Below are 48420 nucleotides of genomic sequence, written 5' to 3'. Positions count from 1 at the left end.
ATGTGTATAAGAGACAGGCACATGCGCGGTCCGGGGCTGCTGTGTCCGGTAAGGCCGCCGGAGCGGCCGCCGCGGTCGGCGCGGCTGCGGTGGCTAACACGCCTGGGCGGCGCGGGCGGCGGCCTTGCGGCGCGCGTCGCGCACCACACCGATGACGATCACCACGGCCGCCACCAGCAGCGACAGCAGGACGACCTCGCGGTTGGCGTCGTCGAAGAGCATGTAGCCCAGGACGAAGACGATCATCGCCGCGGTGGCCCAGGTCAGGTACGGGAAGAGCCACATCTTCACGGTGACCTTCTCCGGCGCCTCGCGCATCAGGATCCCGCGCATCCGCAGCTGGGTCAGGCAGATGACCAGCCACACGAAGAGGGCGACCGCGCCCGAGGAGTTCAGCAGGAAGCTGAAGACCGAGTCCTTGAAGGCGTAGTTGAAGTAGACGGCGACGAAGCCGAAGACCACGGAGCCCCAGATGGCGGCCGTGGGCACGCCCTTCTTGCTCACCTTGGCGAAGGCCTTCGGGGCGTCACCGCGCTCGCCCAGCGAGAACGCCATGCGGGAAGCGGTGTACAGGCCCGAGTTCAGGCAGGACAGCACGGCCGTCAGGACGATCACGTTCATGATCTGGCCGGCGTGCGCGATGCCGATCGAGTCCAGGGCGGCGACGTACGAGCCCTTCTCGACGATCGACTCGTCGTTCCACGGCAGCAGGGTGAGGACGACGAAGATCGAGCCCAGGTAGAAGACGCCGATGCGCCAGATCACCGAGTTGGTGGCCTTGGTGACCGCGCGCCGCGGGTCCTCGGACTCGCCGGCGGCCAGCGTGACGATCTCGCTGCCCATGAAGGAGAAGACGACCATCAGCACGCCCGTGAGGATGGCGCCCGCGCCGTTGGGCATGAACCCGCCGGTGTCGGTCAGGTGCGCGAAGCCCGCGCCCGGGTTGTCCGAGCCGGGGAGCACCCCGAAGACCGCCAGCATGCCGATGATCACGAAGGCGCCGATGGCGACGACCTTGATGCCCGCGAACCAGAACTCGAACTCGCCGTAGGAGGCGACCGAGCCGAGGTTGGTGACCGTGAGGACCACCATGACGATCAGTGCCCAGGCCCACTGCGGGACGGCGGGGACCCAGCTTTCGAGGATCACGGCGCCGGCGGTGGCCTCCACGGCCAGCACGACGACCCAGAAGAACCAGTACAGCCAGCCGATGGAGAAGCCGGCCCAGCGGCCCAGCGCCCGGTCGGCGTACGCGGAGAAGGAGCCCGAGTTCGGGCTGGCGGCGGCCATCTCGCCGAGCATCCGCATCACGAAGACCACCATCGCGCCGACCAGCGCGTAGGAGACCAGGATGGCGGGGCCGGCCTTGGCGATGCCGCCGCCGGAACCGACGAAGAGTCCGGCGCCGATGACGCCGCCAATGGCGATCATGGACAGGTGGCGGTTCTTGAGACCGGCCTTCAGACCTTCGGAGGGCTGGGCGGCTCCGGGTTCACCGGAGGGGTCGCCTGCCTTATGAAGGGTCGTCGTGGAGCTCATGGACGAATCCTTAGGTTCTCGGGTTGCGAGCCCCGGCATTCAAACCTGAGATGAACGCCAGACGGAAGACCCCTTTTCGGATCGTTGTCCGAGGACCGTCGGCCCCGAGGGGGGCCCGCGGTGTCCCATCTGCGTTCTTTGGGTTTACTTGAGCTTTAGAAGTGACTTACGCGACACCCGCTGCGAGCAGCAGGGTGTCCTCGTGCCACACTCGTCCCATGCGCGTGTACCTCGGATCCGACCATGCCGGCTTTGAGCTCAAGAACCACCTCGTGGACTGGCTCAAGAACAACGGCCACGAGCCCGTCGACTGTGGCCCCCACATCTACGACGCGGTGGACGACTACCCGCCGTTCTGCCTGCGCGCCGCGGAGAAGACCGCCGCGGACCCGGACAGCCTCGGCATCGTGATCGGCGGCTCCGGCAACGGGGAGCAGATCGCCGCGAACAAGGTCAAGGGCGTCCGAGCCGTACTGGCCTGGAGCGTGCAGACCGCCCAGCTCGGGCGCGAGCACAACAACGCCAACGTGATCTCGGTCGGCGGCCGCATGCACACCCAGGACGAGGCCGTCAGCTTCATCGAGGCCTTCCTCGCGACGCCGTACTCCGACGAGGAGCGCCACACGCGCCGCATCGAGATGCTCTCCGCCTACGAGCGGACCGGCGAGCTCCCTCCGATCCCCGCCCACCACCCGCAGGGCTGATCTTCCGCTCGGCCGTGCCCGCCGGGGGGGGCCGGCGGGGCCGGGCGGTGGGGGGCCGCCGGGGGCGGGGGGGGCCGGCCCCCCCCGGCGCCCCCCCCCGCGGCCCCCACCCCCCCCCCGCCACCCCCCCCCCCCCCCCGTCGGCCGTAGCTCCCGCCGGCGCGGCCCCGCCGGGGCCTCCCGGCGGGCACGGCCGTTCTCGTCCCTCCGAGTCCGAGGAGCTCCGCCGTGCCCGAGGGGCATACGATCCACCGCCTCGCCCAGGACCACACCGAGCGGTTCGCCGGCCGGCCGGTCCGGGTCAGCAGCCCGCAGGGACGGTTCGCCGAGAGCGCCGCGCTGCTCGACGGGCGTGAGCTGGAGAGCGCCGAGGCGCACGGCAAGCACCTCTTCCTGGAATTGGGCGACGCCTGGATCCACATCCACCTCGGACTCTTCGGCAAGCTGGGTTTCGGGCCCGCCCCGGCGCCGCCCGCCACCGACACGGTCCGGCTGCGGCTGCTGAACGAGGAGCACTACGCCGACCTGCGCGGGCCCACCGCGTGCGCGCTGATCGGCGAGGGCGAGAAGAAGGCGATACACGACCGGCTCGGCCCCGACCCGCTGCGGCCGGCCGACGACCCCGGCCGGGCCTGGGCCCGTATCTCCCGCTCGCGCACCACCGTCGCCGCCCTGCTGATGGACCAGAAGGTCGTCGCGGGCGTCGGCAACGTCTACCGCGCCGAGGTCCTCTTCCGGCACGGCATCGACCCGTACCGGCTGGGCAAGGACCTCACGCGCGCCGAGTGGGACGCCCTGTGGGCGGACCTGGCCGACCTGATGCGCGAGGGCGTGCGGAACAACCGCATCGACACCGTCCGGGACGAGCACCTGCCCGAGGCCATGGGCCGTCCGCCGAGGGTGGACGACCACGGTGGCGAGGTGTACGTCTACCGCAGGGCGCACCTGCCCTGCCACATCTGCGGCGGCGAGATCCGCACCGCCGACCTCGCCGCCCGCAACCTCTTCTGGTGCCCCGCCTGCCAGTCCGGCCGACAGGACTGACCGCCGCCGACCCGGCGCACGGGTGATCGAGCCATCGCACGCCAGTTCCAGGCGATCGAACCAGACATCCCGCCCATCCCTTGGCAATACGTGCGTCTCGCCTGCCTCGGACCCCCTCCCATCAGGGCGTTCCGCCCGGGCCGGCATGATTTCGGGCGCCGCCGGACCTCAGGTCCGGGGGTACCCCTGCGCATCCACAGCCAGGATGGATAGGGTCCCGAAGCAATGGCCGGAGCACGCGTGGAGACCCTCCTGGCCCGGACGCGCATGCTGTCGCACCGGGCCCGCACCGCCCTGCGCAAATCCGCCGTCGACTACTTCCGCGGCGACGGCTCCGACTGGCTCGCCTTCGCCGGGCTGCTGCTGACCGTCCCCGCCATCGCCTGCGGCACGCTGATGATGCCGGTGTGGTTCTCGCCCTCCGCCCTCGTCCTGCCGATCGTGGCGGGCGGACTGCTCCTGCGGCCCGCCAGCCTGCTCGGGCTGTACGCGGCCGCCGCCGGCGCCCTGATCGTCGAGGCCCTCGTCCTCGGTCCGTACACCCTCGGGCCCGCCCGGGTCACTCCCGGCACCGTGCTCGTCGTGGCGGCCTGCGGGCTCTTCGGGCTGGTCATCGCACAGTTCCGCAGCCGTGTCGGCGTGCCCTGGCGGCGCGGCGGCACCATGCTCTTCGACCTGCGCGAACGGATCCGGGTCCAGAGCAAGCTGCCGGCCCTGCCGCGCGGCTGGCACCGCGAGATGGCCCTGCGCCCGGCCGGCGGCCAGTCGTTCTCCGGCGACTTCGTGGTCGCCGCCCGGACGAACGGCGGCCGGACCCTGGAGATCGTGCTGACCGACGTCTCCGGCAAGGGCATGGAGGCGGGCTCCCGGGCCCTGCTGCTGTCCGGCGCCTTCGGCGGGCTGCTGGGCGCGCTGCCGCCGCACGGCTTCCTGCCCGCCGCCAACGGCTACCTGCTGCGCCAGGACTGGGACGAGGGCTTCGCCACCTCGATCCACCTGGTGCTCGACCTCCAGACCGGCGACTACGAGCTCCTGTCCGCCGGACACCTTCCCGCCCTCCAGCTCTCCGCCGGCACCGGCCGCTGGCAGGAGAAGTCCGGCGAGGGCCCCCTCCTCGGGGTCTACGACGGCGCCGAGTTCTCCCCCGCCCGCGGCAACCTGCGCCGGGGCGACGTCCTGATGCTCTTCACGGACGGCCTCGTCGAGACGGCCGAGCGCGAGATCAGCGAGGGCATCGACCGCCTCACCGGCGAAGCCGACCGCTACGTCGCCGCCGGCTGGGACGGCGCCGCGTGGCACCTCATCGAGAAGGTCGCCAAGGACGTCAACGACGACCGCGCCCTCCTGCTGATCCGCCGCTCCCACTGACGGCCGGCCTCCTGACCTCCCCCCGGCCGAGGGGCGGGGGTCGGGGGAGCGGGGGCGGGGGGCGGGACGGGGAACGCGCGCCGGGGCGGTCCGGGGCGGTCCGCGGCGGTCCGTGGCGGCCGCTGGAGCCGCGTACGCCGCCTCCGGCCGATCAGCGGACGGCGTACGGCTTCCAGGGGCCCACACCCAACTTCCCCGTGTTGCCCAGGTCCACCGGCTGTTCCAGCCGCAGGCGCAGCCGGGTCGCGCCGGGGCGCGGGGTCACGTCCACGAACCGGCCGAGCTCCGCGGACACGGACGAATCGGTGACCAGGTTCCGCCACAGCAGGCCCACCGTCGCCGTGTGCCCAGGCGCCAACTCGACCCGGCCCGGGGGGTCGTCCATGCCCGTGACGGACGTGGCGATCCCCGCCGATCCGTGCTCGACGGCCGCCTCGACGGGGTCGTGCCCGGTGTCCAGCAACCGGATCTCCGGGTAGCCCTCCAGTACGTAGGGCTCCGTACCGCAGTTGACCAGGTGGAGCTGTGCGACCCGCAGCCCCATCGCCGCGTCACCCGGGCCCTCGGCCACCCGTACCCCGCCCTCCGGGCACGCCTCCTGTCCGCCCGGTGAGGCGGGCGGCGCCTCGGAGACCCTCGCGGACGGCGTCCGCCTCACCGGCACCCCGGTCGGCCCCGGCGCCGCCTCCGGCGGCGGCGCCACGTCACACCCCGCCACTGCCAGCACCCCGGCCAGGACCACCCCGCGCACCCACCGCTCACCACTCATCCCCCGACCCTAATGACCCCCACCCCTCACCCCAGCACCAACTCCAACACCCCTGACCCCAGAGCCAACTCCAACACCCCCTACCCGAGGGCCAACTCCAACACCTCCCACCCCGGCACCAACTCCAACACCCCCCCGCCCTCGGGCCACTCCCAACTCCCGCACGCCGGTCACCCCACCCCGCACGCCCCCGCCCCGCCAGGGGACGGGCCGCCGCGCAGGGGACGGGCCGCCGGGGTAGGGGACGCCCCCGCCCGGGGGACGCCCTCCGCCATGGGGAGCCCCCTCCGCCAGGGGACGCCCCCCGCCAGGGGACGCCCCCCGCCCGGGGACGGCCCCCCGCCCGGGGACGGCCCCCCGCCCGGGGACGGCCCCCCGCCCGGGGACGGCCCCCCGCCCGGGGACGGCCCCCCGCCCGGGGACGCCCCCCGCCCGGGGACGCCCCCCGCCCGGGGACGCCCCCCTGCCCGGGGACGCCCCCGCCCCTGGGACGGATCCCCGGCCGGGAACACCCCCCGCCCGGGGAGGGATCCCCACCCGGGGACACCCCCCGCCCGGGGACGGAGCCCCTGGCCAGCCACTTCGCCGGGATTGGACCACCCCCGCCCCGCCCCGGGGGCCTACCGTGCCCCCATGGACCGCACGCTCGCCGCCGACCTCACCCGTCTCCCCGGCCTCCTCGACGCCACCCGCCACGCCGCCGCCGACGCCCTCGCAACCCTGGACGACCGCCCCGTCGTACCGCCCTCCGCCGGGGGCCACGACCGCCCCGTCGTACCGCCCTCCGCCGGGGGCCACGACCGTCCCGTCGTACCGCCGCCCGTACCGCCGCCCGCCGAGGGCGCCCCGCACGCGCTCCCCGGCCACGGCACCGGTACCGCCGCCGCCCTCGCCGACTTCCAGGACCGCTGGGCCCCGCGCATGTCGGCCTCCGCGGGCCCCCGCTACCTCGGCTTCGTCACCGGCGGAGCCACCCCCGCGGCCCTCGTCGGCGACTGGCTCACCGCCGTCCACGACCAGAACTCCAACTCCGCCCTCGACGGGGCCGGCCAGGACCTCGAACGCGAGACCGTCCACTGGCTCCGCCAGCTCTTCCACCTCGGCCCCGACCACACCGGAACCTTCGTCAGCGGCGCCACCATGTCCAACACCACCGGCCTCGCCATCGCCCGCGAATGGCTCGGCGAACGCCTCGGCGTCTCCCCGGCCGACGACGGCGCGGCCGCCCTCGGCCCGGTCCGCGTGCTCTCCGGCGCCCCGCACTCCTCCATCGCCAAGGCCCTCTCGATCCTCGGACTCGGCCGCAACTCCCTCGTCCCCGTACCGACCCTCCCCGGACGGGAGGCCGTCGACCCGGCCGCCCTCGACCGCGCGCTCGCCGACACCCCCGGCCCCGCCGTGGTCGTCGCCAACGCCGGCACCGTCAACACCGTGGACTTCGACGACCTGCGCGCCGTCGCCGCCCTCAAGGAGCGGCACGACTTCTGGCTGCACACCGACGCCGCCTTCGGGGCCTTCGCCGCGCTCTCCCCGGCCCACGCCCACCTCGCCGACGGCCTCGACGCCTCCGACTCCCTCTGCATCGACCTGCACAAATGGCTGAACGTCCCCTACGACAGCGCGGTCCAGTTCACCCGCCGCCGCGACCTGCAGACCCGCGTCTTCCAGAACTCCGCCGCCTACCTCGGCCCGCTCGGCGAACACCCCGACCTCGTGCACCTCACCCCGGAGAACTCCCACCGGCTGCGCGCCCTCGCCGCCTGGTTCACGCTGCGCGCCTACGGCCGCGAGGGCCACCGCGAGATCGTCGAGCGCGACATCGCCTGCGCCCGAGCGCTCGGCGCGGAACTCGCCGCCGACCCCGCCTTCCGGCTGCTCGCCCCGGTCCGCCTCAACGTCGTCTGCTTCACCCTCGCCGCCGACCCCACCCCGCCCCGCCTGGCGGCCCTGCGCGAGGCGGCGGCCGCCGAGGTGTTCGTCACTCCGACCGTCCACGCGGGAACCGCGGGCCTGCGCGCCGCGTTCTCCAACTGGCGTACGGCACCATCCGATGTACGAAGGGCCGCGGCGGCCCTCCGTGCGGCAGCGCGGGAGATCGCATGACGAGCAGCCCCTTGACCCTGACCGAGGTCGAGGCCCTCGCCCGCGCGGCCCACGAGGGCCAGACCGACAAGGCCGGCCGGCCCTACGCCGAGCACCTCGCCGCCGTCGCCGAGGGCGTCCGCCTGCGCGGCGGCAGCCCCGACCAGCAGGCGGCGGCCTGGCTCCACGACGCGATCGAGGACGAGGCCCTGAGCCCCGCCTGGCTGGACGCCGCGGCCCTGCCCCGGCCGGTGAAGGACATGGTCCTCGCGGTGACCAAGCGCCCCGGCGAGCCGGTCGAGGAGTACGCGGCCCGCATCCTCGCCACGCCCGGCGCCCTCCTGGTCAAGGAGGCCGACCTCGCGCACAACGCCGATCCCGCGCGGCTGTCCGTACTGGACGGCCCGACCCGCGAGCGGCTGTCCGCCAAGTACGCCCACGTCCGCGCCCTCCTCGGGCTCCGCGCCCCGTGAGATGGGCGATGCGCCCGAAATATGCCCCCCGAACGTGTAGTCGAGGCAAACGGAACGATGCCGATTCGTCACAGGGCGGATAGGCGGGGCCCGTTGGTGGGAGGATGGTCCATGTGGGGGTGTGCGTGGCCGTGCGCCCCGGGCCGACCAGGGGACGACCGAAGGTGTGATCAGTAGTGGCCATTTCGCTGTCAGTGGTGGTTCTGTTGGGGGTCATCCTGGTGGTGCTGATCCGTGGCAACCACATCAAGGCGGGGCCCGCCATCGTCGCGGCCCTCTTCGGGTTCTTCCTCGCGTCGAGCTCGATCGCGGACGACGTGAACCGATTCCTCAACTCCCTCGCGACGATGATCGCGAACATCCAGCTCTGACGCCGCCGGGACCGCCGGGCGCGAGGCCCTTCTGCCGGAACTGCTGCGTCCGTACGGGGCGGTCGGAGACAATCCGCGGGGGTCCGCTCGACACGTCTGCCCCCCTGACCTCCAGGAGCAGCCGGTGTCCGCGCAGGAAATGGACTTAACCCTCACCCCGCACCAGGCCGCGTACGGCGTGATCCTCCCCGTCGACCTCCCGACCGGGCCCGCCCGGGTGCGGATCCCCTCCTGCCGGGACGGCGAACTGGTCCGCACCCGCGTGGGCGACCGGGAGATCCTGCTGCGGATCCGGGTGGCCGAACCGGCGCCCGCCACGGCGCCCGCACCTCCGCAGCCACCCCCGACCCTGGCGTCCCAGCCGGTCTTCCCACCGCCCTCGACCACGACCACGCCCGCGCCCGCGCCCGCGCCCCGACGCGGCGCCGCCGGCTGCCTGGTGGGGCTCGGACTGGTCGCGGCCCTGATCATCGGCGCCGTACTGATCGGCTCGGGGGACGACACGGGCGGCAAAGCCTCAAGCTCCTCCGCTTCCTCCCCGGCGGGCTCCCCCTCGACCCCCGCCTACTCCCCGTCCTACACCCCGGCCTCCAGCCCCTCCGCGGCCCCCGCCGACCCCGCCCCCGCGCCGGCACCTCCCACCCCGACCGCGGCGGCCCCCACCCCCCTCGACAAGGGCACCTGCCTCAACGGGACACTGCCCGACTCGACGACGGCGCAGCGCGTCGACGACGTGGAGGAGGTCTCCTGCTCGGCGTCCGACGCCCACTACCGGGTCATCGAGAGCATCCCCATGACCTCCGACATGAGCCGCTGCGACGACAACCCCAGGACGGAGTACGCCTTCTCCCACCGCTACACCCTCAACGGCGCGGTCATCAACGAGTACGTCTACTGCCTGGTCGGCATCGGCTCCTACGCCCGCTGACGCCCCGCGACGATCAGTCGCCGCGCCCCTGGCGGCTTTTCCTCCGGCGGAAGGCGGTGACGAGGGCGACGGCGGCGCCGACACTGACGCCGAGCACCGGCAGAAGGACGGCCAGCCCCAGCCGACCGCCCAACGCGACAAGGCCTCCGGCGTCCCCGATGGCGTACTGGGACGGACCGTCGGAGGTGCAGGTGACCTCGTACTCGCCCGCCTGCGACACGCGGATGCCGTGGAGCGGGTTCCAGGTCTCGTCGCGGGTGAGGAACACGTCGATACCCGGCTCGGTGAGGCGCGGGTCGCCGGGACCGGTGATGCGGCACACCTGGTCGGGCGACGGTCCGCGGCTCTCGATCCAGATCGCCTTCTCGTGTTCGGGTTCGAGCCGCAGGGTGACGGAGCCGCCGTCGGAGAACTGGCGGTCCGTGTCGACCGCGCCGATCACGTCCTTGAGCCCGTACGCACCGATGCCCAGCCCCAGCGCGATCAGTACGACGGCGATCGCGGCCGCCGTCGCATACCAGTGGCGGCCGGGCCGGATCGTGTGCTCCGGTATCCGAGGTGACGCTGACGGCTGCATCAACACACCGTAGATCACCACCAGCGACCCCCCACCCCCGCCCCACGACGCCAACGGCCCCGGAAAGGCATGCACGCGGCAGCAGGGCGCGCAAGGGGCGTACGGAGCCGACCACGGGCCCCGGGCACGACGAAGGGCCAGGCGGAGGAGTAATCCTCTGACCTGGCCCTTTTCGCTTCAGAGCGGGTGACGGGAATCGAACCCGCGTAGCTAGTTTGGAAGATCGCGTACGCGCACCGGCCCCGACCAGCCAAGCCGCTGACCTGCCCGTTACGTGCTCTCTCGCTGCTGTTCCCCGCTGTGCCCTCAACGGCCCCCTCTGATCGGGCACGCGGGAGACACGCGCCAGGACACCGTGTCGAGAGGGCGTACACGGGTCAAGGGGCGAGCGCGACGGTCACTCGGGACAGTCGATCGGCTGGCAGCGCAAAGTGGTTGGCAGGGTTGCGGGAGGAGTACGCGCCGTCGTTGACGGAGGCGCCGCGGCCGTCTGTTGTCCAGCATGCGGGGCCAGGTGCCCCCTGAGCGTCCAGGAGGGCGGCTCCAAGGGTCTCGGGGTCCTCCACGCCCGTACAAGCGCGCAGCGCGGCCGCCAGGCGGTCCACGGCATCGTCGGGTAGTTCGTCGTCACCCAACGCGGGAAGCAGTAGTAGCAGCCGAGCATGCGGGTCGGTGGTGCTCCCGCCGGGCAGTGCGTTGTCCGCAGCAGCCACCAGCTCGGGCCAGGACAGGCCCGGCCCCATGAAATGCCCGTCGTCCTGAGCGAGGTGCTCGGCCTTCTCCCAGTCGGGGTGATGGAGGAGGTAGTCGGTGCCGGCCTCGCCCGTGAGGGTGCGATAGACGATGTGGAGACGGTGATCGGCAGCAAGGGGGATGGTGAACGTCGGCCACCCGGCCTGCTCCCACAACCGCTCTTGGAACTCGCCTGCCGCGTCGTAGTCAGCGCCGAAGAGTAGTTCCGCGGCTCCCTCGGAATGGACACACGAGGAGACGTGTCCAAGCCAGAACAGCGGCTCGTCCAGGAACCCGGCCCCGTGCGTGAGGGGGCCGCTGTCGTACCCCGGTATCCGGTCAGGATGCAGGTCTGCGCTGTTCGTCACGGAGCACATCATGCCGTCCGGGACAGCTCTTAGCTCCTGATCGGAATTTCGTACACGACCTCGCACAGTGCGACAGGGATGACGATGTCGGCCGTCTCCACAGGTTGCCCCTGGTCGTTGTAGTAGGTCCGCCGAATGTGGGTCACCAGTGCAGCCTTCTGGATCCCGAGAAGCGACGCCTCCTCGGCGGTCGCCTGCCGCGGCTCGGGCTGCTCCACGGCGTGGCTGACCGTGATCCCAATGACGGCCATCCGGTTCACGACGCCGGCACCGGCATGCGGCCCACCCTCGGGCAGGACCACGAGCGTGCCGGCGGTGAGCTCGTACGGCTCCCAACTCGTCGACAACTGCACTGGCCGGCCATCGGCGAGGAACTCGTACACAGTGCGCACGCACAGCTCCCCAACCGGGATCCCGAGACGCGCGGCGATCTCGGCCGGCGCGGGAACCTTCGCCTCGGTCCGGCTCTCCCAGTTCCCCTGCCGTCCCAAGGCCTGCATGTCCGCACGGAACGGAGAACCGCCCGGCTGTTCACGAGCCGACGACCGAACGACCCGCACGCGCTGCCGCGGCTCCGCGACGTACGTACCTGAGCCCGCTCGCCCCTCCAGCACACCCTGGGAGATCAAGAGCTCTTGCGCCCGGCGCACCACGTTCTCGCCGACACCACACTCCCCGGCGATCTGCGCCCGTGAGGGCAGCCGGTCACCGACGTTCCAGTCGTGCTCCGCGATCCGCTGCCGCAGTACGTCGGCGATACGGAGATAAGGCGGCTGCTCAGGCATGTAGAAAATCTAGTCCACTAGCTCTAATCTAGTTAACTAGCTTCACTCAACGTGTTCACTCGGCGACGGAGGCCCTCGGTGCCCGCTTCGGATTCAAGAGCCGAGAGCATCGCCGCCCGACTGTCCGCCCTGGGCGTGATCGCGCGAGTCAAGGACCACACCCGCTACACGTCGATCGAAGCGGAGGTACCGGAGCCGCTGCCCGCCTCCACCTGGCGGGCGGTCCTGGAAGTGGTGGCAGAGGCGGACCGATTCGGTCTCCAAGCCAGCAGCTTGACCGGCCGCACCCTCTGGGCCGCCGTACGAAAAGCGGTCCCCGCGACGGGCGACGTCCGGGGACCTGGCCGACAGCAGTAGGAGCTGATCAGCATGTCGAACCGTATGGTCCCCACCACCGCCCGCACCAGGGGGCGCCCCCTTCGGCCGGCATTACCGCCTGCCGCGGACGCCACCCCCTACCGGTCGAGCTCGTGCACGATCGGCACCCACCACGAGTGCGCGCAGTCGTCCCCCGCCACGGCTCCGGTAGGCGTCCCCGTGATCTACGAGGCCTGCGACTGCCCCTGCCACACCCCAAGCGACCGATCCGAACCGCGGCAGGTGACCGAGTGAGCCGATGGACCCCAAGCGGCGCCCTCGCCACAAACGTCGAGATCACCTCGACCACCGTCCAACGCGGCGACGTAATCCAGATCGGCGGCCAACCATGCCGTGTCATCGACCTGATCCAACTCCCCGCCAGCGCGAAGCGACTCTGCTTCGAGTCGGGCGAACTCCTGACCATGCACGCCCGAACCCGCTTCATCGCCCTCCGGATGCGGAGGAACTGGTGACTCAACCCCCGCCGTCCCGCCGCCACGCAATCGCCGGCGACCTCCGGGAGCAGATCACGAAGGGCCACTTGAAGGCAGGTGAACGCCTCCCCTCCGAAGCCCGCCTAGCCGCCCACTACGCAGTCAGCACACCCACGCTCCGGAACGCCCTCGCGCTCCTCCAGGCTGAAGGGCTCGTAGAGAAGATCCACGGCAGCGGCAACTTCGTCCGCCACCCACTCCGCAGGACCACGTACATCGGCGGCGGACACGCGCCGAGCGCATCGGCCCCGGTCGAGGAGGCGCTCCACACTACGGTCCGCGCCACCAACCTCCGAGCGCACGGCCATCTGGCCGCCCTCCTCAAGGTCTCGCCGCGTAGTCCCCTGACGGAGTTCCTCTGCCTCAGCCACGAGGGGAAGACACCGCACAGCCTGGCCCGCATCTACGTGCCCCGCGACCTGGCGCCGGCCGACGTCCCGGAGGGACTGCTAACCGCACGACTGCCAGACCAGCGCTCACCACTGGCCGTGGTCCAGGAAACGGTCAGCACCCGCCTCCCGACTCCAGGCGAAGCGACGACCCTTCGCATCAGCCCGACCCTGGCCATCCTCTCGATCACACGCGTGGCAACCAACACCGCCGGCCGCGTGGTCGAGGCGGCCCTCCTGGCACTCCCTGGCGACCGAGCCGACGCAGTCTTCACCACGCACCACACGACCGAAGCCAGGAGGGCGGAACGATGACACCCCACAACGAGCTGCGACTCCTGCCGTGGTCGGGCCCCGACGGCAAACCCTGCTTCCTCAGCGCCGACGACACTGCTGGCTATGTGTCCCGCCTCGCCGACAACACCGAAGCGGTCCAACTCGGGCTGGGTGCCGAGCTCCTCGGCTATGTAGCCGAAGTCCTTGCCGACGAGGAGGCAGACTCGGACGAACTCCGTCTCCTTGTAACGGACCTGGCAGGCGCCCTCCGAGACGCAGTCCGCGTAGCAACCAGCCGCGGCCACCGTCTACGGATAGCGGCCTCTACTCCCGCAGACTGCGCCGACACCTCTTTCCCACCAGTCGCCCTTGCCTAGTGGCGCCGCGCCCCAATAATAGTGAAGCCCCAGACTCTGTCTGGGGCTTCACTATTCCGCCGATGCCCTGCCCACGGTACTGGAGACCCCGTGACGTCCCACGCATTTCCGCAGCCGTGGTTTGTCCAACCGAACGAAATTGTCGGAATGTGGTCGCCGAAGAGCTACGGACGGAGGAATCTCTGCTTGAGCCACCTCCATGCAGACTTCACGGTTAGCTGCCCTAAGGGAACACAGGGCAGCGACCGTGTACCGCCCGCAGGCTAGGGGGTCGATGTGCGTACCTCAGGAAAATCGAGGCTACGATCGGATCTGGCTAGCGAATTCGGCATAGATGGGCTTATTGACCTGGCTGGTGGCCGAGACAACAGCTCGGTATGTGCTGATTGCGGAGTCGACAGACGCGCGATTCCGCAGGCCGCCAACACTCGAAAGGGGAGACGAGAGCTGGTCGGGTGCCAAGGCCAGCAAGGATGTGGTCACGGGGAGCCACGCCTCGATTGCCTTGGGTACCGCGAGATTCTTCTTGAATTCTAGGTTGTACTGGTCAGAGACGGGCACGTCGAGCACACTCTCGATTGACGCGCCGACGGCTGATACGGCAAGGAACGTGGAGCCGCGCATTCCAAACCATTTGGCCAACTCTTGGTCGCGCAAAGTCTGCGCATGAGGAGTGGTTGTGCGGGAGCCGAGGCTCGCTTTACTCTGCTCCAAGGCTCGCAGCAGGCTATAAACGAAAAGAATGTGCTTCGCGCTAACCCTCTCGGGGAACACAGAGCTGTAGATTGCATCCTGTTCCCAGATTTGGCCCTTCTCGTGGTAGGCGACGTCAGGGCGCCCGTGGAACGCCGCCAGGGCCTGTGCCGCTACGCTGGCCGCGACCTGGTTCTCTCCCGGCCGGCGAATGACATCTTCCGCCCCGCCTCTGCGGCCGCCATTGTATCCAACAACTCCCAGCCCCTCGAAGTCTTTTACAAGTCGCGACTGAACTCGATCGTTACTTCGGAAATCAGAAGCCTGGGTCGGGTTCTGACGGTTGTTGTACCTGACGATGTCCTGAACTGTGGCGGCATCATCGCACTTGATGAAGCGTGCGAGGATCTTCACCTCGTCGATGCCATCACTGTCGGCCGATCCCAGGGCTCCGGTGGTTTGCGCCCCATTCACGATAGCTATTCCGGTGATCTCGACGGATTCGCCGTCGCGATTCTTGAATGAGTGCACCAACGCTGTGATGCCATTGTTGTAGGCCCAGAAACGCCCCGGCTGGTCCCTCACTGTGGCTTGGATTCCATTATTGATATTGCTCTGTGAGCGTGTACTGCCGAGATATCCGCGAATGTTGGCGGAGAATAGCCGCTCTTTGTGTACTGCGAATTGCTCGCGAAGCCAGCTGGCTGGAATGCTTGCGCATAGCGCCGACCAGTTATCTCCAGTTTCGGTAAAGATGCCACTGACGGGGATTTCGAATGTGTCCCCCACAAGGATAGGGGTGCGGGAACCTTCATACCTGTCTGAGAGTGTCTTGCGGCCAACTTCGGCCCCTGTTACTGAGAGGCCTTCAACATTGTAGCGCGACGAAATAATTCCGTACGTGGCGGTCGCTACCGCCTGCATTTCCTCGGCGAGCTGCTTGTTTTCTGGAAGATTGTGGACAAACCAGACTTCAATGGTTTGCAGGGCTCCTTCCGTCAGTGCATCATGCAATTCGCGCCAAGCGCTCCGGAGTCTCAGTGGAACGCTATTCTCGGAAGTGGACCCAAAGAGCCAATTCACGGCCTGATGTAGCGACGTCCCCTTTGTTAGAGGGGCTTGCAGCTGGTCGACATTACCGGCCTCGTAGCCTTGAGCTAGAATCATCGATCGCGAGTCGCGATCGATGTAGACCAGATCGCAGGATTTGTCATCGGGGCCGTCGGTGAGTGCTGTGGCAGCAACGCTGTGGATGTCTTCAAGGTCGAGAGACAGCTGCAAAGCGAAGAGCATCCTCTTCGCTGCTTTGTAGCGATTGAGGTCGTCACGCTGCGCGAGTGCAGATTCCAAAGCGTCGGACATATTGCGCCTCCCCTGAGATTGGGCACAACCTACAGGACATTCGGGTCATGGTGGGGTGAAACGAGATTCCAGCAGAGCGACCGGCTTCATGGACGCCTGGTGCCATACCCGCCCGCACTCTCAGTACTCCCCGGCTGTCATCCCGTCTGCCGTCGTCCCACACGGAGTGGTAGCGGGGCAGTCGTCAGGGGCCCAGGTGGAGCGCCCTGCTGGACGAACGACCTGGGCCCCTGACGGCTGGTCTGCTACGGCTTGCCCTGGGACGACGGCAGACGGGATGACAGCCCCCACCCCGAACTACAACGGAGCCGCGGTCGCACGACTGGCCCCCGCATCCCAGAGTCAGAGCGCCCCCGCCGGAGGCATCGTCGTGAGGGGCGGCTCGCAGATCAGGCCGGGCTCGTCCAGCCCATGAAGTCCTGAGCCATCGGCGCGCGGCCGGCGGCCCGGGCTGGAGCGGGGCGCAGACAGGAGCGCAGGCCCGGGGCGGCGGGCGCGCGACGCCGCCTTGGGCGGCGGAAGCGCCCTTGATGAAGTAGGGAAACTCTTACCGCGCGGTCTTGGAGTCAGAGAGCGATCGGGCGGTAGGCCAAGGCTCGTTCCACGACCTGCTCGGCGGAAGGGTGCTGCCCGGGGCCCGGGTAGAAGATGTAGTCGCTGACGTGCGGGCACCGTAGGCCCAGTTCCAGGGCTTCGATGATCGTGCTGCCCTCGTCCTCGGTGGCTATGTCGCCATCCATGAGTTGCTGGACCAGGCGCACGGCCTCCTCGTGGGTCATGAGGTGACGAGCTGGCGGCCGTCGTGGCTGCGGACGTGGGGCCCCGCGTCGTCAAGGGCGTCCAGGAGGCGGATCGCGTAGACCTCGGCCATCTGAGCAGTGACTTCTTCTGGGGTGAGCCAGGCGACCGCGGTCGATTCCGCTGAGGTGCGCTCGGTGCCGCCCGCCGGCTTGCAGCGGAAGACCAGGGCGACGATGCCGCGGGTGGTGTTCTTGTAGACCCCGGTGAGCTCGTCTACCTCGACCTTGATGCCCGTCTCCTCCAGGACTTCGCGGCGGACGCCGGCCTCCGGGGACTCGGTGAGTTCGAGTACTCCGCCCGGCAGTTCCCAATGCCCGTTGTCCGCGCGACGGATCGCCAGGAGTCGGCCGTCCTCGCGCAGCACCGCCCCGGCTACGGACACGGAGTGCAGTGGCGTTGACTTGGCCTGCGGGGAACCCGTACTCATGTACAGGAGCATAGGAGGAAGAGAAGGACTATGGGAACCGCAGCAGGAGGTGGCAGGGCCGCCGTGCCTCGGTACGTGCAGATCGCCGAAGACATCGTTCAGCAGATCAGGGCCGGGGTGCTGAGTGCCGGCGACATGGTGCCGAGTGAGTCGGAACTCGTGGAGCGCTACGGCGTCGCGGGCGGGACGATCCGCAAGGCCATGGTGGAGGTGCGGGCGAGCGGGCTCGTGGAGACGCGGCACGGCAAGGGCTCGCTGGTGACGGCTCGGCCGCCCGTGCGGCACCGGTCCTCCGATCGCTTCCGGCGTACGCATCGGCAGGAGGGTCGGGCGGCGTACCTTGCTGAGTCGGCGCAATCCGGCGCCGAAGCCAAGGTGAGCGTGCTGTTCATCGGGCCCATGGAGGCGCCGGAGGAGATCGCGACGCGGCTCGGGGTCACCGCGGGGACTCAGGTGCTGGCCCGGCGTCGGCTGTACTTCCGGAACGGGACACCCGTGGAGACGGCTACCTCGTACCTGCCCTGGGACGTCGTGAAGGACATCCCGGAGCTGTTCGCCGAGAATCCGGGGCCCGGCGGTATCTACGCCCGGCTTGAGGATCACGGCCATGTCTTCGCCGAGTATGTAGAGACGCTCCAGGCTCGGCCGGCCGCCAAGGCTGAGGCGACCGAGCTGTCGCTGACTCCCGGCGCTCCCGTGGTGCATCTGCTCCGCGATGCCGTCACGGAGGAAGGTCGCGTGGTCGAGGTATGCGACACCCTCATGGCCGCTGACCAGTTCGTCTTCGAGTACCGGATCCCCGCGCGCGACTGACGCTCGCTCAACTCCCCACGGCCCGCTACGAGTTTCCCTTCGTAGCGGGTTGACTCATGTATAGGAGTCGGGCACTCTTCTTCATGTCACTCCTATACATGAGTGACGGAGTTCAGCATCTATAGAGGAGTGATCCGCTGTGCGTCAGATTCCCGTCGATACCTCGGCCGCCATGGTGATGGTCGCCCAGCCCCCGGCCGTGAAGATCAAGGACCGTCGGACCGGCGAGATCGCCACCGACCCCGAGACCGGGTCCTAGATGATGACCGTGGACGTGCTGTTCGCCTCGTACGGGGAGGCGGAAGTCCTGTCGGTGGTCGTGCCAGCGCCCGGGATCTCGGGCGAGCTGGTCATGGGTACCCCGGTTGCGCTGACCGGCCTGGTCGCCCGCCCGTGGGAGAACGAGTTCAACGGCCAGAAGCGCCACGGCATCAGCTTCCGCGCCGTGGCCGTCACCTCGCTCACCACCAAGGCGGGCTGAGCGTGAACGCCTTATGGGTCACGCTGCTGGTGGTCCTCGCCCTGGCGCTCGTACTGCGCTGGCAGCGGCCCACCTGGTACTGGATGACCTTCGGGGTCACCTTCGCGACCATCCGCGTCCTGATCCGCTACCGCTCGGTGATGGACGCCTGCGGGCTCACCGTCCCGCCCTCCCGCTGGCGACTGGCACTCGCTCGGGTTGCTAACAGGCCCGCTCCTGAGGCTCGTTCGTCGCGCATCCTGCGGCTGCGGCCCACCTCGACCGGCCTGGTCCTACGGCTGAAACTCCGGCCCGGGCAGGACGCGTTCGACTTCTCCGCCTCGTCGGACCGGCTCCGGCACTCCTTCGCCCTCCACAACGTCGTCTCGCGCGAGATCCGCTCCAGCGTCGTCGAGCTCAGGATGACGGGGTACGACGTACTCAAGCGGGTGCGCATGCCGGCGGCAGCTGTGCCCGATCAACCGCTCCGGGTGCCCGTGGCCCTGCGGGAGGACGGGCAGGTTCATCACCGGGACTATCGGCAGGTCCCGCACGCCTTGAACGTCGGCGCGACCAAGTCCGGGAAGTCCGTCTACCAACGCACGCTCGTCTCCGGCCTGGCCTCACAGAACGTTGCCCTCGTCGGCATCGACTGCAAGAACGGCGTGGAACTTTCACCGATGGCACGGCGGTTCACCGCCCTCGCCGACAACCCGGACGACGCCGCAGAACTGCTCGCCGCGCTCGTCCAGTACATGGGTCGCGTCTACGAGCTCATCCGGGCCGAGCAGCGGATCAGCATCAACCTCCCGGATGCGGAGATCACCGCCGACATCTGGGACCTGCCCGCGCACCTTCGCCCCGTACCCGTCGTGCTGTTGGTGGATGAGGTCGCGGAGCTCGCCCTCGCTGCGGGCAAGGCAGAGGAGGCTCGACGGGACCAGATCGTCACCGACCTGGTCCGCCTCGCCCAGCTCGGCCGCGCGGCCGGCATCCACCTGGAGATCTGCGGCCAGCGCTTCGGATCCGAACTCGGCAAGGGCATCACCATGCTCCGCGCCCAGCTCACCGGCCGTACCGCTCACCGCGTCAACGACGAGACCTCGGCCAACATGGCCTTCGGGGACATCTCCCCGGACGCCGTCCTCGCCGCCGTCCAGATCGACAAGGACCGCCCCGGCACCGCCGTGGCCGGCGACTCCTCCGGCGGCTGGTCCCGCATCCGGGCCCCGCACACCACGCTCCGCCAGGCCGTGAACACCTGCAACGCCCAGGCACACCGCACCCCGAGCATTCCGGAGCTGGAGCCCTTCCGGCCCGTGCTCCCGGTACGTGTCCTCGTCGGCAAGGTCCAGCCCAAGGCTGCTGCAGCAGGTGCCTTCTAAGCACTTGGCCCCACTCGGTCGGCGCGGCCTCATCGCGCCAAGTCCCTACCCCACCCTTGCCTGAAACGAGGTGAACACCATGACCCGCCTGGTCCGCCCGGACGCCGTCCTCGTCCAGGCCGTCATCGCCGGAGCCCTATCCTTCGCCCACCTCCACGACCTCGCGGAAGCCGCTGGCCAGGACGGCTGGAAGGCCTGGGCCTACCCGGTCAGCGTGGACCTGCTGCTCGTCGCGGCCTGGCACCGCCTCCGGTCCCTCCGGGATGCGGGGGAGCCCTCGCGGTCGGCCTGGTCCTGGTTCGCCGTAGCCCTGGCGGCCTCCCTCGGTGCCAACGTCGCGACCGCCGGCCTACTCGACCTCCGCGACGTCCCGGACTGGCTTCGCATCCTCGTTGCCGGATGGCCGGCACTGGCCTTCCTCGGCGGCACGCTCCTGGTTCACCGGCCTACGTCGCCCATTGCACCGGAACCCGTTCCTGACCCGGCGACCGAGCCCATGGTCGAGCGGGTGACAGAACCCGGCGTACAGGCCGACGAGCTCCCCGTCCTCCCTGCTGCTGTCCCGGAGCCCACGGTCCCGCCGGCCCTCGTTGTGCACGCCCAGAAGATCGCCGACGACCACCGCACCCGCACCGGCTCGGACATCGACACCGAGACCCTGCGCGCCCGACTCGGCGTCCCGTCCCCGATGGCTGAAGCCATCGCCGCCCAGCTCGCATGACAGGAGATCCCATGCCCGCCCGGATCAACTTCCGCTCGCTCATGAAGATCGGCCCCGTCCAGATAGGCACCTACCGCGACAACCACGGCCGCAACAAGGACACCGCCGTCTGCACCACCGACGGCTGCGGCTGGTCCTCGGACTACAACTCCTCGACCGCCGCCCAGCTCGCCGCCCGCTCCCACCGCTGCCGCGTCGCCTGACCCGAAAGGTCAACGTCATGGACGTCCCGCTCTGGTTCGCCCTGCTGGTCGTCGGTGTCCTCGGCTACAAGCTCGTCCGCCCGCCGCTCTGGCTCGTCGCCGTGATCCTCGTCGGCGGCTTCCTCCTCGCGGACAGCTTCCTCGCCCCGGCCATCGACACCGCGATCAACAAGTAGCCCACCCCGGAAGGAAAACGGCCATGTTCAAGCCCAAGTACCCCACCCTCGACACCTACACCCCGGCGACCATCCGCCCGACCCCGGCACCCGTCGAGTACTCGGAGCACGGTCCGGCCCCCGTCGCCGCGAAGTCCCCGAGCGCCTTCGGCGGCCTGGTCCAGAGCTCGCCCGGTACCGCGCTCGCCCTCGCCGCCGGCGGAGTCGCCGGAGTCCTCGCGTTGGCATCCGTGGCCGTCTCGCTGCTCCTGGCCGTCGCGGTCACCGCCGTCGCCCTGTCCGTCAGCGCCGTCGTCGTGCTCTTCCTCGTCCGCGCCCTGCGCCAGGAGTTCAAGAGCCGTTGACCGGCCCCGGGACGGCCTCAACCGCCAAGTCTCCGCCGTCCCGGCGCCGCATTCCAGCCCGATCCAACGAACCGGACGGAACCACCATCATGAAGCAGAACACCCCGGGAGAGCTCTGCCCGAACTGCGACGGCCACGCGTCCGTCGCCATCACCCTCGGCGGCCGCGACCACAACGGCCACCTCCGCACGATCACCGCCCACTGCTTCACCTGCCACGGCACGGGTACCCGCCGCTCCACCCGCCGTCCCCACCGGACGGTGACCGCGTGACCCACACCGCGACCCTCGCGGGCCTGGACCCGGCCACCCTCGGCGACATGCTGAAGGTGGCCGGGGCTCCCGGTTACGCCCGCTGGGAAGATCAGATCCGCCGCACCGGCGGCTGCTCCGACCCGATCCACATCACCGGCTGGACCGTCGCCAAGGACAAGACCACCGGCGAGACCCTGCACCGCTACTCCACCGAAGACGAACCCGGCGCTCGCCTCCGCATCGCCTGCGGCAACCGCCGCGCCTCCCGCTGCCCCGCCTGCGCCTGGACGTACTCCGGCGACACCTACCACCTGATCCGCGCCGGACTCGCCGGAGACGACCGCCGCGACATCCCGACCACCGTCCGCAAGCACCCCCGCGTCTTCGCCACCCTCACCGCCCCGTCCTTCGGCCCGGTCCACAACCGCCCCGCCGGCCGCCCCTGCCGCTGCGGCCAGCACCACCAGGAAGACGCCCCCGAACTGGGCACCGCCCTCGACCCGGCCACCTACGACTACGCCGCCGTCGTCCTCTTCAACAACCACGCCGGACAGCTCTGGCAGCGCTTCACGACTCGCCTGCGCCGCGAGATCGCCGCGTACGCCGGACTGACGCAGCGCGAGCTGAGGGAGGAAGCTCGGATCTCCTACGGCAAGGTCGCCGAGTTCCAGAAGCGCGGAGCCATCCACTTCCACGCCGTCATCCGCATAGACGGACCCGTCGGCCCGTCCAGCCCGCCGCCCTCCTGGGCCAGCACGGAACTCCTCGACCGCACAATCCGCGCGGCCGTCGCCCACGCCTACACCTCGGTGTCCGTCCCGGCCGTCGCCGACCAGCCCGCCCGCACCTTCCGCTGGGGTACCCAGCTCGACGTACGCCCGATCAAGGCTTTCGGGGACGGCTCAGACATCACCGAGCAGGCGGTCGCTTCGTACGTCGCGAAGTACGCCACGAAGGCCGCCGAGAACACCGGCACGCTCGACCGCCGGATCGGCAACCGTGAGGCCCTGGTCCTCCTCGACGTGCCCGACCACACCGCCCGCCTGATCGGGGCCTGCCTCGACCTCGACCCGCTCTACCCGGACCGCCGCCTCGCCGCCTGGTCGCACATGCTCGGCTTCCGCGGCCACTTCTCCACCAAGTCCCGCCAGTACTCCACCACCCTCAGCGCCCTCCGCCAGACCCGGGCGGACTACCGCGCCGCCCAGGAACGCGAAGCCCGCGGCCTGGACGACGTCGAGCCGGACACGGTGCTCGTCCTCGCCTCCTGGCAGTACGCCGGCCACGGACACAGCCCGGGGGAGTCGGTACTTGCCGCCAGCATCGCCCGGGACATTCAGCTGAACCGTCAGACCGCCCGCGAAGCCCTGCAAGGAGAGCAGCATGAATGAGCGTTTCCTCAGCGTCGTCCAGGTCGCCGAACTGCTCGGCACCACCGTGCGGTTCCCTCGGCGCCTCGTCGAGGAGCGGCGGATCACGTACGTGAAGGTCGGCCGCCACGTGCGCATCCCGGAAAGTGCCGTCCGGGCGTACATCACCGCGAACACCGTCGAGCCGCGTCACCGTCGGCGCCTGGGGGTGGCTGCCTGATGGCCGGGAAGCGCCGCCAGTTCGGCCGGGTCCGCAAGCTGCCCTCCGGCCGCTACCAGGCCCGATACCTCGGACCGGACGGGGAGCTCCGTCCCGCGCCCGAGACGTTCCGTACGAAGAAGGACGCGGACGACTGGCTCGCCGACACGCAGACCGAGATGCGGCGGGGCGACTGGCGCGACCCGGACGCCGGGAAGGTCGCCTTCGGTCCGTACGCCGTCGCCTGGATCAAAGAGCGCGAGCTGACCAGCACCACGCGGCAGCTGTACGCCTCTCTCCTCAAGCACCACCTGGTGCCGGCCCTCGGTGGCGTCAACCTGGCGGAGATCACGCCGCCCCTCGTCCGTAGCTGGCGTGCCGACAAGCTGGCCGCCGGCACCGGCCCGACCACGGTCGCCAAGTCCTACGCCCTGCTCCGGGCCATTTTGGGGACGGCGCTGTCCGACGAGCTGATCCGGCGGAACCCCTGCCAGGTCAAGGGCGCCAGCTCCGTGCACACCCCGGAGCGGCCGACCGCGACGGTCAAAGAGGTCTACGCGCTGGCCGAGGCGATTCAGCCACGGTACCGAGCTCTCGTACTCATGGCCGGATTCCTCGGGCTGCGCTGGGGCGAGCTGATCGGGCTCAGCCGGCGGGACGTGGACCTGGAGCACCGGACCGTGCGGGTCCGCCGGTCGGTCGCTGAGCTGAGCAACGGACAGCGGGAGATCAAGGCGCCGAAGAGTGCCGCGGGCAAGAGGACGGTCTCCATTCCCGGCGTGATCCTCCCGGACCTTCACGAGCACCTGAAGCGGCACGCCGAGGCCGGCGTCGACGGGCGCGTATTCATCGGGGCCAAGGGGGCGACCCCGCGCCGGAATCACTTCAATCTGCTGTGGCACAAGGCGTGTCGAGAGGCGGGGATCAAAGGGCTTCACTTCCATGATCTTCGGCACACGGGGAACACGCTCGCCGCGTCCACGGGGGCCAGTACGCGGGAGTTGATGACGCGCATGGGCCACAGCACCGCCCGCGCCGCGCTGATCTATCAGCACGCCAGTGCCGATCGGGACCGGCTGATTGCCGATGCGCTGAGCGGGCTGGTGAAGAAGAGCCGCAAGAACAAGAAGAAGGACACGCGGGGCACGAAGGAAGATCCACAGCGGAAGGGGCACGCCGGGGGCACGGAGGGCTGATCGCGGCCCTGGGAACGACTAAGGGCCAGGTCGAGGAGATGTCCTCTGACCTGGCCCTTTGTTCTTCTGAGCGGGTGACGGGAATCGAACCCGCGTAGCTAGTTTGGAAGACTAGTGCTCTACCATTGAGCTACACCCGCAGTGTGCGCCGCAGGTCCGAAGACCGTGGCACGGACAGCATCCTAGCGGGTCGTTCCCGGGGAGCGCACACCACATTCGCCGCCGACGCGCGCGCCGCGCGTCGGGGCCGGCCGGGAGCCGTGCGGAAGACAGCGCATCAGAGGGTCTCCGGGCATGTACCCTACGTGTCGCACCGACGGGGTGTGGCGCAGCTTGGTAGCGCGTCCGCTTTGGGAGCGGAAGGTCGTCGGTTCGAATCCGGCCACCCCGACCACCAGCAGTGCCTCGTACGCGTCCGTGCGAGGACCACCACAAGATCGCGTTGTGGGCTGATTGCCGCTTGCGGTTACTATGCAAGCTGCGTGCCCGTGTGTCTGATGGACCGGGCCGAAGTCCGCTGAACCGCTGAATCGCAGCGTGACGGCAGAATCCCCAGCAGTCAGCCACAAGGAGACCGAACCGTGAAGAGCGCCGTGGAGACCCTGAACCCGACTCGGGTTCGGCTCACTGTTGAGGTGCCCTTCGAGGAGCTCAAGGACAGCCTCGACGCGGCCTACAAGAAGATCAACCAGCAGGTCACGGTGAAGGGCTTCCGCAAGGGCAAGATCCCGGCCCGCGTCATCGACCAGCGCTTCGGCCGCGGTGCGGTGCTGGAGGAGGCCGTCAACGACGCCCTCCCGAAGTTCTACACCGAGGCCGTCAACGAGGCCGACCTGAACCCGCTGGGCCAGCCCGAGGTCGACATCACCGAGCTGAAGGACGGCGAGCTGCTGGCCTTCACCGCCGAGGTCGACGTCCGTCCCGAGATCGAGATCCCGGACTACTCCGGCATCGAGGTCGAGGTCGACGCCGTCGAGGTGTCGGACGAGGACGTCGAGAAGTCGATCGAGCAGCTGCGCGGCCGCTTCGCGTCCACCCAGGACGTCGAGCGCGCGGCGCAGGACGGCGACGTCGTCACCATCGACCTCGAAGCCAAGGTCGAGGGCGAGGTGCTGGAGGACGGCGTCGCTTCCGACGTGGCCTACACCATCGGCTCGGGTGAGCTCCTCGACGGCATCGACGAGGCCGTCAAGGGCCTGGAGGCCGGTGGCGAGGCCACCTTCACCTCCCAGCTGAAGGGCGGCTCCGCCGAGGGCAAGGACGCCGAGGTCACCGTCAAGGTCACCAAGGTCGCCGCCCGTGAGCTGCCGGAGCTGGACGACGAGTTCGCGCAGATGGCGAGCGAGTTCGACTCCCTTGAGGACCTCAAGGCGGACAGCCGCAAGCGCCTTGAGAACATGAAGCAGTACGACCAGGCCACGCAGGCCCAGGAGCGCGTCCTGGAGAAGCTGCTGGAGCTCGTCGAGGTCCCGATCCCCGAGAAGCTGCTCGCGGACGAGGTCCAGACCCGCAAGCACAACCTGGAGCACCACCAGCTCGGCCAGATGGGCCTCTCCATCGAGAAGTACCTGGAGATCCAGGGCAAGACGGTCGAGGAGTTCGACGCCGAGACCGCCGAGCAGGCGATCAAGGGCATCAAGACCCAGTTCGTCCTCGACGCGCTGGTCAACAAGGAGAAGCTGGGCGTCGACCAGGAGGAGCTCACCGAGCACCTCATGCGCCGTGCCGCCTCCTCCGGCATGTCCCCCGACCAGTTCGCCCAGGCCGTCGTCGAGGGCGGCCAGGTCCCGATGCTGGTCGGCGAGGTCGCCCGCGGCAAGGCCCTCGCGGTCGTCGTCGAGGCCGCCAAGGTCGTCGACTCCAACGGCGAGGTCGTCGACCTCTCCGACGACGAGGACGAGACGGCCGCCGACGCCGCCGAGGTCGTCGAGGCCGCCGCTGAGGGCGACGCCGACGAGCAGGCCGAAGAGGCCAAGTAACACCCCGGGCCGAGCCCGCTGAGCAGTGCCACGAAGGGCCCGGACGCCGTCGCGTCCGGGCCCTTCCGCACAGCCCCCGCAGGGCCCCGCTACCTTGCGCTCCCAGCGAACAGTTCGGGAAGCGGGATGGTGTTGTCCGACCTGCGCGTTAGGGTCCATGGATACGAGGGCACGGGAGTACCCGGAAGCAAGCGGACTTGTCCGCACCGCCCGGGCCGCGCCCCAGAAGGAAATGCTGAGACGGCACATAACCGTCGGAGACGAGCAGGTGGATACGTGACGAATCTGATGCCTCACGCCGCGGGTGAGCCGGCCATCGGTGGCGGCCTCGGCGACCATGTCTACAACCGGCTGCTCGGCGAGCGGATCATCTTCCTCGGTCAGCAGGTCGACGACGACATCGCGAACAAGATCACCGCACAGCTCCTGCTCCTGGCCGCCGAGCCGGAGAAGGACATCTACCTGTACATCAACAGCCCCGGCGGCTCCGTGACGGCGGGCATGGCGGTCTACGACACCATGCAGTACATCCCGAACGACGTCGTCACCATCGGTATGGGCATGGCGGCCTCGATGGGCCAGTTCCTGCTCACCGGTGGCGCCAAGGGCAAGCGCTTCGCCCTGCCGAACACCGACATCCTGATGCACCAGGGCTCCGCGGGCATCGGCGGTACCGCCTCGGACATCAAGATCCAGGCCCAGTACCTGCTGCGCACCAAGCAGCGGATGGCCGAGATCACCGCGTTCCACTCGGGCCAGACCGTCGAGGCGATCATCCGCGACGGTGACCGCGACCGTTGGTTCACCTCCGAGGAGGCCAAGGACTACGGCCTCATCGACGAGATCATCTCGGCCGCGTCCAACGTTCCGGGCGGCGGCGGCACCGGGGCCTGATCCCGGTCCCCACCGCAGCACCCCGCAGCCGACAGCCCGCAGAACGCCACAGGATGGTGAACACCCAGATGTATATGAACAACCTCTCTCCCGCGAGCGGCCTCCACACCGGCGCTCAGGTGGACAACCGCTACGTGATCCCGCGCTTCGTCGAGCGCACCTCGCAGGGCGTGCGCGAGTACGACCCGTACGCGAAGCTCTTCGAGGAGCGCGTGATCTTCCTCGGCGTGCAGATCGACGACGCCTCCGCCAACGACGTCATGGCGCAGCTCCTGTGCCTGGAGTCGATGGACCCGGACCGCGACATCTCGATCTACATCAACAGCCCCGGCGGCTCCTTCACCGCGCTGACGGCGATCTACGACACGATGCAGTTCGTGAAGCCGGACATCCAGACGGTCTGCATGGGCCAGGCCGCCTCCGCGGCCGCCGTCCTGCTCGCCGCCGGCACCCCCGGCAAGCGCATGGCCCTGCCGAACGCCCGCGTGCTCATCCACCAGCCGTCCGGCGGCACCGGCCGCGAGCAGCTCTCCGACCTGGAGATCGCGGCCAACGAGATCCTGCGCATGCGCGACCAGCTGGAGTCCATGCTGGCCAAGCACTCGACCACCCCGCTGGAGAAGATCCGCGAGGACATCGAGCGCGACAAGATCCTCACGGCCGAGGACGCGCTGGCGTACGGCCTGATCGACCAGATCATCTCCACCCGCAAGAGCTCGGCCTGATCCTTGCCGCCAGTTGGCGTGGACACGATGCCGCATTCGGCGCTGTGAACCACGTCAAGGGGGCCCCGCACGGGGCCCCCGGCAAGGTACCGTCGGATATGAGGCACCAGGAGCGCTGAACCAGGCGTCTCCCAGGCGAAGGGGAAGCACCTCGTGGCACGCATCGGTGACGGCGGCGACTTGCTCAAGTGCTCGTTCTGCGGAAAGAGCCAGAAGCAGGTGAAGAAGCTCATCGCAGGACCCGGTGTGTACATCTGCGACGAGTGCATCGACCTCTGCAACGAGATCATCGAGGAGGAGCTCGCCGAGACCTCCGAGGTCCGGTGGGAGGAACTCCCCAAGCCTCGTGAGATCTACGAGTTCCTGGAGAGCTACGTCGTCGGCCAGGAGCCGGCGAAGAAGGCGCTCTCCGTCGCGGTGTACAACCACTACAAGCGGGTCCAGGCCGGTGAGAACGGCGGCGCGCAGGGCCGGGAAGACGCGATCGAGCTCGCGAAGTCCAACATCCTGCTGCTGGGGCCGACCGGTTCGGGCAAGACCCTCCTCGCGCAGACGCTCGCGCGCATGCTGAACGTCCCGTTCGCCATCGCCGACGCGACGGCGCTGACGGAGGCCGGCTATGTCGGCGAGGACGTCGAGAACATCCTGTTGAAGCTGATCCAGGCGGCGGACTACGACGTCAAGAAGGCCGAGACCGGGATCATCTACATCGACGAGATCGACAAGGTGGCCCGCAAGAGCGAGAACCCGTCGATCACGCGCGACGTGAGCGGCGAGGGCGTGCAGCAGGCCCTGTTGAAGATCCTGGAGGGCACGACCGCCTCCGTGCCGCCGCAGGGCGGCCGCAAGCACCCGCACCAGGAGTTCATCCAGATCGACACGACCAACGTGCTCTTCATCGTGGGCGGCGCCTTCGCCGGCCTGGAGAAGATCATCGAGTCGCGCGCGGGCGCCAAGGGAATCGGCTTCGGGGCGACGATCCGCTCGAAGCGCGAGATCGAGGCCAGCGACCAGTTCCAGGAGGTCATGCCGGAGGACCTGGTGAAGTTCGGGATGATCCCCGAGTTCATCGGCCGTCTGCCCGTGCTCACCTCGGTGCACAACCTGGACCGCGAGGCGCTGCTCCAGATCCTGATCGAGCCGCGCAACGCGCTCGTGAAGCAGTACCAGCGGCTCTTCGAACTCGACGGTGTGGAGCTGGACTTCGAGCGCGGCGCGCTGGAGGCCATCGCGGACCAGGCCATCCTCCGCCAGACGGGCGCCCGCGGTCTGCGCGCCATCATGGAAGAGGTCCTGATGTCGGTGATGTACGAGGTCCCGTCCCGCAAGGACGTCGCCCGCGTGGTCATCACGGCGGACGTGGTCCGCTCCAACGTCAACCCGACGCTGGTGCCGCGGATCGTCCCCAAGGACCAGGGCCCGCACGAGAAGTCGGCGTGAGCGCGCGGCGGTAGGCAGGCCAGACGTACGGAAGGGGCGCCCCGGACAACCGGGGCGCCCCTTCCGCTCGTTCTGCCCGCCGCCGCTACTTCTTGACGCGCGAGGTGTTGTAGAGCTTCGCGGCGAAGTCCGCGGTCTGCTCCAGGGTGTAGCCCGACTTGCCGGCGATCATGGACGCCATCTCCATGGCCGTGACGGTGCCGAGGGTGCTGTAGTCACCCCAGATGCAGATGGGGAGCGTGAACTCCTTGGGGCCCTTGGTCGAGGGGTCCTTCGAGGTGAACTTGGCCTCCTGGCACTTCATCACGGCGCCCTTGAAGCCGGCCGGCTTCATCGTCTTGGGGCTTCCGATGAGGTCGACCGTGGTCTTGCTGTCGTCCTTGGTGGCCTCCAGCTTGGCCAGGGCGAAGTACGCGTCCACGGACTTCTCCGGGTCGGCGAGCTCGCCGTAGACGCCCGAGAAGTTGAGGAGCTTGCCGGCCAGCGGGTTCTTCGGGTCGCCGGACTGGTAGGTCATGCCCACCTGGGTGGGGTTCTTGACGCCCACCCCCTCGGCTTCCTTCTTGTCCTTGTCGCTGAACTCCGGGTCCTTGAACTTCGGGTCCTTCTTGAAGTCGTCCACCGCTTCCGGGGCGACCAGCTTGTAGCCCTTGGTGTCGGCGGAGATGGCGCTGCCGCCGCCACCGCCCAGGAGGAACCAGCCGCCGCCCGCGATCACCGCGACCGCGAGCACCGAGCACAGGACGACCAGGCCGGCCTTCGACTTCTTCGGCTGCTGCGGGGGCATCGCGCTGTACGGCGGCTGCTGCGGGTAGCCGTACGCCGGCTGCTGCTGCGGGTATCCCTGCGGCGGCACCCCCGGCTGCTGCGGGTACCCGTAGCCCGGCTGCGCGGCGGGCTGCCCGTACGGCCCGGGCGGCGGGGGCGGCTGCTGCCCGTACGGCCCCGGCTGCTGCGGCTGCTGCCCGTACGGGCCCGGCTGCTGCGGCTGCTGTCCGTACGGCCCCGGCTGGTTGTAGCTCATCCCGCGTCCCCCATTGAGGTTGCTTATTCGTTTCACACATCCTGACGGAAGCTCGGGGCGGGCAGGGCGCCGGGCCCCGGGAAGACCGGTTTCATGACTGGACTGTTACCGCTCTAAACTGTGGCTCGTGACCGAGAACACGCAGACACCCAGTGGCCCCAACTCCGAACTGCCGACCCAGTACGCGCCGGCCGAGGTAGAGGGGAAGCTCTACGAGCGCTGGGTGGAGCGCGGTTACTTCACGGCGGACCCCAAGAGCGAGAAGCCCGCCTACACCATCGTCATCCCGCCGCCGAACGTCACCGGCTCCCTGCACCTGGGGCACGCCTTCCAGCACACGCTCATGGACGCCCTGACCCGCCGCAAGCGGATGCAGGGGTACGAGTCCCTCTGGCTGCCCGGCATGGACCACGCCGGCATCGCCACCCAGAACAAGGTCGAGCAGCAGCTCGCCGAGGAGGGCAAGTCCCGCCACGATCTGGGCCGCGAGGAGTTCGTCGAGCGGGTCTGGCAGTGGAAGGAGGAGTACGGCGGCAAGATCCTCGGCCAGATGCGCCGCCTCGGTGACGGCGTGGACTGGTCGCGCGAGCGGTTCACGATGGACGAGGGGCTGTCCAAGGCCGTCCAGACGATCTTCAAGAAGCTCTTCGACGACGGGCTCATCTACCGCGCCGAGCGCATCATCAACTGGTGCCCGCGCTGCCTGACCGCCATCTCGGACATCGAGGTGGAGTACCAGGAGGACGCGGGCGAGCTCGTCTCCATCACCTACGGCGAGGGCGAGGACACCCTGGTCGTCGCGACGACCCGGGCGGAGACGATGCTCGGCGACACGGCCGTCGCCGTCCACCCGGACGACGAGCGGTACGCCCACCTCGTCGGCAAGCAGATCAAGCTGCCGCTGACCGACCGGACCATTCCCGTCGTCGCGGACACGCACGTCGACCCGGAGTTCGGCACCGGCGCCGTCAAGGTGACGCCCGCGCACGACCCGAACGACTTCGCCATCGGGCAGCGCCACGGCCTGCCGAACATGACGATCATGGATGAGCACGGCGTCATCACCGTCCACGGCCCCTTCCTCGGCCTGGACCGCTACGAGGCGCGTTCGGCGGTCGTGGGCGCCCTGCGCGAGCAGGGCCGCATCGTCGCGGAGAAGCGCCCGTACCTGCACTCCGTCGGGCACTGCTCGCGCTGCAGCACCACCGTCGAGCCCCGGCTGTCCCTCCAGTGGTGGGTCAAGGTCGAGACGCTGGCCAAGAACGCCGGCGACGCCGTCCGCGACGGACGGGTCTCGATCCACCCCGAGGAGATGTCCAAGCGCTACTTCGACTGGGTCGACAACCTCAACGACTGGTGCATCTCGCGCCAGCTGTGGTGGGGCCACCGGATCCCGGTCTGGTACGGCCCGGGCGGCGAGGTCGTGTGCGTCGGTCCCGACGAGCAGCCGCCGACGGGAGAGGGCTGGACGCAGGACACCGATGTCCTGGACACCTGGTTCTCGTCCGGCCTGTGGCCCTTCTCGACGCTGGGCTGGCCGGAGCGGACCCCGGACCTGGAGAAGTTCTACTCCACCGACGTCCTGGTCACCGGCCACGACATCATCTTCTTCTGGGTCGCCCGGATGATGATGTTCGGCCTGTACGCCATGGACGGCGAGCCCCCCTTCAAGACGATCGCGCTGACCGGACTGGTCCGTGACGAGCGCGGCAAGAAGATGTCGAAGTCCTTCGGCAACGTCGTCGACCCGCTGGACTGGATGGACAAGTACGGCTCCGACGCCGTCCGCTTCACCCTGGCCAAGGGCGCCAACCCCGGCACCGACGTCCCGATCGGCGAGGACTGGGTCCAGGCGTCCAGCAAGTTCGCCAACAAGATCTGGAACGCCACCCGCTTCGCGCTGATGAACGGCGCGACGATCGAGGGCGAGCTGCCCGCGGTCGAGCGGATGTCGGCGACCGACCGCTGGATCCTCTCGCGTCTGAACAAGACCGTCGCGCAGGTCGACGCGTACTACGAGGACTTCCAGTTCTCCAAGCTCAGCGAATCGCTCTACCACTTCGCGTGGGACGAGGTCTTCGACTGGTACGTCGAGCTGTCGAAGACGACCTTCTTCGCGGGCGGCGAGCAGGCCAAGGTCTCCGCCCGGGTCCTCGGCGAGGTCATCGACGTCATGCTGCGCCTGCTGCACCCGGTGGTCCCCTTCGTCACCGAGACCCTGTGGACCACGCTGACCGGCGGCGAGTCCCTCGTGATCGCCGAGTGGCCGAAGGACAGCGGCTTCCGCGACGACGCCGCCGAGGCCGAGATCGAGAGCATCCAGACCCTCACCAAGGAGGTCCGCCGGTTCCGCAAGGAGCAGGGCCTCGACGACAAGCAGAAGGTCCCGGCCCGTCTGGACCTGGCCGGTACCGTGCTGGCCGCCCATGAGGCCGCCATCCGCCAGGTGCTGCGCCTCCAGCCGGAGGGCGACGCCTTCAGCGCCACCGCGACCCTGCCGGTGGCCGGCGCCACCGTCGCGCTCGACCTGTCGGGCACCATCGACGTGGCCGCCGAGCGCAAGCGCCTGACCAAGGACCTGGGCGCCGCGGAGAAGGAGAAGCAGCAGGCCGAGGCGAAGCTCGGGAACGAGGCGTTCATCGCCAAGGCCCCCGACAACGTCGTGGACAAGATCAAGGGCCGTCTCGCCAAGGCCGAGGCGGACATCACCCGGCTCCAGGCGCAGTTGGACGGCCTGCCGCCGGCCTAGTCCCGGCCGCAGTCCCGGGCGTACGAGCACGGCGAAGGCCCCCGCACCGTCGGTCGGTACGGGGGCCTTCGCCCTGTTCCTTCCCCGCGAGGGGGCCCGCGTCACCCGGGGCGGTCGCCGAACCCCGTGAGGGACCCGCGCCGCCGCCCGTCCGGCGGCGGGGACGGGGGTCCGGGGGCGCCGCTCCCGCGGAGTGCCCCATCTCACCCGACGCCGGGCACGAGGCCGAGCCGATCGAGGACGCCGACCACGGATGATGGAGGGCATGCACGCCAAGCCCGCCGTCCCGGCGCTCCGCCGGGCCATGGCCAACGGCCGCCGGCTCGCCGACGGCTGGGCGGGCTCCCCCCGAGCGCTCGACGTGATCACGGCACTGAGCTGCCTCTGCCTGATGGCACTGGACCTGCCCGGCCTCGCCGCCGCCGACAACTCGCTCAACGGCCCGCTGGCCGCCGTCGTCCTGGCCGCCGGCTGCGCGACCCTGCTGGTGCGGCGCCGGATGCCGTGGATCTCGTACCTGGCCGCGCTGCTCTTCATCGGATGGCTGCACGAGCTGACCCTGGTCCAGTTCGCGCTGTACTCCGTCGGCCGCCACGGCGGCCGCCGGGCCGGGGTCCTCGCCACCCTCGGGTACACCGCTTTCGCGCTGGTGATGTTCTGGGTGCCCGGATGGCCCGGCCCCAGGGGGGAGACGCTCAGCTCCTTCCTGAGCGTGGTCGTGCCCGTCGGGGTCCTCGCCTCGGCGGTCGGCATCGCCGCCTACCGGCGCGACCTCGTGGGGGAGCTCACCGCCCGGCGGGCCGAGTCCGCCGTGCTCCAGGCCGTCCAGCAGGAGCGGACCTCCGTGGCGCGCGATGTCCACGACTTCGTCGGGCGCGAACTGACCCTGCTGACGGTGCGCTCCGAGGTGCTGTCGGCGCGGGCCCGCGAGACGGCGTACGCGAAGGACTTCGAGGAGCTGGCCGACACCGCGCGCCGGGCCCACCTGGTCCTGAACGACATCATCGTGCAGCGGGGGGAGCGGGCCCCCACCCCGGGTGTGGAGGGACTGGCGGCGCTCGCGGAGGAGAGCGGCCGGGCCGGGTCACCCGTACGCCTCGCCATGGACCCGGATGCGGGGGAGCTGTCCCCGCTGCGCCAGGCGGCCGTCTACCGGGTGGTGCAGGAGTGCCTGACCAACGCGGCCAAGCACGCCCGCGGCGAGACCGTCGAGGTGTCGATTGCCGCGGACGGCCCGCTGCTGCGGATCGCCGTGAGCAACGGACTGCCGGCCGGGGCCCAGGGCCGCGCCCCCGTCTCGGCGGGCTCGGGCACGGCGAGCATGTCCGAGCGCGTCCGCAGCCTGGGCGGCACCCTGACGGCCACCCGTACGCAGGAGCGGTACGTGGTGCTGGCGACGCTCCCGCGCGGCTGAGGCCGCGGGGGCCGGAAGTCCTGCCGGTCCGCGTCCGTAGACTGGTCCCGTGAGTGACCAGCAGCCCGAAAGCCACGACCGCGACGACTTCGACGGTGCGGAGATCGCCGGCGACCGATCCGGCGCGTTCGACGAGTTCGACCAGATCGTCGCGGAAGAGTCCGACCGCGACCCCGACCTGGCGGTGATCGAGGCCGGCAGCCGCACCCTGCGGGCCCAGGCCGGCCCGCCGCAGGGCGACCCGGTGCCCGGCGCGCCCGCCGATCCCGAGGCGGCGAAGGCGCTGCTGGAGGTGGAGCAGGAGCTGGCCGGCCGCTGGGGCGAGACCAAGCTGGAGCCGTCCGTGTCGCGTATCGCGGCCCTGATGGACGTGCTGGGCGAGCCGCAGCGCGCGTACCCCTCCATCCACATCACCGGGACCAACGGCAAGACGAGCACGGCCCGCATGATCGAGGCCCTGCTGAACGCCTTCGAGCTGCGCACCGGCCGCTACACCAGCCCGCACGTGCAGTCGATCACCGAGCGGATCAGCCTCGACGGGGCGCCGATCACCCCCGAGCGGTTCGTGGAGACGTACCACGACATCAAGCCGTACGTGGAGATGGTCGACGCCTCCGAGGAGTACCGGCTGTCGTTCTTCGAGGTGCTCACCGGGATGGCGTACGCGGCCTTCGCGGACGCTCCCGTCGACGCCGCCGTGGTCGAGGTCGGCATGGGCGGCAGCTGGGACGCGACGAACGTGATCGACGGCGCCGTCGCCGTGGTCACGCCGATCAGCCTGGACCACACGGACCGGCTCGGCTCCACGCCCGGTGAGATCGCCCAGGAGAAGGGCGGCATCATCAAGCAGGGCGCCACCGTGATCCTGGCGCAGCAGCCGGTGGACGCGGCGCAGGTGCTGCTGAAGAAGGCCGTCGAGGTCGACGCCACGGTGGCCCGCGAGGGCATGGAGTTCGGCGTCGTCTCGCGCGAGGTCGCGGTCGGCGGACAGCAGCTGACACTGCGCGGCGTCGGCGGGGAGTACGGGGACGTCTTCCTGCCCCTGTACGGCGCGCACATGGCGCGCAACGCGGCGGTGGCCCTGGCCGCCGTCGAGGCGTTCTTCGGCGTCGGGCAGGAGCACGCCCGGGCGCTGGACGCGGACACCGTGCGGAAGGCCTTCGCGTCGGTGGCCTCGCCGGGCCGCATGGAGGTCGTGCGGCGCAGCCCCACGGTGGTCCTGGACGCGGCGCACAACCCGGCGGGCGCGGCGGCGACCGCGGAGGCGGTCACCGAGTCGTTCGGTTTCAGCCGGCTGATCGGGGTCGTGGCGGCGAGCGAGGGCAAGGACGTCCGCGGGCTGCTGGAGGCCTTCGAGCCGATCTTCGCCGAAGTGGTGGTCACCGAGAACTCCAGCCACCGGTCGATGGGCGCGGACGAGCTGGCCGCGGCCGCCGTCGAGGTGTTCGGCGTGGACCGGGTGCAGGTGGAGCCCAGGCTGGACGACGCCCTGGAGGCGGCGATCACCCTGGCGGAGGAAGAGGCCGAGTACGGAGGGGCCGGGGTCCTCGTGACCGGTTCCGTGATCACGGTGGGCGAGGCCCGCCTGCTGCTGAAGAGGGGCTGAGGATGCGCACACTGTGTGCGAGCACGCTGATCGGCGAGTTCTTCGTGATCGGCTTCGCGGGCCTGGTGGCCATGAAGGACCCGGAACTGACCCAGACGGCGGTCTGGACGGTCTGCGGGATCACGATGCTGCTCTCCGTCCTGCTGTGCGGGATGCTGTCGCGTCCCGGCGCGGTCCAGCTGGGCTGGGCGCTGCAGATCGGTCTCATCGCCAGCGGCTTCGTCGTTCCGACCATGTTCTTCCTCGGCGCGGCCTTCGCGGCCCTGTGGTGGTGCTCCGTGCACTACGGCCGCAGGATCGACGCGATCAAGGCGGGCTGGGCGGCCGCGCAGGAGGCGCCGGCGGCGCCTGACACGGCGTGACGGGCCCCCTCGGCGGCCCTGTAGATTCGCCCTACCGCACCCGTATGCCGCAAGGAGCCGCAACATGACCCAGCGCACCCTCGTCCTGCTCAAGCCCGACGCCGTCCGGCGCGGCCTGGTCGGCGAGATCATCGGCCGCATCGAGCGGAAGGCCGGCTGGACCATTCCCGCGCTGGAGCTGCGCACTCTGGACCAGGACACCCTTGAGGCGCACTACGGCGAGCACAAGGGCAAGCCGTTCTACGAGCCCCTCATGGGCTTCATGTCGAGCGGACCCGTCGTGGCCCTGGTCGTCGAGGGCGAACGGGTGATCGAGGGTGTCCGCCAGTTGGCCGGACCCACTGACCCGATCGCCGCGGCGCCCGGCTCCATCCGGGGCGACTTCGGCAGCATCACCCGGGAGAACCTGATCCACGCCTCGGACTCCGAGGAGTCCGCGGAGCGCGAGCTCAAGCTGTTCTTCCCGGCTCTCTGAGACGCGCTCCTCCTGACGTGACATCAGCCAAATAGCGCTCACGACCTGGGGCGACCGAAGTAATTTCGGTCGCCCTTCGGTATTTCCGCTCTCGGCGGGGAACGCCTGGCCAGGACACGACGTCACCACTGAGGGGGCGGGTATCCATTCCGGCGGGTTCGCCGGAGTCCCGTCGCGCGGTGTCCGTACTCGCGGCACTACGATGGGGCCTCCACCCACACACCCACCTCGCCGACCTGACAGCAGCCGCTATCAACTGGAAGGCCAGACGCTCCTCATGGGGAACAAGGGGAACAATATGTCGTTCATCGGCCGTGACATGGCGATCGACCTCGGGACCGCCAACACGCTGGTGTACGTGAGGGGCCGGGGGATCGTCCTGAACGAGCCGTCCGTGGTCGCCATCAACACGAACACCGGCGGCATCCTGGCGGTCGGCTCGGAGGCGAAGAAGATGATCGGGCGCACGCCCGGCAACATCGTCGCCGTACGACCCCTCAAGGACGGCGTGATCGCCGACTTCGAGATCACCGAGCGTATGCTCCGGTACTTCATCCTCAAGATCCACAAGCGCCGCTACCTGGCCCGTCCCCGCGTGGTGGTCTGCGTCCCCTCCGGCATCACCGGAGTGGAGCGACGCGCCGTCATCGAGGCGTCCACGCAGGCCGGCGCCCGCCAGGTGCACATCATCGAGGAGCCCATGGCCGCCGCCATCGGCGCGGGCCTGCCCGTCCACGAGGCCACCGGCAACATGGTCGTGGACATCGGCGGCGGCACCACTGAGGTCGCCGTCATCTCCCTCGGCGGAATCGTCACGGCACAGTCCATCCGGGTGGCCGGCGACGAGCTCGACAACGCGATCATCCAGCACATCAAGAAGGAGTACTCGCTCCTCCTCGGCGAGCGCACCGCCGAACAGATCAAGATCACCATCGGGTCGGCCTTCGACCTCGACAAGGACGAGCACACCGAGATCCGCGGCCGCGACCTGGTCTCCGGGCTGCCCAAGACCGTGGTCATCTCGGCCGCCGAGGTCCGCAAGGCCATCGAGGAGCCCGTCAACGCCATCGTCGACGCGGTGAAGACCACCCTCGACAAGTGCCCGCCGGAACTCTCCGGCGACATCATGGACCGGGGCATCGTGCTCACCGGCGGCGGCGCCCTGCTCCGCGGCCTCGACGAGCGGCTGCGCCGTGAGACGGGCATGCCGATCCACATCGCCGAGGATCCCCTCGACTCCGTCGCGCTCGGCTCCGGCAAGTGCGTCGAGGAGTTCGAGGCACTCCAGCAGGTACTGGACGCCCAGCCCCGCCGGTGACACGGACCTCCCTGCCGGGGGGCCGCGCGGAACACAAGGATCCGCCGTACGGGTGCTACCGGGCCCGTGCGGCGGATCGTTGATATACAGGCAACAGTCCGGCACGACAACGGTTGCACGTCCTGTCGGAGCGGCTCTGCCGCACGGGTAACTACGAGGAAGGCACGGCCGCCGCACGTGAGGGACACACGAGAGAGCCGGCTGCTCCTGGTGCTGCTGATCGCCATCGCGTTCGCATTGATCACGGTGGACATCAGAGCGGGCGAGGAGTCTCCGGTCGACGGTGCCCGACAGGCCGCCGCCGCGGTCTTCGGACCGGTCGAGGAGGGCGTGGCGACCGCGGTCGACCCGGTCGCCAACGCCATAGGGGCGGTACGGGACTCCGGCGAGCGGCACAACCGCATCGCCACGCTGGAGCGCGAGAACGCGGGGCTCAAGGCCAAGCTCGGCAGCGAGGACCAGACCCGCAGCCGCATCCACGAGCTCGACGAGATGCTCAAGCGGGCCGGCGCCGGCCAGTACGGCATCAAGGGCGCCGAGGTCATCGCGATAGGAGCGGCCCAGGGCTTCTCCTGGACCGTCACCATCGACGCCGGCAGCAAGGACGGCATCGAGCGGGACATGACCGTGCTCAACGGCGACGGACTCGTCGGCCGGGTCAGCACCGTCGGCCCCGACACCGCCACCGTCGTCCTCGCCAACGACCCCGACTTCACGGTCGGTACCCGCCTGGAGAAGACCGGCGAGCTCGGCTTCGCCACCGGGCAGGGCGACCGCGCGCTGTCCGTGCAGATGCTCAACGGCAAGGCCAAGATCAACCCCGGCGACCGGCTCGTCACCTTCGGTTCGCGCGGCAACAAGCCCTTCGTGCCCGGCGTGCCGATCGGCGAGGTGGTCAAGGTCGACCCTTCGCGCGGCGACCTGACCCGTACCGTCTGGGTGCGTCCGTTCGTCGGGTTCTCCCGCCTGGACATCGTCGGCGTCGTGGTGGTGCCGCCGCGCGAGGACCCGCGCGACACCGTCCTGCCGCCCAAGCCCGAGGCCCCCAAGCCCGTTCCGACGGTCACCGTCACCGTCACCCCGTCCGCCAGTGTTCCCGGCAAGCCGGCCGACGAGTAGGAGCAGACGAAAATGCGCTTCAACCGGATCCTGCTCTCGGCCACGCTCGTCGTGGTCGCCCTCGTCGTCCAGGTCACCGTCCTGGGCCGACTCCAACTGCCCGGCGCGGTGCCCGACCTGCTCCTGCTCACCGTCGTCGCCCTGGCGCTGGTGTACGGGCACGTCAGCGGCGCCCTGATCGGCTTCTCCGCCGGGCTCCTCGCCGACCTGGCCCCGCCCGCCGACCACGCCGCCGGACGGTACGCCCTCGTGCTCTGCGTCATCGGCTACGTGGCCGGGCTGGTGCGCCCCGACAGCGGACGATTCCGTTCCGCCTGGGGCCCGATGCTCACCGTGGTCGCCGCCGCCATCGGCTCCACCCTGCTCTACGCGGGCGTGGGCGCCCTCGTCGGCGACACCGCCGCCCGCCACGTCGGCCTGACCGGGCTGCTGTTCACCGCGACCCTCTACGACCTGCTGCTCGCGCCGTTCACCGTGCCGTTCATCATGGCGCTGGCCCGCCGCGCCGAGAACGACCCCATGGCCGTCGAGGCCGGCGGCGGCCCGGCGCAGGCCTCCGACGTGTCCTCCGGATGGCTGGCCGGCGGTACCGGCCTGCGCATCGGCAGCCAGCGCGGCGGCCTGCGGTTGAAGGCCTCGCGCAACCGCGCCAACCGCGCCGTCCGGATAAAGGGTGTCAAGGCGGTGAAGAGCGTGAAGAGCGTCAAGAAACTGTGAGGAGGCAGCGGACGTGAGCAACATCCCCGAGACCGGCCGCACCTCCCGGGTGCAGATCCGCCTGATCATGATCCAGGTGCTCGTCCTCTCGATGCTGATCACCCTCGGCGGACGCCTGTGGTACCTCCAGATCCGCAACGGCGCGGAGTACTACCACGAGGCCAAGAGCAACCACGTCCAGCGGGTCGTCCAGCCGGCCGTGCGCGGTTCGATCCTCGACGCCCGCGGGGTCCCGCTCGCCGACAACGAGACCCGCCTGGTCGTCTCCGCCAGCCGCACCGAGCTGATGAAGATGAAGGACCGGGGCAAGGCCGTCATGACCCGCCTCGCCGGCGTGCTGGACATGCGCCCGACGGAGGTCATGGACAAGGTCCGGCTCTGCGACTCCGAGACCCCCAAGCCCTGCTGGAACGGCTCCCCGTACCAGCCGATCCCGGTCACCCTCGAAGCCACCACGCAGCAGGCGCTGCAGCTGCGCGAGCGCCCGGAGGACTTCCCCGGCATCACCGCGGAGCCCACCGCCGTCCGCCGCTACCCGGCCCCGGGCGGCGCCCGCACCTCGCAGGTGCTCGGCTATCTCTCGCCGGTCACCGACGACGAGATCCAGAAGGCCAAGGACACCGACTCGCCGCACCTGCGGTCGGACCAGGTCGGCCGGTCCGGCATCGAACGCACCTACGACAAGCAGTTGCGGGGCAAGGCCGAGGTCACCTCCTACGAGGTCGACAACCTCGGCCGAGTCATGGGCCAGACCAAGTCGGACCCGGGCGTGCCCGGATCCACCCTCGTCACCAGCATCGACGCCCGGGTCCAGTCGGCCGCCGAGTACGAGCTCCAGCAGGCGATGAAGACCGTCCGCCAGGAGACCGACAAGATCACCGGCCGTAAGTACGAGGCCGACTCGGGCGCCGTCGTCGTCATGGAGGCCAGGACCGGCCGCATCGTGGCGATGGCCTCGCAGCCCGACTACGACCCCAACGCCTGGGTCGGCGGCATCTCCGGCAGCGACTACGCCAAACTCACCAGCAAGAGCTCCAACTACCCGCTGCTCAACCGGGCCATCCAGGGCCAGGCACCCGCCGGCTCCATCTTCAAGGTGGTCTCGGCCAGTGCCGCCGTCCGGGCCGGCTACGCCTTCGACAGCAAGTACAACTGCAGCAGCTCCTACAGCCTCGGCGGCCGCAGCTTCGCCAACTTCGAGTCGAAGGGGCACGGCCCCATCACCCTCGGCGACGCCCTCAAGTTCTCCTGCAACACCGTCTTCTACGCGCTCGGGCACAAGGAGTGGCAGCGCGACGGCGGCCTGGAGCCCAAGAAGGACGCGCACGACTGGTTCTACCGGACCGCCCGCGAGTTCGGACTGGGTTCCGAGACCGGCATCGACCTGCCGAACGAGGTCACCGGCCGCATTCCCGACCGCGGGTGGAAGAAGAGCTTCTGGGCGGCCAACAAGAACTCCTGGTGCAAGCAGGGCAAGAAGGGCGGCACCTACGTCGAGCAGATCGCCTACGAGAGCTGCCTGGAGGGCAACCAGCTGAAGGCGTTCGACAGCATCAACTTCGCCATCGGCCAGGGCGACGTCCTCGTCACCCCCATCCAGATGGCCACGGCCTACTCCGCCATCAGCAACGGCGGCACCCTCTTCGACCCCACGGTCGGCAAGGCCGTGATCAGCCCCGACGGCAAGCGCATCGAGATGATCAAGCCCCGGGCGCACGGCAGGCTGCCCATCGACGCGAAGACCGTCAGCGACCTCGACAAGGGCCTGCGCTCCGTCGTCGCGCCCGGCGGCACCGCCGCCTGGCGGTTCGGCGGCTGGCCGCTCGACAAGATCCCGATGCGGGCCAAGACCGGCACCGCACAGGTCTACGGCAAGCAGACCACCTCCTGGCTGGCGACCTACACCGACGACTTCACCATCGTCATGACGATCTCCCAGGGCGGCACCGGCTCCGGAGCGTCCGGACCCGCCGTCCGCAACATCTACAACGCCATCTACGGTCTCGACATGGCGGGCAAGCAGGACCCGAAGAAGGCCCTGCTGCCGAGGCCGGAGGCGAAACTGCCCAGGATCCACCCCGACGGCTCCATCGACGCCCCCGAGATCAGGCCGTACGTGCCGCCGTCCCCGGAGGAGCTGGCGCCGGCCGCGCTCGCCGGACCGCCCGCCGCGCCCCCCGCATGGCACGACTGAGGACCGAAAACCGACATGCAGACCGCCAACAAGTTCTCCGTCTCCCGGTACGCGCCCGAGCGCGGGGCGATGGCCAAGCTCACCGCCCGCGACTCCGTGGTGCGCAGGCTCGACTGGCCGATACTCCTGTCCGCGCTCGCCCTGTCCCTGATCGGCGCCCTCCTGGTGTGGTCGGCGACCCGCAACCGGACCGCCCTGAACCAGGGCGACCCGTACTACTTCCTCTTCCGGCACGCCCTGAACACGGGCATCGGCCTCGTGCTGATGATCGGCACCATCTGGCTCGGCCACCGCACCCTGCGCGGCGCCGTGCCGATCCTGTACGGCCTCTCCCTCGTGCTGATCATCGCCGTGCTCACCCCGCTCGGCGCCACCATCAACGGCGCCCACGCGTGGATCGTGATCGGAGGCGGCTTCTCCCTCCAGCCCTCCGAGTTCGTCAAGATCACGATCATCCTGGGCATGGCCATGCTGCTCGCGTCCCGGGTGGACGCGGGCGACCTCGCCCACCCCGACCACCGCACGGTCGTCAAGGCGCTGTGCCTGGCCGCCGCTCCGATGGGCATCGTCATGCTGATGCCCGACCTCGGCTCCGTCATGGTGATGGTCGTCATCGTGCTCGGCGTCCTGCTGGGCTCCGGCGCCTCCAACCGCTGGGTGCTCGGCCTGATCGGCTCCGGCGCCGGCGGCGCCATCCTGATATGGCAGCTCGGCGTCCTGGACGAGTACCAGATCAACCGCTTCGCGGCCTTCGCCAACCCCGAACTCGACCCGGCGGGCGTCGGCTACAACACCAACCAGGCGCGCATCGCGATCGGCTCCGGCGGACTCATGGGGTCGGGCCTCTTCAAGGGCTCCCAGACCACCGGCCAGTTCGTGCCCGAGCAGCAGACCGACTTCGTCTTCACCGTGGCGGGGGAGGAGCTGGGCTTCGTCGGGGCCGGGCTGATCCTGGTGCTGCTCGGCATCGTGCTGTGGCGGGCCTGCATGATCGCCCGCGAGACCACCGAGCTGTACGGCACGATCGTGTGCGCCGGGATCATCGCCTGGTTCGCGTTCCAGTCCTTCGAGAACATCGGGATGACCCTCGGCATCATGCCCGTGGCCGGACTCCCGCTGCCCTTCGTCTCGTACGGAGGCTCGTCGATGTTCGCGGTCTGGGTGGCCGTCGGGCTGCTGCAGTCCATCAAGGTGCAGCGGCCGTTGTCAGCCTGATGTCGGCTTCACCCTGCCGCCGTGTCCCGTTCAGGTCTAAGTTCGGTTCATGGCGGACACGAAGCGAGAGATCGAGCGGAAGTTCGAGTTCACCGATGCCGCGTCGGCCCGGCGCGGGGTGCCGGACCTGACGGGTACGGCCGCCGTCGCGGCCGTCGCCGACCGCGGCACCGTCGAACTCGACGCCGTCTACTACGACACCCCCGACCAGCGGCTCGCCGCCGACGGCCTCACGCTGCGGCGCAGAACCGGCGGCCAGGACGCGGGCTGGCACCTCAAACTGCCCGTCTCCCCGGGTGTCCGCGACGAGGTCGGGGCCCCGCTGAGCGACACCCCGCCCGGCTCCCTCACCGCGCTCGTCCGCTCCCGCGTCCGGGACACCGGACTCCTGCCCCAGGTCAGGCTGCTCTCCTCGCGCCGGGTCAGCCACCTCCTCGACGCCGACGGCGCCCTCCTCGCGGAACTCAGCACCGACGAGGTCCGCGCCGAACGGGACGACGCCACCGCCGCCTGGACCGAGGTCGAGGTCGAACTCGCCGACGGGGTGGACCCCCGGCTGCTCGACGCCGTCGAGAAGACGTTCCGCAAGGCCGGGCTCCGGGTCTCCGCGAGCCCCTCGAAGCTCGCCCGGGCCCTGGCCGAAACCGGCCCCGCCCCTGTGGGCCGGACCGCACCCGGCCCCGCGTCCGACGGAACGGCCGGCGGGTACGTCCTCGCGTACCTGCGCGAGCAGCGCGACGCCCTCGTCGCCCAGGACCCGGCCGTGCGCCGGGCGCTGCCGGACTCCGTCCACCAGATGCGCGTCGCCACCCGCCGGCTCCGCAGCGCCTTCAAGACGTACCGCAAGGTGCTGGACCGGGCGGTCACCGACCCGATCGGCGAGGATCTGCGCTGGCTGGCCGCGGAGCTCGGCGTCGACCGCGACCAGGAGGTGCTGCTGGAGCGGATCCGGACCAGCCTCGACGAGCTGCCCCGCACCCTGCTGCAGGGCCCCGTCCGCAGCCGGCTGCGGACCTGGAACACCGCCCGCCGCTCCGGCTCGCGCCGCCGGGCACTGGCCGCGCTCGACAGCGGGCGGTACGTCGCCCTGCTGGACTCCCTCGACGCCGTGCTCGACCGCCCGCCCCTGCGCAAGGCCGCCGACGGAGCGGCCGAGCGCGTCCTGCCGAAGGCCGTGCTGGCCGACTACGAGCGCCTCGCGGGCCGCGTCCGCGACGCGCTGGCCATGGAGCCGGGCCACGAGCGGGACCTGGCCCTGCACGACGCCCGCAAGGCCGCCAAGCGCGCCCGGTACGCAGCCGAGGCGGCCGTTCCGGCGCTGGGCAAGCCGGCGAAGCGGCTGGCCAAGGCCGTGAAGTCGGTGCAGACCCTGCTCGGCGACCACCAGGACGGCGTGGTCGCCCGCGAAGCCCTGCACGGCCTCGCCCTCCAGGCGTCTGCGGCGGGGGAGTCGGCGTTCACCTGGGGTGTGCTCTACGCCCGCGAGGAGGCACGCGCCGAGCGCTGCGAACGGGAGCTCCCGGCCGTCTGGAAAAAGGCGTCGGACCCTGCCCCGCGGCAGGCCCTGGGGTGATCGCACCGGCGGGGGGCGACCGCGCCTCGGGGTACGCTTGAGAGTCGCCCCCCCTGCCCGCTTCACGAAAGTCGTGTGATGTCCGAGTCGGTCTTCCCACAGCTCGAAGCTCTGCTCCCGCATGTGCAGAAGCCCATCCAGTACGTCGGTGGGGAGCTCAACTCCACGGTGAAGCCCTGGGAGGAGTGCGACGTCCGCTGGGCGCTCATGTACCCGGACGCGTACGAGGTGGGACTGCCCAACCAGGGCGTCATGATCCTCTACGAGGTGCTCAACGAGCGCGAGGGCGTCCTGGCCGAGCGCACGTACTCCGTGTGGCCGGACCTCGAAGCGCTCATGCGCGAGCACAAGGTCCCGCAGTTCACCGTGGACAGCCACCGCCCCGTCTCGGCGTTCGACGTGTTCGGCCTGTCCTTCTCCACGGAACTCGGCTACACGAACATGCTCACGGCCCTGGACCTCGCGGGCATCCCGCTGGAGGCCAGGAACCGCACGGTCGAGCACCCGATCGTCCTCGCCGGCGGCCACGCGGCCTTCAACCCCGAGCCGATCGCCGAGTTCATCGACGCGGTGGTCATCGGAGACGGCGAGCAGGCCGTCCTCGACATGACCGAGATCATCCGGGCATGGAAGGCCGAGGGCCGCCCCGGTGGCCGCGAGGAGGTGCTCCTGCGCCTGGCGAAGACCGGCAACATCTACATCCCGGGCTTCTACGACGTCGAGTACCTGCCGGACGGCCGCATCGGCCGGGTCGTGCCGAACCGCTCCGGCGTCCCGTGGCGGGTGTCCAAGCACACCGTCATGGACCTCGACGAGTGGCCCTACCCCAAGCAGCCGCTGGTCCCGCTCGCCGAGACGGTCCACGAGCGCATGTCCGTCGAGATCTTCCGCGGCTGCACCCGCGGCTGCCGCTTCTGCCAGGCCGGCATGATCACGCGCCCCGTGCGGGAGCGAAGCATCACCGGCATCGGCGACATGGTCGAGAAGGGACTGAAGGCGACCGGCTTCGAAGAGGTCGGCCTGCTGTCCCTGTCCTCGGCGGACCACACGGAGATCGCCGAGATCGCCAAGGGCCTCGCGGACCGCTACGCCGACGACAAGGTCGGGCTCTCCCTGCCGTCGACCCGCGTGGACGCCTTCAACGTGGACCTGGCCAACGAGCTGACCCGCAACGGCCGCCGCTCCGGACTGACCTTCGCCCCCGAGGGCGGCTCCGAGCGCATGCGCAAGGTCATCAACAAGATGGTGTCGGAAGAGGACCTGATCCGCACGGTCTCCACCGCGTACAGCAACGGCTGGCGCCAGGTGAAGTTGTACTTCATGTGCGGCCTGCCGACCGAGACCGACGAGGACGTGCTCCAGATCGGCGACATGGCGGTCAACGTCATCGCCAAGGGCCGCGAGGTCTCCGGGCAGAACGACATCCGCTGCACGGTGTCGATCGGCGGCTTCGTGCCGAAGCCGCACACCCCCTTCCAGTGGGCGCCGCAGCTCTCCGCCGAGGAGACGGACGCCCGCCTGGGCAAGCTCCGCGACAAGATCCGCGGCGACAAGAAGTACGGCCGGTCCATCGGCTTCCGCTACCACGACGGCAAGCCCGGCATCGTCGAGGGCCTGCTCTCGCGCGGCGACCGCCGCGTGGGCGACGTCATCCGCGCCGTCTACGAGTCGGGCGGCCGCTTCGACGGCTGGCGCGAGCACTTCAGCTACGACCGCTGGATGGAGGCCGCGCAGAAGACGCTGCCCGCCCACGGCGTGGACGTGGCCTGGTACACCACGCGCGAGCGCACGTACGAGGAAGTCCTGCCCTGGGACCACCTCGACTCCGGCCTCGACAAGGACTGGCTGTGGGAGGACTGGCAGGACGCCCTCGACGAGACCGAGGTCGAGGACTGCCGCTGGACCCCGTGCTTCGACTGCGGCGTCTGCCCGCAGCTCGACACCCACATCCAGATCGGCCCCACCGGGCAGAAGCTGCTCCCGCTGTCGGTCGTGAAGTGACCCCCGACGCGGGCTGAGCCCGCGCGCCGGACGCGCCCCCCGCCGGGAACGGTGGGGGGCGCGCCCGTACGCGGGGGCCGATCCCGCCGGGCCGGGGCGCACGCGGGCGCTGTTCGCCACCTCTTCACGGGAACCGGTGAGGTCACAGGCGCGTACTCTGGGTAGTACGACAGTCGTGGGCGACACGCCCGCCGCCGAGATCTCCCTGCGCGAGCCGCAGGGGTGAGCCGGGGGCCGGGCGTGGCCGGACGACTCCACAGACCTCAGGGCGACGCGCGAGCCGCGGAGCCCCGCACAAGGAGAAGAACCACTGGGCAAGCGACAGCCCGAAGGCCCGCCTCCCGCACCGGTGGTGCAGCGCGTCAGACTGCGCTACACCAAGCGCGGCCGCCTCCGGTTCACCAGCCACCGGGACTTCCAGCGGGCATTCGAGCGGGCCCTGCGCCGCGCCGAGGTGCCGATGGCGTACTCGGCGGGCTTCACCCCGCACCCGCGCGTCTCGTACGCGAACGCCGCCCCCACCGGGACCGGCAGCGAGGCCGAGTACCTTGAGATCGCCCTCGCCGCGCCCCGCGACCCGCAGCAGCTCCGGGAGCTCCTCGACGAGTCGATGCCCGACGGCCTCGACATCATCGACGCCGTCGAGGCCCGCACCTCGGGCCTCGCCGACCGGCTGACCGCCTCCGTGTGGGAGCTGCGCCTGGACGGCGTGGAGCTCGCCGACGCCGAGCGGGCCGTGGCGGCCTTCCTCGCCGCCGAGACGGTGGAGGTGCAGCGCCGTACCAAGAACGGCCTGCGCACTTTCGACACCCGCGGCGCCGTGGTCAGCCTCGAAGCACTCCCGGCCGGGGCTGATAGGCCCCTGGACCATGCTTGTGCGATACTGCGGCTGGTTGTTCGGCATCTGACACCTGCCGTTCGACCCGACGACGTCCTGTCCGGTCTCCGAGCTGTGGCCGACCTGGCGCCGCCGGTCCCCTCTGCGGTGACCAGGCTGGCGCAGGGGCTCTTCGACGAGGAGTCCGGCACGGTGACCGACCCGCTCGCGCCCGACCGCGAGGCGGACACGGCCGGCCCACCCACGGCCGCCGTAGCCGCCGACGCGAAGGCGCCGGAAGGTCCCGCCGCGTAGGGATCGTCGCCGTCGCGCAGCCCTGGTACTCGGGAGCCACCTGGGTCGGGCAGCGCACAGACCTGAAGACTTCCGCCAGGCCGTACGGACAACACGTACGGAACCGGCGGCCATGGACTAGAGCTCCCGTGTGGCGAACGCGCCCCGGAGGCCGGCTCCGCGCTCATTACGCGGGGCCGTGCCGGACCGGATGTCAGCCGCGGCGCCCGGGAGCGTGACGGGAGAACCGCCCGCAATGCTCAGCAACGAAAACGACACCACCACCGGTAACACCGACAGTGGCAGCCCGAGCGACAACCTGCCCCCGCGCAGGCGCCGCCGCGCCGCTTCCCGGCCCGCCGGCCCGCCCGGCGCCACCGCGGAAGCGACGCCGGTGACCGAGGCCGCCCCGGCCGCGCCCGCCGAGGAGGCCGCTCCGGCCGCCGCCCCGGCCCGTACCCGCC

Annotated in this window: 48 protein-coding genes, 2 tRNA genes and 1 pseudogene; 41 read left to right on the top strand and 10 right to left on the bottom strand. The window is 70.1% G+C overall.

Annotation, left to right across the window (positions count from 1 at the left end; genetic code table 11):
• Positions 1–93: 93 nt before the first annotated feature.
• Positions 94–1539 carry an amino acid permease gene (locus ACFWUQ_RS18135; RefSeq protein ID WP_384538859.1) on the bottom strand — a complete coding sequence of 482 codons (1446 nt, stop codon included), beginning with the start codon at positions 1537–1539 and terminating at the stop codon, positions 94–96.
• 218 nt (positions 1540–1757) lie between these two features.
• Here ACFWUQ_RS18135 and ACFWUQ_RS18130 point away from each other — a divergent pair, with 218 nt between their 5' ends.
• From ACFWUQ_RS18130 to ACFWUQ_RS18120, 3 genes are all read left to right on the top strand, one after another.
• Entirely contained in the window at positions 1758–2243 is a 486-nt protein-coding gene (locus ACFWUQ_RS18130; RefSeq protein ID WP_384538857.1) for a ribose-5-phosphate isomerase, read from the top strand.
• Between the two features lie 228 nt (positions 2244–2471).
• Positions 2472–3287, top strand: a complete 816-nt coding sequence (locus ACFWUQ_RS18125; protein ID WP_384538855.1) for an Fpg/Nei family DNA glycosylase — start codon at positions 2472–2474, stop codon at positions 3285–3287.
• A 225-nt stretch (positions 3288–3512) separates the two neighbouring features.
• Entirely contained in the window at positions 3513–4655 is a 1143-nt protein-coding gene (locus ACFWUQ_RS18120; RefSeq protein WP_384538853.1) for a PP2C family protein-serine/threonine phosphatase, read from the top strand.
• A gap of 151 nt (positions 4656–4806) precedes the next feature.
• On the opposite strand, the gene ACFWUQ_RS18115 is transcribed toward ACFWUQ_RS18120, so the two are convergent.
• Positions 4807–5424 carry a DUF4232 domain-containing protein gene (locus ACFWUQ_RS18115; RefSeq protein ID WP_384538852.1) on the bottom strand — a complete coding sequence of 206 codons (618 nt, stop codon included), beginning with the start codon at positions 5422–5424 and terminating at the stop codon, positions 4807–4809.
• A gap of 633 nt (positions 5425–6057) precedes the next feature.
• On the opposite strand from ACFWUQ_RS18115, the gene ACFWUQ_RS18110 reads away from it, so the two are divergent.
• From ACFWUQ_RS18110 to ACFWUQ_RS18095, 4 genes are all read left to right on the top strand, one after another.
• Positions 6058–7527: a pyridoxal phosphate-dependent decarboxylase family protein gene (locus ACFWUQ_RS18110; RefSeq protein WP_384538851.1), complete on the top strand. Its 1470-nt coding sequence runs from the start codon at positions 6058–6060 to the stop codon at positions 7525–7527.
• A complete protein-coding gene (locus ACFWUQ_RS18105; protein ID WP_384538849.1) occupies positions 7524–7979 on the top strand; it encodes an HD domain-containing protein in 456 nt (151 codons plus the stop codon). Before ACFWUQ_RS18110 ends, ACFWUQ_RS18105 begins: the two co-directional genes overlap by 4 nt.
• Positions 7980–8155: 176 nt before the next feature.
• A complete protein-coding gene (locus ACFWUQ_RS18100) occupies positions 8156–8350 on the top strand; it encodes a hypothetical protein (RefSeq protein ID WP_384538848.1) in 195 nt (64 codons plus the stop codon).
• 124 nt (positions 8351–8474) lie between these two features.
• The gene (locus ACFWUQ_RS18095; RefSeq protein ID WP_384538847.1) at positions 8475–9278 is read left to right on the top strand and encodes a hypothetical protein; all 804 of its coding nucleotides are present in this window, start codon (positions 8475–8477) and stop codon (positions 9276–9278) included.
• Positions 9279–9291: 13 nt separating this feature from the next.
• Here ACFWUQ_RS18095 and ACFWUQ_RS18090 read toward each other — a convergent pair whose 3' ends face one another.
• From ACFWUQ_RS18090 to ACFWUQ_RS18080, 3 genes are all read right to left on the bottom strand, one after another.
• Complete coding sequence (locus ACFWUQ_RS18090; RefSeq protein WP_384538846.1) at positions 9292–9855, bottom strand: hypothetical protein; 564 nt, start codon at positions 9853–9855, stop codon at positions 9292–9294.
• A gap of 377 nt (positions 9856–10232) precedes the next feature.
• Positions 10233–10955 carry a hypothetical protein gene (locus tag ACFWUQ_RS18085; RefSeq protein WP_384538845.1) on the bottom strand — a complete coding sequence of 241 codons (723 nt, stop codon included), beginning with the start codon at positions 10953–10955 and terminating at the stop codon, positions 10233–10235.
• 29 nt (positions 10956–10984) lie between these two features.
• Positions 10985–11740: a GntR family transcriptional regulator gene (locus ACFWUQ_RS18080; RefSeq protein WP_384538843.1), complete on the bottom strand. Its 756-nt coding sequence runs from the start codon at positions 11738–11740 to the stop codon at positions 10985–10987.
• A 78-nt stretch (positions 11741–11818) separates the two neighbouring features.
• Between ACFWUQ_RS18080 and ACFWUQ_RS18075 the strand changes: the two genes are divergently transcribed.
• The 4 genes from ACFWUQ_RS18075 (at position 11819) to ACFWUQ_RS18060 (ending at position 13636) form a co-directional block, all read left to right on the top strand.
• A complete protein-coding gene (locus ACFWUQ_RS18075; RefSeq protein WP_384538841.1) occupies positions 11819–12097 on the top strand; it encodes a hypothetical protein in 279 nt (92 codons plus the stop codon).
• A gap of 251 nt (positions 12098–12348) precedes the next feature.
• The gene (locus ACFWUQ_RS18070; protein ID WP_384538839.1) at positions 12349–12573 is read left to right on the top strand and encodes a hypothetical protein; all 225 of its coding nucleotides are present in this window, start codon (positions 12349–12351) and stop codon (positions 12571–12573) included.
• On the top strand, positions 12570–13298 hold the full coding sequence (locus tag ACFWUQ_RS18065) for a GntR family transcriptional regulator (protein WP_384538837.1): 729 nt from the start codon (positions 12570–12572) through the stop codon (positions 13296–13298). The genes ACFWUQ_RS18070 and ACFWUQ_RS18065 overlap by 4 nt, the downstream gene beginning before the upstream one ends.
• Entirely contained in the window at positions 13295–13636 is a 342-nt protein-coding gene (locus tag ACFWUQ_RS18060; RefSeq protein ID WP_384538836.1) for a hypothetical protein, read from the top strand. The genes ACFWUQ_RS18065 and ACFWUQ_RS18060 overlap by 4 nt, the downstream gene beginning before the upstream one ends.
• Positions 13637–13936: 300 nt before the next feature.
• On the opposite strand, the gene ACFWUQ_RS18055 is transcribed toward ACFWUQ_RS18060, so the two are convergent.
• The 3 genes from ACFWUQ_RS18055 to ACFWUQ_RS18045 all read right to left on the bottom strand — a co-directional run bounded on the left by ACFWUQ_RS18055 (position 13937) and on the right by ACFWUQ_RS18045 (position 16931).
• Complete coding sequence (locus ACFWUQ_RS18055; RefSeq protein ID WP_384538834.1) at positions 13937–15691, bottom strand: AIPR family protein; 1755 nt, start codon at positions 15689–15691, stop codon at positions 13937–13939.
• A 566-nt stretch (positions 15692–16257) separates the two neighbouring features.
• Positions 16258–16470: a bacteriocin immunity protein gene (locus ACFWUQ_RS18050; RefSeq protein ID WP_384538832.1), complete on the bottom strand. Its 213-nt coding sequence runs from the start codon at positions 16468–16470 to the stop codon at positions 16258–16260.
• Positions 16467–16931 (bottom strand): NUDIX hydrolase, encoded by a 465-nt coding sequence (locus ACFWUQ_RS18045; RefSeq protein ID WP_384538830.1) that lies wholly within the window; start codon positions 16929–16931, stop codon positions 16467–16469. Before ACFWUQ_RS18045 ends, ACFWUQ_RS18050 begins: the two co-directional genes overlap by 4 nt.
• 18 nt (positions 16932–16949) lie before the next feature.
• On the opposite strand from ACFWUQ_RS18045, the gene ACFWUQ_RS18040 reads away from it, so the two are divergent.
• The 11 genes and pseudogenes from ACFWUQ_RS18040 to ACFWUQ_RS17990 all read left to right on the top strand — a co-directional run bounded on the left by ACFWUQ_RS18040 (position 16950) and on the right by ACFWUQ_RS17990 (position 24040).
• Positions 16950–17732, top strand: a complete 783-nt coding sequence (locus ACFWUQ_RS18040; protein ID WP_384538829.1) for a GntR family transcriptional regulator — start codon at positions 16950–16952, stop codon at positions 17730–17732.
• 139 nt (positions 17733–17871) lie between these two features.
• A pseudogene (locus tag ACFWUQ_RS18035) lies at positions 17872–18213 on the top strand (hypothetical protein).
• A gap of 2 nt (positions 18214–18215) precedes the next feature.
• Positions 18216–19577 (top strand): FtsK/SpoIIIE domain-containing protein, encoded by a 1362-nt coding sequence (locus tag ACFWUQ_RS18030; protein ID WP_384538827.1) that lies wholly within the window; start codon positions 18216–18218, stop codon positions 19575–19577.
• A gap of 79 nt (positions 19578–19656) precedes the next feature.
• Positions 19657–20298 carry a DUF2637 domain-containing protein gene (locus tag ACFWUQ_RS18025; RefSeq protein ID WP_384538825.1) on the top strand — a complete coding sequence of 214 codons (642 nt, stop codon included), beginning with the start codon at positions 19657–19659 and terminating at the stop codon, positions 20296–20298.
• Positions 20299–20309: 11 nt separating this feature from the next.
• The gene (locus ACFWUQ_RS18020; protein WP_384538823.1) at positions 20310–20501 is read left to right on the top strand and encodes a mobile element transfer protein; all 192 of its coding nucleotides are present in this window, start codon (positions 20310–20312) and stop codon (positions 20499–20501) included.
• Between the two features lie 17 nt (positions 20502–20518).
• Entirely contained in the window at positions 20519–20677 is a 159-nt protein-coding gene (locus tag ACFWUQ_RS18015) for a hypothetical protein (protein ID WP_266908904.1), read from the top strand.
• Between the two features lie 23 nt (positions 20678–20700).
• The gene (locus tag ACFWUQ_RS18010; protein ID WP_384538821.1) at positions 20701–21021 is read left to right on the top strand and encodes a hypothetical protein; all 321 of its coding nucleotides are present in this window, start codon (positions 20701–20703) and stop codon (positions 21019–21021) included.
• A gap of 89 nt (positions 21022–21110) precedes the next feature.
• Positions 21111–21293, top strand: coding sequence for a hypothetical protein (locus tag ACFWUQ_RS18005; RefSeq protein ID WP_328298624.1), 183 nt, complete (start codon positions 21111–21113; stop codon positions 21291–21293).
• Positions 21290–22666, top strand: a complete 1377-nt coding sequence (repSA, locus tag ACFWUQ_RS18000) for a replication initiator protein RepSA (protein WP_384538820.1) — start codon at positions 21290–21292, stop codon at positions 22664–22666. Before ACFWUQ_RS18005 ends, repSA begins: the two co-directional genes overlap by 4 nt.
• A complete protein-coding gene (locus ACFWUQ_RS17995; RefSeq protein ID WP_384538819.1) occupies positions 22659–22865 on the top strand; it encodes an excisionase family DNA-binding protein in 207 nt (68 codons plus the stop codon). The genes repSA and ACFWUQ_RS17995 overlap by 8 nt, the downstream gene beginning before the upstream one ends.
• On the top strand, positions 22865–24040 hold the full coding sequence (locus tag ACFWUQ_RS17990; protein ID WP_384538817.1) for a tyrosine-type recombinase/integrase: 1176 nt from the start codon (positions 22865–22867) through the stop codon (positions 24038–24040). The genes ACFWUQ_RS17995 and ACFWUQ_RS17990 overlap by 1 nt, the downstream gene beginning before the upstream one ends.
• A 69-nt stretch (positions 24041–24109) precedes the next feature.
• Here the strand turns inward: ACFWUQ_RS17990 and ACFWUQ_RS17985 are convergent.
• Positions 24110–24180, bottom strand: a tRNA-Gly gene (locus ACFWUQ_RS17985).
• 177 nt (positions 24181–24357) lie between these two features.
• Between ACFWUQ_RS17985 and ACFWUQ_RS17980 the strand changes: the two genes are divergently transcribed.
• From ACFWUQ_RS17980 to clpX, 5 genes are all read left to right on the top strand, one after another.
• Positions 24358–24434, top strand: a tRNA-Pro gene (locus ACFWUQ_RS17980).
• A gap of 187 nt (positions 24435–24621) precedes the next feature.
• Positions 24622–26019: a trigger factor gene (tig, locus tag ACFWUQ_RS17975; RefSeq protein WP_384538815.1), complete on the top strand. Its 1398-nt coding sequence runs from the start codon at positions 24622–24624 to the stop codon at positions 26017–26019.
• Between the two features lie 276 nt (positions 26020–26295).
• Positions 26296–26913 (top strand): ATP-dependent Clp protease proteolytic subunit, encoded by a 618-nt coding sequence (locus ACFWUQ_RS17970; protein WP_384538813.1) that lies wholly within the window; start codon positions 26296–26298, stop codon positions 26911–26913.
• Between the two features lie 53 nt (positions 26914–26966).
• Positions 26967–27638, top strand: coding sequence for an ATP-dependent Clp protease proteolytic subunit (locus tag ACFWUQ_RS17965; protein WP_384538811.1), 672 nt, complete (start codon positions 26967–26969; stop codon positions 27636–27638).
• Positions 27639–27791: 153 nt separating this feature from the next.
• Positions 27792–29078, top strand: a complete 1287-nt coding sequence (gene clpX / locus ACFWUQ_RS17960; RefSeq protein ID WP_384538810.1) for an ATP-dependent Clp protease ATP-binding subunit ClpX — start codon at positions 27792–27794, stop codon at positions 29076–29078.
• A gap of 85 nt (positions 29079–29163) precedes the next feature.
• Here clpX and ACFWUQ_RS17955 read toward each other — a convergent pair whose 3' ends face one another.
• Complete coding sequence (locus tag ACFWUQ_RS17955; RefSeq protein WP_384538809.1) at positions 29164–30102, bottom strand: hypothetical protein; 939 nt, start codon at positions 30100–30102, stop codon at positions 29164–29166.
• Between the two features lie 127 nt (positions 30103–30229).
• Here ACFWUQ_RS17955 and ACFWUQ_RS17950 point away from each other — a divergent pair, with 127 nt between their 5' ends.
• The 14 genes from ACFWUQ_RS17950 to ACFWUQ_RS17885 form a co-directional block, all read left to right on the top strand.
• A complete protein-coding gene (locus tag ACFWUQ_RS17950) occupies positions 30230–32851 on the top strand; it encodes a valine--tRNA ligase (RefSeq protein ID WP_384538808.1) in 2622 nt (873 codons plus the stop codon).
• 265 nt (positions 32852–33116) lie between these two features.
• Positions 33117–34265 (top strand): sensor histidine kinase, encoded by a 1149-nt coding sequence (locus ACFWUQ_RS17945; protein WP_384538807.1) that lies wholly within the window; start codon positions 33117–33119, stop codon positions 34263–34265.
• Positions 34266–34314: 49 nt separating this feature from the next.
• Positions 34315–35871 (top strand): bifunctional folylpolyglutamate synthase/dihydrofolate synthase, encoded by a 1557-nt coding sequence (locus tag ACFWUQ_RS17940; protein WP_384538806.1) that lies wholly within the window; start codon positions 34315–34317, stop codon positions 35869–35871.
• 2 nt (positions 35872–35873) lie between these two features.
• Positions 35874–36233: a DUF4233 domain-containing protein gene (locus ACFWUQ_RS17935; RefSeq protein WP_384538805.1), complete on the top strand. Its 360-nt coding sequence runs from the start codon at positions 35874–35876 to the stop codon at positions 36231–36233.
• 64 nt (positions 36234–36297) lie between these two features.
• A complete protein-coding gene (ndk, locus tag ACFWUQ_RS17930; RefSeq protein WP_384538804.1) occupies positions 36298–36708 on the top strand; it encodes a nucleoside-diphosphate kinase in 411 nt (136 codons plus the stop codon).
• A gap of 298 nt (positions 36709–37006) precedes the next feature.
• The gene (locus ACFWUQ_RS17925; protein ID WP_384538802.1) at positions 37007–38026 is read left to right on the top strand and encodes a rod shape-determining protein; all 1020 of its coding nucleotides are present in this window, start codon (positions 37007–37009) and stop codon (positions 38024–38026) included.
• 177 nt (positions 38027–38203) lie between these two features.
• The gene (gene mreC / locus ACFWUQ_RS17920) at positions 38204–39145 is read left to right on the top strand and encodes a rod shape-determining protein MreC (RefSeq protein ID WP_384538801.1); all 942 of its coding nucleotides are present in this window, start codon (positions 38204–38206) and stop codon (positions 39143–39145) included.
• Between the two features lie 12 nt (positions 39146–39157).
• The gene (mreD, locus tag ACFWUQ_RS17915) at positions 39158–39862 is read left to right on the top strand and encodes a rod shape-determining protein MreD (protein ID WP_384538799.1); all 705 of its coding nucleotides are present in this window, start codon (positions 39158–39160) and stop codon (positions 39860–39862) included.
• 13 nt (positions 39863–39875) lie between these two features.
• Entirely contained in the window at positions 39876–42056 is a 2181-nt protein-coding gene (gene mrdA, locus ACFWUQ_RS17910; RefSeq protein ID WP_384538798.1) for a penicillin-binding protein 2, read from the top strand.
• Positions 42057–42071: 15 nt separating this feature from the next.
• Positions 42072–43271, top strand: coding sequence for a rod shape-determining protein RodA (gene rodA / locus ACFWUQ_RS17905; protein WP_384538797.1), 1200 nt, complete (start codon positions 42072–42074; stop codon positions 43269–43271).
• Positions 43272–43320: 49 nt separating this feature from the next.
• Positions 43321–44844 carry a CHAD domain-containing protein gene (locus ACFWUQ_RS17900; protein WP_384538796.1) on the top strand — a complete coding sequence of 508 codons (1524 nt, stop codon included), beginning with the start codon at positions 43321–43323 and terminating at the stop codon, positions 44842–44844.
• 78 nt (positions 44845–44922) lie between these two features.
• Positions 44923–46845 carry a TIGR03960 family B12-binding radical SAM protein gene (locus ACFWUQ_RS17895; RefSeq protein ID WP_384538795.1) on the top strand — a complete coding sequence of 641 codons (1923 nt, stop codon included), beginning with the start codon at positions 44923–44925 and terminating at the stop codon, positions 46843–46845.
• 352 nt (positions 46846–47197) lie between these two features.
• Positions 47198–47977 carry a TIGR03936 family radical SAM-associated protein gene (locus ACFWUQ_RS17890; protein WP_384538794.1) on the top strand — a complete coding sequence of 260 codons (780 nt, stop codon included), beginning with the start codon at positions 47198–47200 and terminating at the stop codon, positions 47975–47977.
• Between the two features lie 235 nt (positions 47978–48212).
• On the top strand, positions 48213–48420 hold a 208-nt coding region (locus ACFWUQ_RS17885; protein WP_384538792.1), incomplete at its 3' end, for a hypothetical protein.

This window comes from Streptomyces sp. NPDC058662 (genome assembly GCF_042716255.1).
Taxonomy (GTDB): Bacteria; Actinomycetota; Actinomycetes; order Streptomycetales; family Streptomycetaceae; genus Streptomyces.
Note: the sequence above shows the minus strand (reverse complement) of the source record. Positions and strands in the feature narration are given on the sequence as shown.

What these genes read in the sequence shown, in the direction of transcription:
- ACFWUQ_RS18135 (WP_384538859.1), bottom strand. Translation starts at nt 1,539, where the DNA reads ATGAGCTCCACGACGACCCTTCATAAGGCAGGCGACCCCTCCGGTGAA.
- ACFWUQ_RS18130 (WP_384538857.1), top strand. Translation starts at nt 1,758, where the DNA reads ATGCGCGTGTACCTCGGATCCGACCATGCCGGCTTTGAGCTCAAGAAC.
- ACFWUQ_RS18120 (WP_384538853.1), top strand. Translation starts at nt 3,513, where the DNA reads ATGGCCGGAGCACGCGTGGAGACCCTCCTGGCCCGGACGCGCATGCTG.
- ACFWUQ_RS18115 (WP_384538852.1), bottom strand. Translation starts at nt 5,424, where the DNA reads ATGAGTGGTGAGCGGTGGGTGCGCGGGGTGGTCCTGGCCGGGGTGCTG.
- ACFWUQ_RS18110 (WP_384538851.1), top strand. Translation starts at nt 6,058, where the DNA reads ATGGACCGCACGCTCGCCGCCGACCTCACCCGTCTCCCCGGCCTCCTC.
- ACFWUQ_RS18105 (WP_384538849.1), top strand. Translation starts at nt 7,524, where the DNA reads ATGACGAGCAGCCCCTTGACCCTGACCGAGGTCGAGGCCCTCGCCCGC.
- ACFWUQ_RS18090 (WP_384538846.1), bottom strand. Translation starts at nt 9,855, where the DNA reads ATGCAGCCGTCAGCGTCACCTCGGATACCGGAGCACACGATCCGGCCC.
- ACFWUQ_RS18080 (WP_384538843.1), bottom strand. Translation starts at nt 11,740, where the DNA reads ATGCCTGAGCAGCCGCCTTATCTCCGTATCGCCGACGTACTGCGGCAG.
- ACFWUQ_RS18060 (WP_384538836.1), top strand. Translation starts at nt 13,295, where the DNA reads ATGACACCCCACAACGAGCTGCGACTCCTGCCGTGGTCGGGCCCCGAC.
- ACFWUQ_RS18055 (WP_384538834.1), bottom strand. Translation starts at nt 15,691, where the DNA reads ATGTCCGACGCTTTGGAATCTGCACTCGCGCAGCGTGACGACCTCAAT.
- ACFWUQ_RS18050 (WP_384538832.1), bottom strand. Translation starts at nt 16,470, where the DNA reads ATGACCCACGAGGAGGCCGTGCGCCTGGTCCAGCAACTCATGGATGGC.
- ACFWUQ_RS18045 (WP_384538830.1), bottom strand. Translation starts at nt 16,931, where the DNA reads ATGCTCCTGTACATGAGTACGGGTTCCCCGCAGGCCAAGTCAACGCCA.
- ACFWUQ_RS18040 (WP_384538829.1), top strand. Translation starts at nt 16,950, where the DNA reads ATGGGAACCGCAGCAGGAGGTGGCAGGGCCGCCGTGCCTCGGTACGTG.
- ACFWUQ_RS18025 (WP_384538825.1), top strand. Translation starts at nt 19,657, where the DNA reads ATGACCCGCCTGGTCCGCCCGGACGCCGTCCTCGTCCAGGCCGTCATC.
- ACFWUQ_RS18020 (WP_384538823.1), top strand. Translation starts at nt 20,310, where the DNA reads ATGCCCGCCCGGATCAACTTCCGCTCGCTCATGAAGATCGGCCCCGTC.
- ACFWUQ_RS18015 (WP_266908904.1), top strand. Translation starts at nt 20,519, where the DNA reads ATGGACGTCCCGCTCTGGTTCGCCCTGCTGGTCGTCGGTGTCCTCGGC.
- ACFWUQ_RS18010 (WP_384538821.1), top strand. Translation starts at nt 20,701, where the DNA reads ATGTTCAAGCCCAAGTACCCCACCCTCGACACCTACACCCCGGCGACC.
- ACFWUQ_RS18005 (WP_328298624.1), top strand. Translation starts at nt 21,111, where the DNA reads ATGAAGCAGAACACCCCGGGAGAGCTCTGCCCGAACTGCGACGGCCAC.
- ACFWUQ_RS17995 (WP_384538819.1), top strand. Translation starts at nt 22,659, where the DNA reads ATGAATGAGCGTTTCCTCAGCGTCGTCCAGGTCGCCGAACTGCTCGGC.
- ACFWUQ_RS17990 (WP_384538817.1), top strand. Translation starts at nt 22,865, where the DNA reads ATGGCCGGGAAGCGCCGCCAGTTCGGCCGGGTCCGCAAGCTGCCCTCC.
- ACFWUQ_RS17965 (WP_384538811.1), top strand. Translation starts at nt 26,967, where the DNA reads ATGGTGAACACCCAGATGTATATGAACAACCTCTCTCCCGCGAGCGGC.
- ACFWUQ_RS17955 (WP_384538809.1), bottom strand. Translation starts at nt 30,102, where the DNA reads ATGAGCTACAACCAGCCGGGGCCGTACGGACAGCAGCCGCAGCAGCCG.
- ACFWUQ_RS17945 (WP_384538807.1), top strand. Translation starts at nt 33,117, where the DNA reads ATGCACGCCAAGCCCGCCGTCCCGGCGCTCCGCCGGGCCATGGCCAAC.
- ACFWUQ_RS17935 (WP_384538805.1), top strand. Translation starts at nt 35,874, where the DNA reads ATGCGCACACTGTGTGCGAGCACGCTGATCGGCGAGTTCTTCGTGATC.
- ndk (WP_384538804.1), top strand. Translation starts at nt 36,298, where the DNA reads ATGACCCAGCGCACCCTCGTCCTGCTCAAGCCCGACGCCGTCCGGCGC.
- ACFWUQ_RS17925 (WP_384538802.1), top strand. Translation starts at nt 37,007, where the DNA reads ATGTCGTTCATCGGCCGTGACATGGCGATCGACCTCGGGACCGCCAAC.
- mreD (WP_384538799.1), top strand. Translation starts at nt 39,158, where the DNA reads ATGCGCTTCAACCGGATCCTGCTCTCGGCCACGCTCGTCGTGGTCGCC.
- rodA (WP_384538797.1), top strand. Translation starts at nt 42,072, where the DNA reads ATGCAGACCGCCAACAAGTTCTCCGTCTCCCGGTACGCGCCCGAGCGC.
- ACFWUQ_RS17900 (WP_384538796.1), top strand. Translation starts at nt 43,321, where the DNA reads ATGGCGGACACGAAGCGAGAGATCGAGCGGAAGTTCGAGTTCACCGAT.
- ACFWUQ_RS17895 (WP_384538795.1), top strand. Translation starts at nt 44,923, where the DNA reads ATGTCCGAGTCGGTCTTCCCACAGCTCGAAGCTCTGCTCCCGCATGTG.